The organism is Paenibacillus sp. XY044, assembly GCF_002257645.1.
Lineage (GTDB): Bacteria > Bacillota > Bacilli > Paenibacillales > Paenibacillaceae > Paenibacillus_AQ.
Genome location: NZ_NQMO01000008.1, coordinates 57,672 through 115,342, shown reverse-complemented (window position 1 = coordinate 115,342; position 57,671 = coordinate 57,672). Strand labels below are relative to the sequence as shown.

Annotated in this window: 48 protein-coding genes (1 of these 48 only partly in view); 6 read left to right on the top strand and 42 right to left on the bottom strand. The window is 55.2% G+C overall.

Going from position 1 to position 57,671, the window contains the following annotated elements; genetic code table 11:
• From ybeY to CJP46_RS26865, 18 genes are all read right to left on the bottom strand, one after another.
• Positions 1-50: the beginning of an rRNA maturation RNase YbeY gene (gene ybeY, locus CJP46_RS26950; RefSeq protein ID WP_094598735.1), read on the bottom strand. 448 nt of this gene lie to the left of the window's left edge; 50 of the gene's 498 nt are visible here — the first part of the coding sequence; the start codon lies at positions 48-50; its stop codon lies off the left edge, out of view.
• A gap of 3 nt (positions 51-53) precedes the next feature.
• On the bottom strand, positions 54-2,309 hold the full coding sequence (locus CJP46_RS26945) for an HD family phosphohydrolase (protein ID WP_094598734.1): 2,256 nt from the start codon (positions 2,307-2,309) through the stop codon (positions 54-56).
• Positions 2,310-2,323: 14 nt separating this feature from the next.
• Positions 2,324-3,241 (bottom strand): PhoH family protein, encoded by a 918-nt coding sequence (locus tag CJP46_RS26940; protein WP_373558043.1) that lies wholly within the window; start codon positions 3,239-3,241, stop codon positions 2,324-2,326.
• Between the two features lie 60 nt (positions 3,242-3,301).
• Positions 3,302-4,498 carry a sporulation protein YqfD gene (yqfD, locus tag CJP46_RS26935; protein WP_094598732.1) on the bottom strand — a complete coding sequence of 399 codons (1,197 nt, stop codon included), beginning with the start codon at positions 4,496-4,498 and terminating at the stop codon, positions 3,302-3,304.
• Positions 4,495-4,788, bottom strand: a complete 294-nt coding sequence (yqfC, locus tag CJP46_RS26930) for a sporulation protein YqfC (protein WP_094598731.1) — start codon at positions 4,786-4,788, stop codon at positions 4,495-4,497. The genes yqfD and yqfC overlap by 4 nt, the downstream gene beginning before the upstream one ends.
• Positions 4,789-5,086: 298 nt before the next feature.
• A complete protein-coding gene (locus CJP46_RS26925; protein ID WP_094598730.1) occupies positions 5,087-5,710 on the bottom strand; it encodes a hypothetical protein in 624 nt (207 codons plus the stop codon).
• 14 nt (positions 5,711-5,724) lie between these two features.
• On the bottom strand, positions 5,725-6,732 hold the full coding sequence (floA, locus tag CJP46_RS26920; RefSeq protein WP_094598729.1) for a flotillin-like protein FloA: 1,008 nt from the start codon (positions 6,730-6,732) through the stop codon (positions 5,725-5,727).
• Between the two features lie 96 nt (positions 6,733-6,828).
• A complete protein-coding gene (locus CJP46_RS26915) occupies positions 6,829-8,142 on the bottom strand; it encodes an NfeD family protein (RefSeq protein WP_094598942.1) in 1,314 nt (437 codons plus the stop codon).
• A 162-nt stretch (positions 8,143-8,304) separates the two neighbouring features.
• A complete protein-coding gene (locus CJP46_RS26910) occupies positions 8,305-8,748 on the bottom strand; it encodes a GatB/YqeY domain-containing protein (protein WP_094598728.1) in 444 nt (147 codons plus the stop codon).
• A gap of 16 nt (positions 8,749-8,764) precedes the next feature.
• Positions 8,765-8,938 carry a 30S ribosomal protein S21 gene (rpsU, locus tag CJP46_RS26905; protein WP_005547957.1) on the bottom strand — a complete coding sequence of 58 codons (174 nt, stop codon included), beginning with the start codon at positions 8,936-8,938 and terminating at the stop codon, positions 8,765-8,767.
• Between the two features lie 138 nt (positions 8,939-9,076).
• Positions 9,077-9,436, bottom strand: coding sequence for a histidine triad nucleotide-binding protein (locus CJP46_RS26900; RefSeq protein WP_094598727.1), 360 nt, complete (start codon positions 9,434-9,436; stop codon positions 9,077-9,079).
• Between the two features lie 178 nt (positions 9,437-9,614).
• Entirely contained in the window at positions 9,615-10,238 is a 624-nt protein-coding gene (locus CJP46_RS26895) for a RodZ family helix-turn-helix domain-containing protein (protein WP_094598726.1), read from the bottom strand.
• A gap of 99 nt (positions 10,239-10,337) precedes the next feature.
• The gene (locus CJP46_RS26890) at positions 10,338-13,784 is read right to left on the bottom strand and encodes an AAA family ATPase (RefSeq protein ID WP_094598725.1); all 3,447 of its coding nucleotides are present in this window, start codon (positions 13,782-13,784) and stop codon (positions 10,338-10,340) included.
• Position 13,785: 1 nt separating this feature from the next.
• Positions 13,786-14,958, bottom strand: coding sequence for an exonuclease SbcCD subunit D (locus CJP46_RS26885; RefSeq protein WP_094598724.1), 1,173 nt, complete (start codon positions 14,956-14,958; stop codon positions 13,786-13,788).
• A gap of 212 nt (positions 14,959-15,170) precedes the next feature.
• Positions 15,171-19,235 carry a helicase-exonuclease AddAB subunit AddA gene (addA, locus tag CJP46_RS26880; RefSeq protein ID WP_094598723.1) on the bottom strand — a complete coding sequence of 1,355 codons (4,065 nt, stop codon included), beginning with the start codon at positions 19,233-19,235 and terminating at the stop codon, positions 15,171-15,173.
• Entirely contained in the window at positions 19,222-22,752 is a 3,531-nt protein-coding gene (gene addB / locus CJP46_RS26875; protein ID WP_094598722.1) for a helicase-exonuclease AddAB subunit AddB, read from the bottom strand. The genes addA and addB overlap by 14 nt, the downstream gene beginning before the upstream one ends.
• Before the next feature lie 309 nt (positions 22,753-23,061).
• Positions 23,062-23,439: an ArsR/SmtB family transcription factor gene (locus tag CJP46_RS26870; protein ID WP_094598721.1), complete on the bottom strand. Its 378-nt coding sequence runs from the start codon at positions 23,437-23,439 to the stop codon at positions 23,062-23,064.
• Between the two features lie 3 nt (positions 23,440-23,442).
• Positions 23,443-23,868, bottom strand: a complete 426-nt coding sequence (locus CJP46_RS26865; protein ID WP_094598720.1) for an SRPBCC family protein — start codon at positions 23,866-23,868, stop codon at positions 23,443-23,445.
• A 269-nt stretch (positions 23,869-24,137) separates the two neighbouring features.
• Between CJP46_RS26865 and CJP46_RS26860 the strand changes: the two genes are divergently transcribed.
• Positions 24,138-25,232, top strand: a complete 1,095-nt coding sequence (locus tag CJP46_RS26860) for a hypothetical protein (protein WP_094598719.1) — start codon at positions 24,138-24,140, stop codon at positions 25,230-25,232.
• Positions 25,233-25,327: 95 nt separating this feature from the next.
• Here CJP46_RS26860 and CJP46_RS26855 read toward each other — a convergent pair whose 3' ends face one another.
• Complete coding sequence (locus CJP46_RS26855) at positions 25,328-25,906, bottom strand: GNAT family N-acetyltransferase (RefSeq protein ID WP_094598718.1); 579 nt, start codon at positions 25,904-25,906, stop codon at positions 25,328-25,330.
• Between the two features lie 288 nt (positions 25,907-26,194).
• Between CJP46_RS26855 and CJP46_RS26850 the strand changes: the two genes are divergently transcribed.
• Complete coding sequence (locus CJP46_RS26850) at positions 26,195-26,515, top strand: MazG nucleotide pyrophosphohydrolase domain-containing protein (protein WP_094598717.1); 321 nt, start codon at positions 26,195-26,197, stop codon at positions 26,513-26,515.
• A 112-nt stretch (positions 26,516-26,627) separates the two neighbouring features.
• On the opposite strand, the gene CJP46_RS26845 is transcribed toward CJP46_RS26850, so the two are convergent.
• Together CJP46_RS26845 and CJP46_RS26840 are read right to left on the bottom strand one after the other, a co-directional pair.
• A complete protein-coding gene (locus tag CJP46_RS26845; protein WP_143813036.1) occupies positions 26,628-27,752 on the bottom strand; it encodes a hypothetical protein in 1,125 nt (374 codons plus the stop codon).
• 243 nt (positions 27,753-27,995) lie between these two features.
• A complete protein-coding gene (locus CJP46_RS26840) occupies positions 27,996-29,366 on the bottom strand; it encodes a class I SAM-dependent rRNA methyltransferase (protein WP_094598715.1) in 1,371 nt (456 codons plus the stop codon).
• 233 nt (positions 29,367-29,599) lie between these two features.
• On the opposite strand from CJP46_RS26840, the gene CJP46_RS26835 reads away from it, so the two are divergent.
• Positions 29,600-30,571, top strand: a complete 972-nt coding sequence (locus CJP46_RS26835) for a Na/Pi cotransporter family protein (protein WP_094598714.1) — start codon at positions 29,600-29,602, stop codon at positions 30,569-30,571.
• 46 nt (positions 30,572-30,617) lie between these two features.
• On the opposite strand, the gene CJP46_RS26830 is transcribed toward CJP46_RS26835, so the two are convergent.
• The 18 genes from CJP46_RS26830 to gpr all read right to left on the bottom strand — a co-directional run bounded on the left by CJP46_RS26830 (position 30,618) and on the right by gpr (position 49,402).
• On the bottom strand, positions 30,618-31,046 hold the full coding sequence (locus tag CJP46_RS26830; RefSeq protein ID WP_094598713.1) for an NUDIX hydrolase: 429 nt from the start codon (positions 31,044-31,046) through the stop codon (positions 30,618-30,620).
• 122 nt (positions 31,047-31,168) lie between these two features.
• The gene (gene mtaB, locus CJP46_RS26825; protein WP_094598712.1) at positions 31,169-32,509 is read right to left on the bottom strand and encodes a tRNA (N(6)-L-threonylcarbamoyladenosine(37)-C(2))-methylthiotransferase MtaB; all 1,341 of its coding nucleotides are present in this window, start codon (positions 32,507-32,509) and stop codon (positions 31,169-31,171) included.
• A 2-nt stretch (positions 32,510-32,511) separates the two neighbouring features.
• On the bottom strand, positions 32,512-33,276 hold the full coding sequence (locus CJP46_RS26820; protein WP_094598711.1) for a 16S rRNA (uracil(1498)-N(3))-methyltransferase: 765 nt from the start codon (positions 33,274-33,276) through the stop codon (positions 32,512-32,514).
• A gap of 115 nt (positions 33,277-33,391) precedes the next feature.
• Positions 33,392-34,081, bottom strand: coding sequence for a site-2 protease family protein (locus CJP46_RS26815; protein WP_094598710.1), 690 nt, complete (start codon positions 34,079-34,081; stop codon positions 33,392-33,394).
• Positions 34,081-35,055: a 50S ribosomal protein L11 methyltransferase gene (gene prmA, locus CJP46_RS26810; RefSeq protein ID WP_094598709.1), complete on the bottom strand. Its 975-nt coding sequence runs from the start codon at positions 35,053-35,055 to the stop codon at positions 34,081-34,083. Before prmA ends, CJP46_RS26815 begins: the two co-directional genes overlap by 1 nt.
• Before the next feature lie 138 nt (positions 35,056-35,193).
• A complete protein-coding gene (locus tag CJP46_RS26805) occupies positions 35,194-35,391 on the bottom strand; it encodes a YfhD family protein (RefSeq protein ID WP_094598708.1) in 198 nt (65 codons plus the stop codon).
• A gap of 68 nt (positions 35,392-35,459) precedes the next feature.
• Positions 35,460-35,828, bottom strand: a complete 369-nt coding sequence (locus CJP46_RS26800; RefSeq protein ID WP_094598707.1) for a hypothetical protein — start codon at positions 35,826-35,828, stop codon at positions 35,460-35,462.
• A 349-nt stretch (positions 35,829-36,177) separates the two neighbouring features.
• Entirely contained in the window at positions 36,178-37,296 is a 1,119-nt protein-coding gene (gene dnaJ, locus CJP46_RS26795) for a molecular chaperone DnaJ (RefSeq protein WP_094598706.1), read from the bottom strand.
• Positions 37,297-37,408: 112 nt separating this feature from the next.
• Positions 37,409-39,262, bottom strand: a complete 1,854-nt coding sequence (dnaK, locus tag CJP46_RS26790) for a molecular chaperone DnaK (protein WP_094598705.1) — start codon at positions 39,260-39,262, stop codon at positions 37,409-37,411.
• 66 nt (positions 39,263-39,328) lie between these two features.
• The gene (grpE, locus tag CJP46_RS26785) at positions 39,329-39,946 is read right to left on the bottom strand and encodes a nucleotide exchange factor GrpE (RefSeq protein ID WP_094598704.1); all 618 of its coding nucleotides are present in this window, start codon (positions 39,944-39,946) and stop codon (positions 39,329-39,331) included.
• 65 nt (positions 39,947-40,011) lie between these two features.
• Positions 40,012-41,565, bottom strand: a complete 1,554-nt coding sequence (locus tag CJP46_RS26780) for a TCP-1/cpn60 chaperonin family protein (RefSeq protein WP_094598703.1) — start codon at positions 41,563-41,565, stop codon at positions 40,012-40,014.
• A 14-nt stretch (positions 41,566-41,579) separates the two neighbouring features.
• Positions 41,580-42,614 carry a heat-inducible transcriptional repressor HrcA gene (gene hrcA, locus CJP46_RS26775; RefSeq protein ID WP_094598702.1) on the bottom strand — a complete coding sequence of 345 codons (1,035 nt, stop codon included), beginning with the start codon at positions 42,612-42,614 and terminating at the stop codon, positions 41,580-41,582.
• A gap of 105 nt (positions 42,615-42,719) precedes the next feature.
• The gene (locus CJP46_RS26770) at positions 42,720-43,187 is read right to left on the bottom strand and encodes an N-acetyltransferase (RefSeq protein WP_094598701.1); all 468 of its coding nucleotides are present in this window, start codon (positions 43,185-43,187) and stop codon (positions 42,720-42,722) included.
• A 73-nt stretch (positions 43,188-43,260) separates the two neighbouring features.
• Positions 43,261-44,457: a radical SAM family heme chaperone HemW gene (gene hemW / locus CJP46_RS26765; protein WP_094598941.1), complete on the bottom strand. Its 1,197-nt coding sequence runs from the start codon at positions 44,455-44,457 to the stop codon at positions 43,261-43,263.
• 101 nt (positions 44,458-44,558) lie between these two features.
• Positions 44,559-46,376, bottom strand: coding sequence for a translation elongation factor 4 (gene lepA, locus CJP46_RS26760; protein ID WP_094598700.1), 1,818 nt, complete (start codon positions 46,374-46,376; stop codon positions 44,559-44,561).
• An 82-nt stretch (positions 46,377-46,458) separates the two neighbouring features.
• Positions 46,459-46,866, bottom strand: a complete 408-nt coding sequence (locus tag CJP46_RS26755; RefSeq protein ID WP_094598699.1) for a hypothetical protein — start codon at positions 46,864-46,866, stop codon at positions 46,459-46,461.
• A 29-nt stretch (positions 46,867-46,895) separates the two neighbouring features.
• A complete protein-coding gene (locus CJP46_RS26750; protein WP_094598698.1) occupies positions 46,896-48,272 on the bottom strand; it encodes a stage II sporulation protein P in 1,377 nt (458 codons plus the stop codon).
• A 134-nt stretch (positions 48,273-48,406) separates the two neighbouring features.
• Entirely contained in the window at positions 48,407-49,402 is a 996-nt protein-coding gene (gene gpr / locus CJP46_RS26745) for a GPR endopeptidase (protein ID WP_094598697.1), read from the bottom strand.
• Between the two features lie 215 nt (positions 49,403-49,617).
• Here gpr and rpsT point away from each other — a divergent pair, with 215 nt between their 5' ends.
• Both rpsT and CJP46_RS26735 read left to right on the top strand, forming a co-directional pair.
• Positions 49,618-49,890 carry a 30S ribosomal protein S20 gene (rpsT, locus tag CJP46_RS26740; RefSeq protein ID WP_094598696.1) on the top strand — a complete coding sequence of 91 codons (273 nt, stop codon included), beginning with the start codon at positions 49,618-49,620 and terminating at the stop codon, positions 49,888-49,890.
• A gap of 331 nt (positions 49,891-50,221) precedes the next feature.
• The gene (locus tag CJP46_RS26735) at positions 50,222-51,436 is read left to right on the top strand and encodes an MFS transporter (RefSeq protein ID WP_094598695.1); all 1,215 of its coding nucleotides are present in this window, start codon (positions 50,222-50,224) and stop codon (positions 51,434-51,436) included.
• Between the two features lie 137 nt (positions 51,437-51,573).
• On the opposite strand, the gene murA is transcribed toward CJP46_RS26735, so the two are convergent.
• The gene (gene murA, locus CJP46_RS26730; RefSeq protein WP_094598694.1) at positions 51,574-52,872 is read right to left on the bottom strand and encodes a UDP-N-acetylglucosamine 1-carboxyvinyltransferase; all 1,299 of its coding nucleotides are present in this window, start codon (positions 52,870-52,872) and stop codon (positions 51,574-51,576) included.
• A 277-nt stretch (positions 52,873-53,149) separates the two neighbouring features.
• Here murA and CJP46_RS26725 point away from each other — a divergent pair, with 277 nt between their 5' ends.
• Positions 53,150-54,043, top strand: a complete 894-nt coding sequence (locus CJP46_RS26725; protein WP_094598693.1) for a LysR family transcriptional regulator — start codon at positions 53,150-53,152, stop codon at positions 54,041-54,043.
• A gap of 39 nt (positions 54,044-54,082) precedes the next feature.
• Here the strand turns inward: CJP46_RS26725 and CJP46_RS26720 are convergent, their stop codons facing one another.
• Both CJP46_RS26720 and holA read right to left on the bottom strand, forming a co-directional pair.
• A complete protein-coding gene (locus CJP46_RS26720; RefSeq protein ID WP_094598692.1) occupies positions 54,083-56,167 on the bottom strand; it encodes a multicopper oxidase family protein in 2,085 nt (694 codons plus the stop codon).
• Positions 56,168-56,365: 198 nt separating this feature from the next.
• Entirely contained in the window at positions 56,366-57,385 is a 1,020-nt protein-coding gene (gene holA / locus CJP46_RS26715) for a DNA polymerase III subunit delta (protein ID WP_094598691.1), read from the bottom strand.
• Between the last annotated feature and the right edge of the window lie 286 nt (positions 57,386-57,671).

The following is a 57,671-nucleotide window of genomic DNA, read 5'->3' as shown; positions in this document are numbered from 1 at the left end:
CTGACCGGATGCTCATTTTGTTCATTGTTCCAAGCCAGATGCAGACCCATCTTTCAACCGCTCCTTCTATTCTCTTCATCCATCTTCGTTTTCTTCATTTCTTCCGGATACTCGATCCGGGAGTGGAAAATCCCCATTACGCTTTCTTTCAGCGTCTTTGCAACAATGTCCAGTTCCTTCATCGTCAGATCGCACTCGTTAAACTGATGATCGTCCAGCCGGCTTTTGATGATTTTTTCGATCACCGATTCCACCTGGGTGACGGTCGGATTGCGTAAGGACCGTACGGCAGCTTCGACGCTGTCCGCGATACCGATAACCGCCGACTCTTTGGACTGGGCCTTCGGACCCGGATAACGGAAATCCTCTTCCGTGAAATCCGGCTCCTTGCCCTGCTCCTCCGCCAGGCGAAGCGCCTTGTGGTAGAAGAAATGCAGGAAGGTCGTGCCGTGATGCTGCTCGGCGATATCGCGAATCGGTTTCGGCAGCTTGTAATCCTTGAGCATCTCGACCCCGTCCCTCGCATGCGCGATAATAATCGACTTGCTCAGCTTCGGATCGATCGAGTCATGGGGGTTCTCCATGTTGTTCTGGTTTTCTATAAAATAGCTTGGCCGTTTCGTCTTTCCGATATCATGGTAATACGATCCGACCCGGCACAGCAATCCGTTCGCCCCGATCGCTTCGGCCGCCGCCTCCGACAAATTGCCGACCATAACGCTGTGGTGATAGGTTCCCGGCGTTTCGGTAAGCAGCTTGCGCAGCAGCGGGTGGTTCGGGTTCGACAGCTCCACCAGCTTCAGGGCCGATAGAATGCCGAAGGTGACCTCAAAAAACGGCATTAGACCGATGACCAGAATCGCGGTCAGCAATCCGCCCGCAAAGGCAAACCCCAGCGCGTACAGCGTAGACATTTGCTGCCAGTCGTCGTTATCGATCAGGTTAATCAAAAATACGGTCAACGAGCCGAACAAGCAAACCATGATCCCGCCCTTCAGCAGGGTCGACCGCTGGCTTGCCTTATGGATCGTAAAGATAGCCACGTAAGACACGATCAGCGAGAACAAGCCGAACTTAAAATCAAACATCTGTCCCTGGTGCACATTCAGAATGACGCTGGACAGAATGCTGAAGATCATGGCGCAGAAAAATGCGAGCGACATGTCCAGCAGCAGCGTGACCAGCATCGAGCCGATGGCCACCGGCGCCAAATAGCCGAGATAGGGACGCTCGCTGCTCTGCAAAATGCCGGCGACATGCATGGAAACGATCGTAATAATAAAAATAAGGACAAGCATCAGCAGCTGGGAATTGTTATACCCAAACTTGCCCCCGTGAAGCTGGCGGATAAACATCATCAATCCGAGCGCCAGCAGGAGAGACAAAAGCAGCAGCCCAAACTGCGGCCAATAGTTGACGTCATTTTTGAGCAGGCCGTTATCATCCAGCAGGTTGTACAGTTCTTCCGTGATCAGCTCGCCCTTCGCGACAAGCACACCGCCCTGCTTGATGTATACCGTCGGGGTATTTTCCCTGGCCTGAACTTTGGCTTCCTTCGTCGCCTCTTCGTCATAGAACTTGTTGGCCGTGATGGCGATCTTGGACAGCTCCTGCACCACTTCGCGCGCCGTGCGCTGGCTCAGAGAGCTCGTGCTGACCAGCTCGGCTACCTTGGCCCTTGCGGTCTGGGCGTCCGCGATCTGGTCGTTAGTCAGCCGTGATACGATTTCACGCGCCACCGGCTTCATCTCGGTAATATCGGCAGAGGTCAGGCGCGGAATTTTGATAAAGGTCTCTTCCGGAATTTTGTAGACCTGCTGGCTGGTCACCTTCAGCATCTCATTCAACAGTGCGTCGGAATAGGTGCCCAAACTCCGCGTATTATTGACGTAGTTCTGCACGAAATCCTGGGCACGCTGCGGAATCTCCTGACGGTAAATCGCCACCTTGTCCTCGCGGGAAACCTGGTCGTCCTGATTGAGCTTATCGATCCGGTCGAGCAGCGAGGCGATCAGGTTATCGTTCCGGATGGGAACGATGGTGTAAATCGGCTGCACGCGTTCGGCCGCTTCCTCCTGCGCCTTGAGGGTGGCTTTGTTGTTCGGAATCTGCATCGGCGCCGTGATTTCCTTCTCGCTGTGCGTGCCGACCTGGATGTTGTATTTTTCCGGAAGCAGATCCGGCGCCAGGCTTACGTAGAACAGAATGGCCAGACATAAAAAGAGAACATAGCGGGTTGCCGCGCTATGTTTCCATCCGATATTTTTAGTTGAGAAAGATTTGCCTGATGACGCTTCTTTCGAAGTCATAAAGATAATCCCCTCTAATCTTGGTTTTCTGCAGCTTTGTCGTAAGCAACAATGATTTTCTGCACTAGGGAGTGACGCACGACATCCTGTTCGGCGAACTGCACAAACCCGATCTCTTCAATGCCGCTTAAGATCGATTTGGCTTCAACCAGACCAGACTTCTTGCCTCTCGGCAGGTCAATCTGGGTAACGTCGCCTGTGATGACCATTTTCGAGCCGAACCCAAGACGGGTAAGAAACATTTTCATTTGTTCAGGTGTCGTGTTTTGGGCCTCGTCCAATATAATAAAAGAATCGTCCAGCGTCCGTCCCCGCATATAAGCGAGCGGAGCGATCTCAATCAATCCCCGTTCCAGCGACTTTGCAGTCTGTTCGGGTCCCATGACGTCATAGAGCGCATCGTACAGCGGACGTAAATACGGGTCAACCTTCTCCTGAAGATCTCCCGGCAAAAAGCCGAGACTTTCACCCGCTTCGACAGCCGGACGCGTCAGCACGATTCGTTTGACGGAGCCCTCCTTCAAGGCGGCAACGGCCAAAACGACCGCCAAATAGGTCTTTCCTGTTCCTGCTGGCCCGATGCCGAACACGACGTCACGCTTGCGGATGGTAGTGACATAATGCTTCTGGCCGATCGTCTTGACGCGGATCGGTTTGCCCCGGAACGTGGTCGTGATTTCACCTTTGAACAGGTCGAGCAGCTGATCCGCCCGGAAGTCTTTCGCCAAGTCGATCGCATAGGAAACATCACGTTCGGTCAGAATGTAACCATTGCGGACAAGCTGGAGGAGCACTTCGAACAGCTCGGTCAGCACCTGCACGTCACGGTCGCTGCCGCGGACGGTAATTTCCGCTTCCCTCGACACGATCTGGGCGGGAATTTCCGCTTCGATCATCTTAAGAAAGGTGTCCTGCGGTCCAAAAATGGACATCCCTTCGCTTGCACTTTGAAGTAAGATTTGTGCGCTGTGAGTTTTTTCAGACAAATAGCCTCATTCTCCTTGGTTATGAACTATGGGAAGCTCTACGGCAATCTTCTCTTCCACCTCGAAAAGCACTTTCATATAAACTTTACCATTCTCTTTCTTCTCATGCAAAATTTTTTGGCTGATGATCTGCGAATCCGTTCCATATTTCGCCAAAATATCCCGCACTGCTCCGTCCAATCCTTGTTTCTTGGCCTCTTCTACGGTCAGCGTCTCCTGGTTCTCCCGCACTTCCATCACCTTTTCCGTCATCCATCCGACGGGGAGCTTGAAGGAACGCCAGGTCAGAGGGTCATGCTCCGTCAGCGTTTCGGAAGCTTCATAGGGATCCTTTCCGTAGCCCCACAGCTGCACCGCGCGATTGCCGATCACAAAATAAGACTTCGTCTTTCTCTCCCCGGTATATACTTTATGCTTCTGGACCAGCGGGACCTCCAAACTGTATTCGTGCCAAACCAGCCCTTTGACTTCCCCTTTGGCCACGACAATCTGCGTGTTTCCTCCTTGAACGCCAAGTATGCCTGATATGAGCACCTGCCCCTTTTTCACCCGGGTGTTTTTTTCGACGAGCGGACGCCCCTGCTCCGCGTAAATGCTCGTAACCACCGCATCCGTCCGGCTAACCAGATGGCGCGGATCGGTCAACGGCTGTTTCGCAGGTTCGGCCGCCTCCACGATCTGGATCGTAATCGTGGTGCCTTTGCGCTCGACCCCGATCCAGGACGTGCCCGGAAGCCGGATGCTCAGCTCACGCGACAGCTTGTCCGGCGACTCTAAGCGGAATATCCATTGGAACGGGCGGACTCCCTCCTTTTTCGCCGCTTCAAGCACGTCTTCGGTCGCAATTTTTTCATTGCCGGTGACCCTGACGTTCCACACCATGGATGACAGCAGGAACAGCAGAACAAAAAACAGCACGATGCCCACCATAAAGAACTTGCGCTTATACAGCTTGACCAGCGTAAAGGGCAGGCCGATCCGACCCTGTACATGGACCCGGCAGCCTGTCCGTTTTAACAGAGGACGAAGAGCATGGAAATCCCTTAGAAGCACCTTCATCTCTGCCAATTGTCCGTTTTTGGGTTCGATGTCCCATAACGGAATACCGCTCTCCGCCAATGCATTGATGAAATACTCCACATGATCCCCCCGGACAGCAATAAGCAAGCAGCCGCGAACCCGGGTTAACGTCGGGATTTTCATGGACTCTCCTCCGTTCCTGTATATTTTATGTTCGTTACCAATCCTTCGATCATCACTTCTTCCGGCAGAATCGACCGGATCATAAGCCCGGAGCCTTCGATCTCGAGCAGTCCCTGGGACAGGGAAAGGATCATTTTATCGGAAGAAAAATGCCGTACGCCCCGATGATTCTCGATATAGAGTTCTTTGTTTCCCACCATAGTGATTCGCGGCAGATCGAACAGAACGTCCTGCGGAATATCCAGCATTTCGTTTGTCCACTTCCGCAGCCTGCGGCTGATCCCGGCCATACGAAGGTCTTCCCCCTTCCTGTACTCTACACCTTATGCATGGAAAGCCCGGTTTATGAAGCTTTTCAGGGGGAGAACAAGCCCTTAGATCACACGCCTGACGCATCATAAAATAAAAAACGCCTCTTCGGCGTAAGGTCACAGCAGACAGGCTGCTCATGATGTATGTTTCAATCGGCGAGAACGGAGGATATGTTTGCTGGGGAGATCCCTCCATATCTTGAAAAAGCCTCTTCCGCTGCCCGGAAAGATGCCATGATCTTTCCAGGCCGAAAGAGGCCTCAGTTCTAGATTATCGTTATTTCCGCGGATTCAACGGGCGTTTGGAGCGGGGCGGCCCCAGAATTTCGGCCCAGATGATCCCTTGCCTGGCCTGCTCGGCCAAAGGAGATACCGGAGCAGGTGCTTCCCGGTCAGACGCCACGTTCGAAGCCATATCCATCTTCGTCGATATTTTGTCCAGAGAAGCGTTCACCCTGTTAATCTCCTGTTGCATCGTACGGGTTCGATCCTCCAGCGTAACCTCCAACGGGGACTTCTTCTCCTCCGTCCACATGGAGGATACCCCTTCACCGGTATCGTAGTCTGGAGCCGGACGATAGTCTCGAGGACCGGCTGAGGGTTCAGGGGCAGACGATGGGTACGAACTGAACGGGGAGCTTCTTCTGCCCGCAGTATCCTGCGGCCGGGAGCCGTACGCCGGCTCTCTCCGCTCCTCGCCGTATTCGTATTCCTCATCCTCGTCTTCCTCATCGTACTCGTCCTCTTCGTCCCGCTTCTGATACGAGCGGCCTTCGCCCCCAAACGTGGGCATGCCCCGGGGCTGCTGCCTCTGCTTCGATTTCTTTCCGTTTTTGCTCAGCGCAGAGATGACCGCAAATCCAATGATCAGGATCCAGTAAAAGTGTTCAATGATCCACATGGATGCCTCATTCCCTACTTGTTATTTTTCGGACTATTGCTGCCATCTCCGCCTTCTCCCATTTTGCCCAGCGAGCCGCGCATTTGGGTATCGGCTTCAATGTTTTTCAGGTTCATGTAATCCATGACGCCCAGTTTGCCTGAACGCAGAGCTTCAGCCATCGCGAGCGGCACTTCGGACTCGGATTCCACGACCCGTGCTCTCATCTCAACGACGCGCGCCTTCATTTCCTGCTCCTGGGCCACAGCCATTGCACGGCGTTCTTCGGCTTTCGCCTGGGCGATCCGCTTATCAGCTTCGGCCTGCTCGGTCTGCAGGTAGGCCCCGATGTTCTTGCCTACATCCACGTCGGCGATATCGATCGACAGAATTTCAAAAGCGGTTCCCGCATCCAGCCCCTTGGCCAGTACGGTACGGGAAATGGAGTCCGGGTTTTCCAGAACGTCCTTGTGCATGTCACTGGAGCCGACGGTCGTAACGATCCCTTCGCCTACGCGGGCAATAATCGTTTCTTCCCCCGCACCGCCGACGAGACGGTCGATATTGGCACGTACCGTTACCCGGGCCTTAACTTTGACTTCAATCCCGTTCTTCGCCACGGCGGCGACCACCGGAGTCTCAATGACTCTCGGGTTAACGCTCATTTGAACGGCCTGCAGCACATCGCGACCGGCCAGGTCGATGGCGGCGGCACGTGTAAATTCGAGCGGAATGTTGGCGCGTTGGGCCGCAATGAGGGCGTTAACCACCCGGTCTACATTACCACCGGCCAAATAGTGACTTTCCAGCTGATTGATGTTGAGACCAAGACCCGCCTTCGTCGCCTTAATCAGCGGATTGACGATCCGGCTCGGCGTTACGCGCCGCAGTCTCATGGCCACCAGCGTAATAATTCCGATCCGGACGCCGGACGCTAAGGCCGAAATCCAGAGCATGACCGGGAAGAAACTGAAAAATACGCTGAGCACAATAATGATGACAACCGCAATCAGTAATACCGTGATAAGAGAAGTACCATCCATACTGCTTATCAACCTCCAAGTAATCAATTGGTTTCATGTGACATTCTTTCCAGGTTCTTTACAACATGTTACACGAATCTCGCCAAAAAGCCAGCATTATTCCGGCTTTACGACAATTCTCGCCCCTTCTACGTGAACGACCTTGACCGGTGTGCCCGCCGGGACAAACTCCCCATCCGTCACGACGTCGATCCGTTCTCCTTCCACGTTCACGGTTCCGGCCGGACGAAGCGGCGTCACGCTGACCCCCGCTTTTCCAAGCAAGTCCTCCTTGGCAATGGTCGGAACGAAGCCCTGCTCCTTGGTCAGTGCTTCTTTCAGGATGAAGCGGTTCCAGACACCCTTCTCCTTAAATATAATCGCTACGATCACCACGACCACGACCGCAGCCGCAAACGCGATCCCGAGCGAGAACAGGGCGTGCGTCGTGTCATAAGCCGCCCTGACAACGCCAGCGATCAGGCTGATCGCCCCCAAAATACCAAGGATGCCAAAGCTTGGGACAAACATTTCAAGAATCATAAGGATGAGCCCGACAATAAAGAGCAGCCACGTCTCGGATCCTGCGAAGCCCGCTACATAGTTACCGAAGAAATACAGTACGAAGGCCACCACGCCCACGATCCCCGGTACGCCAAACCCGGGAATCATCAGCTCGATGACCACCCCCGCAATCCCCAGGAACAGCAGGATGACCATGACGGCCGGATGCGTCAAAAAGGCGGCTACCTTCTCGGCACCGGTATGCTCGACATGGAAAACATCATCCGTCGAGTACCCCATCCATTGAATCGCCTCCTCGGGCGTTGAAGCGATATGATCGGCATATCCGACCTTTAATGCCTGTTCGCTCGACAGAGCGATGATATCGCCTTTCTCCTTCTTCTCCCCGATCGTTGGCATATCGACGACCATGTTGACGTCGGCCATTCCTTCGGCGATTTTGCCGTCGCGTCCGCTGGACTCGGCCGCTGCGCTCATCTTCGATTTCCAATAAGCGACCAGCTTGGCATCATCCACGCGTTTTCCCGTACGGTCTACCATAGCAGCAGCGCCGATCATACTCCCCGGCTTCATGACGATTTTATCGGCATTCAGCGCGATGTAGCTGCCGGCCGAAGCGGCATTGCCTTGGATGTAAGCAAGCGTCGGAATCTTGCTGTCACGGATCATCTGTCCGATTTTGTCGGCGGTATCGACGAGCCCGCCCGGTGTATTGATCTCTAGCACAACCAGACCGGCATTCATCTTGGACGCTTCCTTAAAACCGCGGCGCATGAATTTTTCAAGCCCCGTCTCGATTTCCTGGTCCACCGGTATGATATAGACCGGGCCGCCCTTCTCTCCATTTTCCGCGGATACACGCCCGGGAAGCCAGCTGCCGGCAACCAAGAACGCGAGCATCAGCATTACCACAACGGATTTAAGCCCTTTTTTGGCCAAATACACCTTACCCCTCCTTTCCACATTCCCGTTATAATGTCCATCATATGGTAGTTATTACGCATCATAGAAGGGAATCGTTTCATAAAATGAAAAAACACCCCTGAAATCAGGGGTGTTTCATTATGTTTATTGCAGAAATTGTTGAACCACTTGGTTCACAAGTTTGCCGTCTGAGCGTCCCTTTACCTTCGGCATGAGCGCGCCCATCACTTTCCCCATGTCGGCTTTCGAAGAAGCACCGGTTTCCTGGATGGTCTGCTGTACAATAACTTTAATTTCTTCTTCGGAAAGCTGTGCGGGAAGATACTGACCGATAATCTCGATTTCTGCTTTTGCATGTTCCGCAAGATCTTCGCGGTCTGCTTTTTGAAATTCTTGGAGGGCATCTTTGCGCTGTTTGATTTCACGACTTAGGATATCAAGCACTTCGTTGTCATCCAAAGTTCTTTTCAAATCTATTTCAAGATTCTTGATCGTCGAACGAACCATTCGAATCGTGGAGAGTTTGAACTTGTCTTTACTCTTCATCGCCTGCTTCATATCTTCGTTCAATCGTTCGCTAAGATTCATGCTAGTTCAAATCCTCCTAAAACTTTCTCTTACGAGCAGCCTCGGACTTTTTCTTGCGCTTTACGCTTGGCTTTTCATAATGCTTACGTTTCTTCACCTCAGCCAATACGCCATCCTTAGCGATGGAGCGCTTAAAGCGGCGAAGTGCAGCATCAATAGTCTCGTTTTTGCGAACTTTAGTTTCAGACACCAGTTTTCCCTCCCTCCGACCAGACCGTCCAAGAGCAATAACACGGTTCATCAAACTTAATTATAGGTGAAAGAGAAATAGGGTGTCAACCTCAGGGCCTATTTTTTCATCAAAGACCGGACTAGCCGGGGTACAAGCTTAGGCGTGGGAGTCGGAAATCCCGGTCAGGGCGCCCAGTTTGGCCCCTCCGAGCAGGTGATAGTGGATATGATGCACCGCTTGTCCGCTATCCGGCCCACAGTTGTTGATGAGCCGGTATCCCGATTCATCGACGCCCAGATCCTTGGCGACCTGCTGGGCCACCTGATGCATTTCGGCGATCAGCGGGAGATCCTCGCCCTGAACCTCGTTCATCGAGGCGATATGCTTTTTGGGGATGATGAGCGCGTGCACCGGTGCGGCTGGTTGAATGTCACGGAAAACCAGGATCCGTTCGTTTTCGAAGACCTTTTGGGAAGGGATACTCCCCTCAACGATTTTGCAAAACAGGCAATCCATCGATTGTTGCCTCCTTCAATATGTAAGAGAATTCTTTCCTATATCATAACGGATATAAAAAGACCCGTCCAATATTCCCCATCAGGCCTTAAGAGATTCTTCGGCAATAGGTTGATCCAAAAAAAAAGATACCGGTTCTCCCGGTATCCCGCATCGTCTTCATAAGTAATTTCTATAATCAATAAAATGGCAGCAGCGACAGCGCCGTCAATCCGACCAAAGGAAGGATGAGACGGTTAAAGCGGGGTCCATAGAACGGATATCCAAAGCCGTAGCCATATCCAAACGGAGGATAGAAACCAGGAAAAAATGCACGATAGTCATATCCCGGGTAACCTCCGCAAGGGTGGAAGCAGTCATGATGAAACTCAGGCATTACAGCCGGAGCCACGTTCGGTGACATGTTAGCAGGAGACATAAACATCGGAGATACGTTCGCGTTCGGCGACACGCTTGCAGGTGACACATATGTCGGAGCTACGTTCGCGTTCGGCGACACGCTCGCTGGTGATACATATGTCGGTGCTACATTCGCGTTCGGCGACATGCTCGCTGGTGATACATATGTCGGTGCTACGTTCGCGTTCACGCTTGCAGGTGATACATACGTCGGAGCTACGTTCGCGTTCGGTGACATACTTACAGGCGACACGTTTTCATGGCCTACCGGTACCGCCAGGTACAGCTTCTCCTCATCTACACTTTCCACAAATCCGTCGTATACGCTTCCGTCCGACATAGTCGCGCGGACGTAACGGTGCATATGTTTTTTGCATAACTCTATGGCCTCAAACTTTTCCATTGCCCTTCACAGCCTCCCAATTTCAGAAGATTTACATGAACATCGTATTCAAGGCTGGGCGAATGGCTACTGTTTTTTCAAAAAAATATGGATCATGGCCTATAGCGTTTCACGAACGATCCGCGAGCCGCCTCCGGCCTGCTCGGCAGGCATCACGACCAGCTTGCGCGGTAGGCGCGCCCGCAGCTCGGGCACATGGCTGATGATTCCGACCGACAGATGGTCGTTATGCAGCTTCTCCAACGAAGTGATCACCGTGTCAAGCAGCTCCGGATCCAATGTCCCGAACCCTTCGTCAAGGAAGAAAAACTGCAGCGGGTATTGCCCCCGAAGCTGAATTTGCGCCGACAGGGCCAGCGCAAGGGAAAGGGAGGTCAGGAATGTCTCGCCTCCGGACAAGGTAGACACCGGGCGCCGTACTCCGCCGTTGGCGTCATCCCGAATGAGGAAGCCTCCCCCTGAATCAACCTCGAGCGCGTAACGCTGCTTAGTCAAGAAGCGCAGACGCTGCGAGGCGGCCTGGCTGACCTGCATCAGCTGCTCCTCGGCAATGTATTCGACAAAGGCATTGCCCCGCAGACAGGACTGCAGCTTGGAGAGCTTCTCCGCTTCCTGCTGCCGCTGCTTGCGGATAAGCTCCAGCTGCGACCAGCGGACATGACGCTTCTCGACGTCGTCCAAATCACGCTCCGCCCTTGCCCGGTGCTGAAGCGCCGCCTCATCCCGCTCCCGGCAGGCTGCCAGCTCCGCGGCAATCCGCTGCCACTCTTCTTCGGTCACGCCGCGGCCGTCCAGCTGCTCTGCCAAATGGCGGAGCTGGACCTTGATCTCCTGCTCCCGTTCGCGGTGCTGCCGAACCCGCTCCGCGCTGTGCGTCTCTTCGTCAGGCAGCATGCAGGCTTCAGCCATTTCCTGCGAGGTCGCGAACGGAGAAGCCGTCAGCTGCTCGTCCCAGCGGGCCTGTGCCTTGAGGCAGTGCTCCTTCGCGGATTCCGCCGCCTGGGCTGCCATCGCCGCCGCTTTGGCGGTCTCATGCTTATGCTGCTCGGCGGCCTGGCGCTTCTGCTTGGAGCGCGCCGCAGCTTCCCGAAGCGAGAGCAGGCGCTGCTCGCAGCCTTCCAGCAGGCCGTCGGCGGATTCGCTGCCGACCCAGGCCTGAAGACGCCGCTCTTTCTCGGCAAGCAAATCCTGCTTGCCCTGCAGCTGAGCGTCCCATTGAATGAGCGACTTGTCGAGATCGTTGATCTGCCGCTCAAGCGATTGGACCGATGCCGTCTTCTCCTCGATAAACGGGATGCTAATTTGCAGCCGTTCTCGGATCTCCTCGGCCTGCGCGTCCTTCTGCTGGATTTCCGCAGACAGACGGTCCGCCTGCTCCGGCTGAAGGTCAGGTAGCTCCCGGCTCCATTCCTCCTGGAGCCTTAAGTATTCCTGCTTCTCCGTTTCAAAGCGTTCGCCCAGCTTCGCGTACGTTTCCCGAAGCGACTCGATTTCAGCCGTTCGTTTCACCTGCAGGGCGCGCAGTTCTTCCCCCCGCGCCTTCAGGGCGGCATGCTCACGTTGAAGCTGTCTCGTCGAGGATGCCAACGCCTCGGCGTCCGCCTCCATTTTCCGAATACGGGATTCCCATGCGGACTTGGAGGGCGCCTCCCCTCCTTCCGGATTCGCAACCAGTTCCAGGGTGGCGGCTGCTTCGTCTACGCCGTCTAACGGCCCCCTGGCGGCAAAAGGACCCTCTGTCTCTCCTTGGCCCGATTCGTATGGTTCCAGCAAGCTGCGCGTCTCATGAACCAGCTGACGCCCGTTCAGCCGCAGCTCCTGTACCCGCTGGCGGAAAACGCGCAGCAGTTCCAGCAGACCATCATCGGCTTCGGGCGCGCCGCGATCAGGCGATACCGGTGCCGGATGATGGGATGAACCGCATACCGGGCAAGGTTCTCCCGGGCGCAGCTCGGCGGCCAGCGCCAGCGAGAGCGCATGCAGCTCCCGCTCTTTGGAGGAAGAGCGGATCAGCGCCTCCTCTTGGTCAAGGCGGGACAAAGCCGCCTCCATCCGGCTGTCATGCCCCAGAACCTGCTCCATGTGGTTCGAAACCGTCAATACGAACTGCTTCTGCTCGTGAAGATGCTGCTCCCTCTCCTGCTCATCCTGCTTCAGGAGCGATTCCGTTCTGCTCTGCTTCAATTCATGCTCTTTATATTCGGTCTCCGCGGTCCGAAGCCGCTGCTCGCTGGCTCCCAGCTGCTGAACGTGACGCATCGCCAGATGCAGCCGTTCGCGGTCCTTCGCCTTCACTTCCAGCCCCTTCAGGCTTTCCTGCAGCTCGGACTGCCTCTTGAGCCCTTTGGCGAGCAGCTCCTGTTCCTTGGCCAGAGCTTCACTCCGTTCTTTACTTTCGCTGGCCGTCTTAGAACGCTGCTCCGCCAACTGCTGCAGCACAGTCTTCAGCTCGTCCCGCTCCCGCTGCAGCAGTACCGCCTGCTCCAGCTGTTCCTGGCGCTGCAGCAGCTTGGGTTCTTCGGCGGCAAGCTCCTGATGCGCCGCATCGTCGGTGGCAGCGGACTCCCGTGCCGCCGCATCCGCGGTCTCCGCCTTCGTCTGAAGCTGCTCCGCCTCCCGGACCCGTTTATCCCATTCCTGCCTGCTGTCTGTCCACTGCGTATACAAAGGCATGATCGCCCGGGCCGCAGCGGATTGGCCCAGCCGCTGCTCAAGCCGGACAATCGCCGCATCGTCGGCGGAAAGCCGGCGAAGCACCTGTTCGCGGCGCTCCTTCTCCAGCTGCAGCTCCCTGAATTTCCCGGCCCTCTCGGCCTCCTCGGTCATTTGCCGCAGCTTCAAGCGGGAGGCCTCCGCTTCGCTGACGGCCTCCTTGAGCTTGTTCTTTGCTTCTTCCACCGCTTCCACGCCTGCGCTGCCGAGACCTTGCTGCTCCGCCTCCACTTCCTTGAGCGCAGCGTCGTTTTCCTTCACCCGCCGGCTGAGCTTCTGTGCGAGCAAATCGCCGTATTTTTCCAAATGGAACAAGCGCTGCAGCATCTGCCTGCGATCACTGCCCTTCAGCGACAGAAACTCGGCGAATTTCCCTTGGGGAAGGACGACGGCACGCGTAAAGTCCTCCATTTTCAGCCCGATTTTGTCTTCTACGCAGCGGGTAACCTCGGCCAGCTTGTCCGCCATGACCAATTCGCCTTCCGCCGTGACCTCGATAAACCGGCTAACCGTATTGCTGACCGATAACTCGTTGGTTCTTTTAAAACGGCGCTCAACCCTGTACCGCTTTGGTCCGTCCGCGGAACTGAGTTCAAACGTAAAGGAGACGTACAGAGCATCTTCCGAGTGGTTCATGATGCCCTGCGTCCCGTTGACCGCACGTTCGACTTTGCCGTACAGAGCCAGGGTCATCGCGTCCAGAAGCGTCGATTTGCCGCTGCCCGTCGGTCCAAAAATGCCGAACAGCCCCATCTGGCACAGCTCGTCAAAATCGATCTGCTGCATCTCGCGATAGCTCTGCAGGCCCGACAATTTCAGTGTGATCGGCTTCATGTCACGCCTCCTCCTTTACCTCTGCATCGCCCGAAGTGAGCTCTAGGAACAATTCGACGAGCGCGTCATCCGGCTCGGCTCCTCCGGTCTGGCGCTGGTAGAACTTCCGGAACAGTTCCGGCACCGGCAGGCTCGACCGGCTGTATTCCGCTTCGATCTGTTCCATCTCGGGGTAGACGGGACGGATATGTACGAACCCTTCATGACTCTTGCGCAGCCTGTGAATATCCCCGAGAGACATGGCTTCGGTCAGCGAAATTTCCAGATCGATAAAGCCGTTCGCATCCCTGCCTTCATCCAACCAGCGATGAACCTCTTCCAGTCCGCCCTTCGCTTTCCAGCGGATCAAAGGCCGGCCGCAGGACAAATAAACCTCATCCATGACGGGCTGCCGACCCGGAGCCGCATCGATGATAGCAACGGACTTCGCTTGACCGGCTTCGGAAAAGCTGTAGGCGAGCGGAGACCCGCTGTAGCGGATCATTCCCTCGCCCTTGACCGCCTGCGGCCGATGCAGGTGACCAAGGGCCGTATACTGCGCTCCGACCGCAAGCGCGGAAGGATCCACCGTATACGCGCCTCCGACCTGAATCGGCCGTTCCGAGTCGCTTTCCACGCCGCCAAGCACGTAAATGTGGCTCATCGCCAAATTGACGGTCTCGGGGGTGAAGCTTGACGCCAATTTCCGCATCAGCATGCCTACGCGGGCGCTGTATGCCCGGCGCAGCTCCTCTTCGTCGCCTTCGGCGGCGAGCAGCTCATTCAAGCGTGCTTCAGACGGATAAGGGAGCGCCGCAATTTTGGCGATCTCCCCGGTCCGGGCCGCTTGAACCGTGACCGCTTCAGCCACGGGAAGCCCGACCAGGGTGATTCCCTGCCGGGCGACCAGCGGCGTCACCGATGAAACCCGCTCGGGCTGGTCATGGTTGCCCGCGATAACCACGAGCGGCGTCCCTCCTTCCGTCAGCCGGGCCGACGCCTCATAGAACAGCTGCTCCGCTGCCGCGGGCGGATTGACCGAATCATACACATCCCCGGCCATCATGACCAGATCAACCTTCTGTTCATGTACGATCCGGACCAGTTCCTCAACGAAATCTTCCTGCTCTTTCATCCGGCTCCGGCCCTCGAGCGTCCGTCCAAAGTGCCAGTCCCCCGTATGAAGTATGCGCATACTGCTTCTCCCTCCTGGACTTGCTCTCGCGCAAGCCGTGAACCCAGACAGATCACTATCTTGTATGGGTCACACCTAAAAATGAAAACACTCAGACAATAATCCATTCCTAAATCCACAATTGAATCTAAAAAACTATCGATTCCAAAAAAAGATAAATCGAAAAAAACACATTTTATCTCTATTTCAAAAATAAGAGCTTTAACATTCCATTATAGCAATACGGGCTGCTTTGCATCCACAAAGTATAGCCATTTCTCCTGCACGGCCTCGCCCAATATATCTTCCAGCGCGCGGGCGTACAGTTCCAGCTGGAACCGGTAGCTTTCCGCCAGAGCAGGCACCCCGCCGCGGTGTTCCAGCACCCGGTCGGTTTTATAATCAACGATGACATATTTACCGTCCTCGAAGAAGAGGCAGTCGACGATCCCTTGAATGAGAACTACTTCGTCCGAATCTCGGGTCCCTGCATCCGATGCATGCATCGGTATGATGTTCCCCTCGTTAAAACGCTCGGTCAGCAGCAGCGCTTGATGCGCCTGGTGAGCTGGAAGACCATAACTGAAAGGCATCTCCCTCGATACCCACTCGGCCGACTGCAGCCTCTTTCCGATTTCGCTGTCAAAAAAGGAGGCGATTTGCTCAGGCTCCACGATCTCCGCCTGCGAACCTGTAAGGATCGCCATGTCGACCAGGCGCTGCAGCGTCGCTTCCACGACTTGTTCATCCACTGCACCCGCATCCAAAGGGATATGCTGCATGACGGTATGGTACACTGTACCCCGTTCCGTAGGGCTCAACCGGCTCTGCTCCATAAATTTGGGCCGGCGCAGGGCAAGCGTTCCCGTCTGCTGGGTGGAGGGCAGGCTGTTTTCCCGCTGGACCCGCGTCTCCTCGACCCAGTCCAGCGACGGCTCGTCCTGCAGGGCCAGCAGCTTTTTCATTTCCGTCACGGACGTCTTGGCCGAGAGCCGACTGGCGGCAGCATGCGGATATTGCCAGGCAAGCCGGGCGGATATTTGGTCAGGGGATAACGAAGAACCTGCATCCGGCTCTTCGCTGCCCGGGAGTACCGTCTCTCTGCGAAGAAGGGAGAGCAGCTTCCGCCGGCGTTCCGGCGTTGATTCTTCCGCTTCCTCCCATCCCCCAAGCGCCGCCAGCGAGAGATCCTCCATGGAGAGGATCGAAATGCGCCAATCCGCCGGATCGTTCTCCAGCGCAGGGGCCGTCTCGCCTTCCAAGCCGCCGAGCTCGCGCAGCTTGGCTGCCGCCGGGTGGCGGATCAGCGCCGGCCCGACCCAGTCCAGATAGCTCCGGCCCCGGGCCAGAACATAATCCGGAAGCATCAGCTCCGGCCGGCTCTGCACCTGGGCCCAGGAGGACACCTTTTTCTCCAGATCCTTTACCGTCCCGATCAAGTACATCTTTTCCTTGGGCCGGGTCAGACCGACGTAGAGCACCCGCATCTCCTCGGCCAGCAGCTCCAGCTGTGACCGGCGGCGGATGGCCAAATTCGGTAGCGTAGGATAGCTGACCCGCTTCTCCGTATCTACAAACTTCGGTCCGAAGCCGAGCTCCTTATGCATCAGGAACGAAGCGTTCAAATCCTGCTGGTTAAACATTTTGGACATACCCGCCAAAAATACGACCGGAAATTCGAGGCCCTTACTTTTGTGGATCGTCATAATCCGGACCGCATTGTCCCGGCTTTCGGCCGAGCCCGGTCCACCCAAATCCGAACCGTTGTCGCGCAATCTCGAAATAAACGTCAGAAAGCGGAACAGTCCGCGGGATGACGTCGTCTGCTCAAACTGAACAGCACGGTCGTGCAGCGCCTTCAGATTGTCCTGCCGCTGCATTCCGCCGGGGAGACCGCCTACCCAATCCAAATAGCCCGTTTCCCTGTACAGCAGCCAGATCAGATCTCCCAGTCCGCCTTGCCTTGCCGTATTCCGCCACCGTTCCAGCGAAGCCAGGAACGCAGCCAGCTTCCGCTGCAGTTCCGGGGAGAGGCTGAATTCCTCGTCCACTGTATCCGTTCGTTCCGCCCATTCCAGAGCCGCGGCACTTTCGGCATAGGCGGGCAGCACTTCCTCTCCACCCGGAATCGGGATAGGATCCCCAGACTCCGTCGGCACCGGCACTGCCCCTGCAGCCCCCATGACGGCTTCATAGAATGTCCCCTTGCCGCATAAGCGGACTTGGGCCAGATCTTCCTCGGTCAGGCCGACGATCGGCGAGCGCAGCACGCCTGCAAGCGGGATGTCCTGCCGGGGATTATCGATGATCTGGAGCAGGGACAGCATAATTTCCACTTCGGTCGCCTGGAAATATCCCTGATTCTGCTCTCCGTCGGCAGGGATGCCGAGCTGGCGCAGCTCCTCCATGATCAGCGGTCCCCAGATATAGGCGGACCGAAGCAGGATGACCATGTCGCCGTAACGGACGGGCCGCATCGACTTGGTCTCCTTGTCGAACACTTCCAGCGGCTTAGGCGATGTGTCTCCCATGAGAGCGCGTATTTTTTTGGCAATCGCCCTGGCCTCAAGCTGGGCCGTCTCCATTTCGGCGGCTTCAGTCTCCTGGATCAGGCCACCGCTTTCGCTGCTGTCCTGAGACTCTTCCTCGAACGCCTCTCCGTTTTTGGCCTTGTCAATCAGCACCAGCTCCGGCACATACGGGGAAGGTGCAGACGATCCTTCAGCCAGAGCCGAAGGGTAAGAAGCGCCGTAAACGAGCTCCGCCCGCTCATCGTAGCTGATCTCCGCCACCGTCTCATTCATCAGCTGGCGGAAAACCATGTTCACCGCATGCACCACTTCCAGCCGGCTGCGGAAATTGCGGGCCAGGTCGATACGGATGCCGCCGCCCCCTTCGGAAGCATACCTGCGATATTTGTCCAGGAACAGACTCGGCTCCGCCAGACGGAAGCGGTAGATGCTCTGCTTGACATCGCCGACCATGAACCGGTTCCCCGGCAGCTCGCGCGAAATCAGCTTAACGATATCCTCTTGCACGCTGTTGGTGTCCTGATACTCATCCAGAAGCACTTCGTCGAACTGCTCCTGATATTCCATCGCCGCATCCGAAGGAAGCGGCCGACCCGGAACCGAATCCGGGTGGCGCAAAATTTGCAGGCAGTAGTGCTCCAAATCGCTGAAATCCACCGCGTTTCTTCTCTGCTTCTCGCGAAGATAGCGGTCTCCGAACTCGATGACGAGCTCCGACAGTTCCTTCATGAGCGGCGCCGCCCGGTGCAGTTCGGCCAGAAAGGCGTCGGCCGGACGGCCGAACAGCGCCCCCTTCAGATCCTGCACGGTCTTCTTGACCGCTTCCCGCAGCTCCTTGACCCTCTCCTGCAGCGCCGGGTCGGTCTCCTCCTTGCGGCAGCTCTTCAGCTTGCCGAACGAAACCGTCTGAAAGCGTTCGAACAGCTCGTCCCACGGACGGTTGTCGAGCGCATCCCTCAGCGACTGTACCACCTCTAAATCCGAGTTCAGATTATCCAGATAGGGTCCTGGCCCCCCAGGCAGCAGCGTCAGGCGCCGGGCCTGTTCCAGCAGTCCTTCGGCACCGGCAAGCGCCAGCCGCGCATCCTGAAGGATGCTCTTGACCCACTGGCTTTCGCCCAGACTTGCCGTATCCGGCAGCAAAAAAGATTCGGCCATATCCCGCAGCCACTGATCCGGCCAGGAATGGCTCCGCGAGAAATCATAGAGTCTCTGCACCAAATGGTAAACGGCATCGTCCGTCCGCTCACCGCTGAACCAGTCCACCAGTGCGATAAAATCGCTGTCCTCCGGCTGTTCTCCGTATTTCTCCTCGAACAGCTCCTCCAGGATCTCCTGCCGCATCAGCTCGGCTTCGTTCTCGTTCAGGATCCGGAATCCCGGATCGATCGGGATCATCTGATAATACCTGCGGATCACTTCAAGGCAGAAGGAGTGCAGCGTCGTGATGGAGGCGCGGCCGAGCAACGACAGCTGCCGCCGGAGGTGAATGTTCTCCGGATCCTGCTCCAGCTGCCGGTCCAGCGCGTCGCGGATCCGCTCCCGCATCTCGGCCGCGGCCGCCTTGGTGAACGTGGCGACCAGCAGCCGGTCTACACTGAAGCCCTGCTCCTCGTTCAAAATTTTTCGGATGATCCGTTCCACCAGAACGGCCGTTTTTCCCGAGCCCGCCGCCGCTGCGACCAGAATGTGGTCACCATGAAGCGAAATCGCCTTCCATTGATCGTCGCTCCATATGCTGCCTGCCGGCTTTTCAATTTCGATCATGCGCTTCTCCTCCTTGGCGGCTGGACATCATTTCCCATACCTGCGATTTATTCGGCTTGCCGAGCAGATGATAATGGTTGCCTTCGACATTTTCGTCAAACTGGCACACCGGCTTGAACGGACAGAACGTGCATGCCGTCTCCTGCTGGATGCGGTAAGGCTCGATATCCACGTCCCCTTCGGTGATTCTCGTTCCGATCCGGGTAATATTGTCCCTGACGGAAGACAGCAACGTGTCCCACTGATCCGGCGTAGCGACCGATGCGGAACTGTAGAAGCTCCCGTCCGACTTGACGGCAACCGGGAGAATGGAAGAATGGCCTTTGTCCAGGGATGCGTCCATTTTGGATATGACGTCGCGATCGGCCAGCAGCAGCCCCTTCATTTTAAACCGTTTGAGCAGCTCTTCCGCCGCCTGCTCCATCGTCAGCCCGTTGCTCGACTGCAGGATCGGGTCATGCACGTGAAAATACAGCGTTCCCGCAGGAAGCGCGCTGCTGCCCAGCCAGTGCTCCGCATAGGTCAACAGCACGTCAAGATAGGTCAGCATCTGCAGCGACAAACCGTAGTACACCTCGTGAAGCCGCAGATCCTTCTGTCCGGACTTGTAATCGATCACGCGCAGCAGCAATCCGTTCTCGCCTTGGGCCATATCCACCCGGTCGATTCGCCCGACGACCTCCATCACCGTGCCGTTCTCGAGAGCGAAGGTCAGCGGAGGCAGCGGCTTCCCGGGGCCAAAATCCAGCTCCAGGCCGATCGGCTCAAAGCTTCCCCGACGTGCTTGTTCGCCCAGAATGACGGAAGCGCGGCTTACGATATTTTTGAGTTTTCGCGAAATATAACCGTACCGCTTGCTGCTCATCAGAATTTCCCCTTGCAGCATCGGGGCGAGACGCTCCACGGTCATCTCCGCTTCGCGCCGGCACTCTTCGGCGGTCAGGCTTCCCCAGCTCCGTTTCTGTTCCTGCAGCCGCAGCGCCATTTGGGTCAGCGCCGCGTGAAACAGCTGGCCGATATCCGGCGCCTGCAGGCGGTACAGCTGCCGTTCACGCAGCTTCAAGCCATGTGAGGCGAAGTGCGAAAACGGGCAGGCAACGAACCTCTCCATCCGGGATACGCTCGTTCGGATCTTGGCTCCGTACAGCCTGCGGCTTGTCCGCGGCTCCAGCTGAAGGGTATCGTTGCGGTAAAACAGCGACCGCAGCAGCATATCCAGCGGCTCCGTCCACTCCCTGTCCTGGATGTACCAGTTATACACATCCCACCACAACTGCGGGATTTCCGTCCCCTGCTTCCATCTGCGCAGCTGAACGATCAAATGGCTGAGGCTTTGGCGGGGATGGGACAAGTACGCAAGCAGCTCCTCCTCGGTCTGTTCCGCCGATGGCTGCGCCGACAGGCGGCGAACCGGAAGACCGGGAAACATTTTACGCACGTGGCGCACCACTTCGGACGGAAGCAGCTCTTTTCCCTCATCGTCTGCGGCTGGATAGCTTACCCACACATGCCGGCTGGCCGAGGTCAGAGCGTTGTATATCAGGAACCGTTCGTCGAGCAATTTGCGCGAAATTCCCGGTGCCAGCTCCATCCCGCTTTGCGACAGCAGGGAGCGTTCCTGTTCGGTCAGCACTCCGTCATCCTGAAATACAGCCGGCAAGACCCCGTCGTTGACGCCGAGCAGGAATGCGTACTTAACGCCTCCCGTCCGCGTCCGGTCCATATTTCCGACCAGCACCTGATCGAGCGCAGGCGGAACCAGTCCCAGCTTCAGTTCGCTCAGCCCCGTTTCCAGAATGCCGGCAAACAGCTCGAAGGCCATCTTCTCCGTTCCCATCATCTCCACGATCTGATCCAGCAGTTCCAGGACAGCATCCCACAGCTGGCGGTGTTCCCTGGCCGCTTCCGGGCGGCCCGACTCCAGCGCTTCGCGGCTCCACAGGTCCAGCTTCTCGGGAATGTCGGCGTCCTCCAGCAGCCGAAAGACCGCTGTGCTAAAATCCTGAGCGCTGCCCGCCTTCTTCACCCGTTTGCCGAACGCCAGCAGCGGTTCGCTGACCACCCTCCGGCAGTGCTCCATCAGGCCGAGAAATTTCTCGCCGGTTCTGCGCCCTTCTCCTCCTCCTTCTTCCAGTGAGAGGCTTGGAATACCTTTCCACGGGCGGCCGTCCGTCCAGCGGTATCCCTGGATTCCGCAGGCGAGAGCGTAGTTTTCAAGCACGTCCATATCCTCCCGCCCAAGCGATCCGTCCAGCGGAAGCAGCAGGTCGCTCTTGACGCAGCGGAATACGTCCTCATGCCTCCAGTTCCGCCGCATGACATCCAGCGCGGAGCGAATAAACTCCACCAGCGGATGGTGCAGCTCGCTTCGCTTCTGGTCGAGGAAGAACGGAATGCCGTAGTCGCGGAACAAGGGCTCCACCAGATGCTCGTAATCGCCCAAATTACGGACAAACACGGCCATGTCGCGGTATCTCGCCCCTTCCTCCCTTGCCAGGCGCAGCATCTCCCTTAGTGCTCCTTCCACTTCCGTGCGCCGGTTCTCGGCCGCATAGAGAGAAATCCCTTCCGTCTCCTGAACCGGACTCGGTCTCTGCTCCCTCCAGGGAATCCGCCGGTCATAGCCGCGCTCCAGATGAGCCAGACGAGGGCTGTTATGAAACTTGGGCAGATCCGATGAAGGAAGGATAGAATCGTCTGTTTCGACGCCCAGCTCCTCGGCCATCCCCCTCAGCTTGATATAAGTCGTGGCGGTCGGATGGAACAAATCCAGCTCATGCGGCTGCATGCTTCCGTGGTACGGCTTGTCCAGCGTGAGCGCAATCGTGACCGATGACGCGTGGGCCATCAGCTCACGTATAACCCCGTATTCCTGGGGTGTCATCCCGTGAAAGCCGTCGATCCATACGTCCGCGCCCTTGACATAAGACGAGTGCCGGATCCCCTCCGCCAAAGTGACGAGCGTATCTTCATCATCTATATAGAGCGGTGACATTTCCTGTTCAAAGTCACGGTATACCGTCCATAAGTCCTCCAGCTTATAACGGAGGATCGGTGCGCCCGCCTTCTGCTCCGTCAGCTGCGTCAAATGCTCTTCCAGCACGGCGGAATCTACGCAGTACCGCTTCAGCTCGGTATACAGTTCATTCAGCTTGCCGATAAAACCCAACTGGTCACCGGAGGCACCAAACAGCTTCAGCTCCTCTTTGCGGCGCTGGATGATTTTGTACAGCAGCATTTTTTTTCCTTCTTCGCTGATGCCGACTCTCGCCGATCCGCCGGTCTCCTGCATCACCCGGTACGCCAGGCGCCGGAAGCTGAGAACCTGCGCGCGGACGCTGCCTTTGACGGCGCCCGACGACACCAGGCTGTGCTCCGCCTGGAATGAGCCCTGCTCAGGAACGAGCAGGATCAGCGGGCTGCCCTTGGGCTGCGTTCTCAACCGGGAGGTAATGTCCCGCAGGATCGCCGTCGTCTTGCCGCTACCGGATCGCCCGATCAGAAAATGAACCGACATGGTGTTGCCTCCTTCGTAAGTAAACCTCGTAAACTATTAAATATCAGTATAACACAACCCTTTTTGAAAAGAACGTATGTTTGCAGAACTGTAAAAAGGAGGATATACCCGCCGGTTTGGCGTGATCACTGGATACGCTGACCCAAGGGCACCGCCTTCCGGCATGCAAAACAGCGGTACAGGAGGACGTTATCCTCGTGCACCGCTGTCTCTAGTTTCGCTTTCGCTTATTTTACTTATTTGCTAGTTTCCAGACTCGGATCATCATGAACGGATCACGGTTCAGATTCCGAGCGTTTGGATGACCGGCTAATCCTGCCCCTTCTCCTTCTCCACAATGGTCAGCGGGGCCGGGAAGCGTTCGGAAGCATCCGACTCCACATAGTGTTGAAGGGCAGCCATCTTGTTCTCCCAAAAGCGCTCAAAATAGGAGTACCAATCTTTGAGCTCCTGCAAGGGCCCCGGATCCAGCCGGTACCTCGTCTCGCGGCCGACCTTTCTTTCCTTTACGAGCCCTGCCTCGGACAGGATCCGCAGATGCTTGGAAACCGCCGTCCGGCTCATCGGAAAATGGCCGCTAAGAACCGTCACGGGCATCTCCTGATCGGACAGCAGCTTCAGCAGCTGGCGCCGGGTCGGGTCGGCCACGGCCTGGAATACATCGTGCTTGGACGCGGTCCCCTCCATCGCTTAAGCCTCGACGTATCTGCCCAGCTTCTGATGGAGTCCGGCCCAGCCTTGATCCATCGTCTGGCGCACGACCGTGTGCGGCTGGTTGAATTCGGTCACCTGGTCCGCGCTCCAGCCGGAGTGGATGATCGTCACTTCCGTTTTGCCGTCCAGCTCCTTCAGCTCGAAAGCAAGCGTCCAGTCTTTGCCCCAGCGGAACGCCAGCCGGTGCGGCGGATCCACTTCGGTCATCTTGCAGGGCGACATGCCGAACGGGCCGGCGTTAATGTGAAACTCATGTCCCACAACCGGCTTCATGTCATTGGGCATGAACCAGGCGGACAGCCCCTCGGGAGTCGCTACCGCCTCCCACACTTTCTGAATCGGAGCCTGGAACACGCCGGTGTGGCGAATATCAGGCAAAGCATTGTTTGTTGAGTTTTCCATGAATAAGTACCTCCGTATGCAGTAAATAAACCCGTTTAACATCGTAATGCGAAACCATTTGGTTTCACATGGATTATACGAAACCTTTTGGTTTCGTGTCAACCCCTCATCATTCAATGCCTGCTAACAGGGGAACCAACGAAAAAAGGAGCCTTTCGGCTCCTTATATTGCTATTATAGCTCATATATCCAAAAACAAACAGTCTACCATTTTTCACCTGACATTCTATAATGGAAGACGTTCCCACTTTAAGGCTAAGGGAGGAATTATGGTGGATACAAAAGATTCTTCGCGCTCGTCTGAAAAGCACCTTGGAACGGTCGGTTCGGCAAGAGCCGCTGCAGTAGACTGGGTGATGCGCTGCGCTTCTAAGGAAAACGGTTTTATGGGCGCCTATTTTACAGGCTCCACGATCGGCATGCCGGAAAATGCCCCCATGTCTCCAAGCTCCGATATCGACGTGATGGTCGTGTCCGAACTGGCTGATCCGCCGTTAAAACCGGGAAAGTTCATCTATCGGGATACCCTGATCGAAGGGTCTTACATCTCCATAGCTGAGCTGTCCTCGGTGCAACAGGTGCTCGTCTCGCACCATCTGGCAGGCCCGTTTCGGGTAAATACGATCATCTCCGATCCCCAGGGGCATTTGCATCGCCTGTATGCGGAAGTATCCCGGCATTTTGCCGATCAGGTCTGGGTACGGCGCCGGTGCGAAAACATCCTGCAGAAAATCAAACATTCTCTGCTCGGCCTCGACCTGTCCCTGCCGCTGCATGACTTGTTCACATCATGGCTCTTCCCTACGGGCATTACCACCCATGTGCTGCTGCTCGCCGCCCTGAAAAATCCGACGGTGAGGCTCCGTTACGCGGCTGCCCGTGACGTCGTGGAGGAATACGGCCTGAGCTCCCTGTACCCCGAGCTGCTTCGTCATCTCGGCTGTGCCGATTTGGAGCCGGAACGGGCGATGCAGCACGTCAGGGCGCTGGAGCGGACCTTCGACAAGGCGGCTGCCGTCGCCAAAACACCCTTTTTCTTCAGCAGCGACATTTCCCCGGTTTCCCGCCCGATCGCTATCGACGGGAGCATAACGTTAATCGAAAAAGGCCTTCACCGCGAAGCGGTGTTTTGGATGGGCGCCACTTTCGCGCGTTGCCACAAAATTCTTGCGGCAGACAGCGATCTGCAGGTGCAAAAAGAGCATGCGCCCGGTCTGGAAGCGTTCCTGGCCGATCTCGGCTTTCACTCCGTCGAAGACTTCAGCACGCGTGCCGCTGAGGTGATCGACTTTTTGCCGGAGCTGTGGCGCGCGGCGGAAGCCATAATGGAATCCAATCCTGATATCACCGGCCGCTCGACGTAATTTCCAGGGCAGCTCCCGTTACTTTTTACAGTAAGCAGTTGCCCGTTCACCGCTAACCAGCCGCAGCAACCAACCGCTTCCTAACGTATCCCGGCCTATTTCCTGATTTTATACCAATAATGCTTGTGGCCGTCGATGTCGACCGTCCCGTTCTGATCAAATCCGCACTTTTGGATGACGCGATTGGAGGCAATGTTGTCCTTTCTGGCCAAGCCATTCAGCTCGGCAGCATCGGTATGATCGAACAGAAATTTGACAAGCCCCTGAACCGCTTGGGTCGTGTATCCTTTACGGGTATGTTGGTTGGACAGCGCATACATGATTTCACGGCTCGGATACGGCAGCTCCTCTTTGGGGCCGGTGCAGCACCAGCCGATGCATTCTTCCGTATTTTTGTCCAAAATAGCCAGCCGCAGCCGGATGTCGCCAACAGCGCCTCCTTCCGCAACCGCTCTTAAAAATTGCTCGTTTTCCTTGATTTCGTAATGAACCATCCAGTCGTACCGGACTTCCCGGGGTACATCCCAATCGGGCAAGTAACGCCGGATCTCCCCCTGCCTTGCCAGCTCGCAGATGGCATCGAGGTCTTCCAGCTGGTACTCCCGTAGAATGATATTGCCGCAATCGATGATAAAGGGGCGCTCCAAGTGAACATTTTGCTGTTTACGATCCATGAATATTAGTTCTCCTCTGTTGTTGATTGCACTTCTATGCTTGATCGCAGGTCCCCTGCCAATATAGGCAACGGGCGCCTGTCAACAATTATAAAGTTACTGGCATAACGTTCGGATTCCCCTTTCTGTCATCGTTTTTTCAGTCTATAGGATCGGTTCTAAAATGTACATCATGGGGTTTCCTCCAAGTCCAACCATTGATTTGCTTTCCAGCCTCTTGCCTCCATCCCTTATACTTAAAAAGGTGCCTATCACTTGAACATTACATTGTATTAGGAGGCGGAGACTGTGGATGTGAACGCATTTCAACAGTGGGTTAAGGAGTATTACGAACAGCGGGGCTGGTCCGAGCTGGATATCTTTATCCGGATCGGCTTTTTGGCGGAGGAGACCGGCGAAGTGGCACGGGCCATTCGGGCGCTCGAAATCGGCCGGGACCGACCGGATGAAACTGCAGGTACGTATGACCAGAATAAGCAGGAGCTAGTCGAAGAGCTTGGGGACGTGCTTGGGAATTTAATCGTGATCGCGAACAAATACGACATCGGGCTCGAGGATATTTTTGCTTCCCACCGGAACAAGCTGATCGATCGCTATAAGCAGGATTGATACGTACTTATACGTACCAAGAGTTCAGCCACTGAATTCAAGGAGCGGCTGTCTTGATACCTTGGATAAAATTCGAAAATCCCTTTTCGCATTTGGCGAGAAGGGATTTTCATTACCAGCCATTGTAATAAACCGGCAGCTCCGGCCGATTGGCCGCCAGCCACAGCCGGGCATCCTTCGTCCAGTGCAGCGGATAGCCGACTCCGGCTTTGAACGCCGTCCCCTTCAGGATATCGACCAGCCATACGTCATGATTAAACAGTTGGACCGCGTACAAACTGGAGGGACTGCCGGATGCGGCTGCAAAATGGGCGATGTCCGTTTCATTTGCGATATGAGCGTGCTGAGCCAGTATTCGCCTGGCCACGGCCGGTAGCGATGGATCGGGCTCGTAGGACGCCTCCATCCGGTCCAAGCGGATATGAAGGACGCCACGGGTCCGCCCCTCCTTGTATCCGTCCACAGGGACAGTTACGGTCTCATTATCGTTCCAGGCCAAAGGATAAATAAACAGGAGCCCGTCGCTGTGGGACAAATAGCTCACCCTCGGACGGTGGAGCAGCTTGTTCCCGCTGCGGTCCAGCACAATCAAGTCGGCATCCGGGCCAAGCGTGTCGTCCGAAGCAACCAGCAGCGCTACGCGGCTATTATCGGGAGACGCGGCTACACCATAGACCGGGCGCGCGAACTCGTACAGTTTATAGGCAGCTCCGGACTGGGTATTCACCCGGTATAGCTCCAGATGTCCATGAACGGCATAAATCTCATGGCGGACAATCCGGTCGGCATATTGAACGATCTGCCCGAAATCGTTCGCGAAGTCCACCTTAGGCGGTGTCCACTTCGGTTGCGGCAGTACGCTGATTGAACCGTTTTGCTGCAAGTTCGAAGGCAGCCTTCCATCCGAGCTGTACACCAGCATTCCGGGCCCTGGGTCCTCATCATCGTCCCAGACGGGTTGATACGCCGTTAAGGAATCAAGCGGCCACTCCTGAACGAGAGTCCCGTCCCGATCCAGAAGGCGCACGCCATGGAACGGCTCCTGGACATCGATTGGATTGACAGCTTTCTGGTCAGAATCTGAAGCGCCGGCAGCGTCCCGATGTTGCCCCGGCGCCGTATAGCCTCCCATGTCTCCGAAGGGTCTTTCCGAATGGTTTGCGGCAGGAGAGGTACAGCCTGAAGCGATGCTTGTTAACACCATCAGAAGGGTTAGTGCTATGGCCGATTTTTTCATTTATGACACCTCGCCCATCATGGGTTCCTTTTTTTGGAATGACTATACATTCCTAGACGCTGAATACCTTTCAAAGGTTACGTACGCTGCTCCCCAGATGAACGATTGCGGATGAGTATAGATATGGGGTACGATGCAAGACGCACGGGATTGATAGTCAGTATCCACGCCCATCCGGATCGTTCCCTGCCCAACAAAAAAACCTTTCCGTTCATCACGGAAAGGTTTGGTTCAAAAGGGGATTTATGCCCTGCTGCGGACTTCGAATACGGCGAATTTAAGGTAATGGCCTTCATCGACGCCGAGAATTTGCGGATGGTCCTTGCCGGCCGCACGCCATTCAATCAAGCGCAGAATTTTGCCCGCATCGGCCGCCGCTTCCTGGATCGTTGCCAGGAACAGGTCCGGGCGCATATGGTACGAGCAGCTGGCGGTGACGAGATATCCTCCCTCGTTCACCAGCTTCATGCCGTGCAGGTTGATATCTTTATAGCCGCGGCAGGCGCCCTTCACCGCGCTTTTCGTCTTGGCAAAAGCCGGCGGGTCCAAAATGACGACGTCCCATGTCCGACCGCCCCCTGCGGTCATTTTCTTCGAGGTATCGACCTTCTCCTCTCCGCCAGTGGCGCGCTGCCGTCGTTCTTCCACGCCTTTGACCTGATCGCGCAGGTATTGAAACGCGTCGGCCACCACAAACTCCACGCGGTCCTCAAAGCCGTTCAGTACCACGTTTTCTCTGGCGCTCTCAATGGCGTGCTGTGAAATATCTAGGCAGGTGACTTTCTTGGCCCCGTATTTGCAGGCGTTCAGCGTGAAGCTCCCCGTATGCGAAAAGCATTCCAGCACCGTGGCCCCGTCCCAGTAAGGGAAGGTGACGACATTACCGCTTTTGTTCACCGGAAGGCTGACGGGCTGCCCGTCCTGCTCTACTTCCTGCAGCGTAATACCGCTGCGGCTTCCCCAACCGGTCATCAGCGGAGCGATCGAAGCCCGGTTTTCCCGCTGATCGAAGAAGTAGCCTGTTTTCTGGCCTTCTTCGATGTCGACCTTTACGAACAGACCGTTCTCCGTAACGGTCACGTGGCGCGGGCATTCCCCGTACAGCGGTCCCTTGGTCTGTCCGAGCCCTTCCAGCTCACGCACGGGAACGTCGCTGCGTTCATAGATTCCCTGAGGGCTCAGCACATCGACCAGCGCGTCGACGATATCCTTACGGTGGACGTCCATGCCCAGCGTCAGCAGCTGCACCACCAGCACATCGCCGAAGCGGTCCACGATCAGCCCGGGAAGGAAATCCGCTTCCCCGTATACGAGCCGGTAAGCATTGTCTCCTTTCAGGAATCGCTCCCGGTGCTCAAGGCAGCCGCGGAAGCGTTCGGCAAAGAAGGCACGGTCCATCGCTAGGGCGGGATGGTACGAGATGACCCGGACCGTAATTTGCGAGGCCGGATTGTAATAGCCTGTGGCCAGGTACCGCCCTTGATGATTGACTACATTCACGAGATCGCCCGGCTCCGGGCTGCCCTCCACCGAGGCAATTTCATTGTTGTAAATCCAGGGATGTCCCTGTTCCAGCCGCTTCTTCCGGCTGCGCTCTAATACGACCGATGCCAATCGATTCACTCCTTCAACGTTTCAAAAATGGATGTATGGATTTCGGCAAGCCCCCTAGCGAGCCGCGTCCTTGTAGTCATGGTTGTCCCAGGCCGGACATATACGTAACTATGGTTGACTCCGTATGGCGTGGAGAACCCTGCGCTTAGGTATGCCCAGAACCGCCTTATCGCAGTCCCGTCTGCTCCTGCACGGAGCATATATCATAAAGAACCCCAAGGAGGACTTGCCGCGTGTTTCAAACCGTCGTGTTTCCCGTCGTGTACGGGTTTGTTATTTTTATGGCCGGCATGAAGGTGATGGAGGCCGCCCTCGGCAAATGGGCGGGGCCGCTCCTCTCCTCCTTCCTTCAAAAGGCAACCGCTTCGCCGCTGAAGGGGCTGCTCTTCAGCACCGGCATCACAGCCGTCCTGCAGAGCAGCACGGCCGTAACCGTCATTACGATGGGCCTGGTCAACGCCGGGCTGCTGACGTACGAGCGGACCCTCGGCATTATCCTCGGCAGCAACATCGGCACCTGCCTGACCACCGAACTGATCGGCCTGCAGATCGGCCGGATCGCTCTACCGCTTTTGACAGTTTCCCTGATTGTGTGGGCCGCCGCCGTCATATTCAGCGAAAGCCCCCCGCCGGGAGTCCGCCGCATTCAGCACCTGATGATACCCGTCCAGTTTCTGGCGCTGGCCATCGCCGGATTTGCCATGGTGATGCTGGGCATCCGCGTCATGCAAAAGATTGGACCTGCCCTGGAGCAGTCCGGACTGTTCGGCTGGTTCCTGGAACGCGCGGCCGACAGCGTATGGTGGGGCGTCGCCGCTGGCGCGGTGCTGACCGCCCTCATGCACAGCAGCGCCGCCGTCATCGGGCTCGCCATCGCGCTGGCCTCTTCGGGAACGCTGCCGGTCGATGTCGGCATCGCCATCGTGCTCGGCGCGAACGTCGGCACCTGCGTGACCGCGGTGCTCGCCTCCATCGGCAGCTCTGCCTCGGGCCGGTTCGTCGCCTGGACCCATGTGGTCCTGAACGTCGGCGGAGCCCTCATCTTCATGCCCTTGATTCCGCAGCTGCACTGGGCCGTGGCCGCCATCACCGGCAGCGAAGGCGCCCAAATCGCCCACGCGCAGACGCTGTTTAATGTGATCAGCTCATTGGCGGCGCTGCCCCTATGTTATCTGCCGATCTGGAAGAAAGCCGCGCACGCCTGAACGCAAACGAAGACAGGACAGTTCCTTCGTCCATCCCACAATGAGACTACACCTCTATGCCGAGCAAGGACAGCCCTTTCCGGACGATCCGATCGTTGTTATCATACCCGTTTTGATCCTGCCGGTGCCACGCCTCATGCGGCTCATACCAGGCCACGCCGCTGATCTCCTCCACCTGGGGCCGGTGCGATCCGCCGACCGCCTCCACCAGGTAATAATGAACTTCTTTTTGAACCTGGCCATGACTCGGATGGTTGTACGTATACTTAATGATGTCCACGGGGGAAATGATGCTGCCGATAATACCCGTCTCTTCCTCGATTTCGCGCAGCGCGGTCTGCTCAATGGTTTCGCCCGGCTCCATTTTGCCTTTGGCCATCGAAATTTTGCCGTAGCGGTCCAGAATCAGCTGGACCTCCAGCCGGCCGCCGATGCTGCGGAACACGACGCCACCTGCCGATATTTCCTTCCTCATCACCCGCTCCTCCTCCTCATGCCATAGTACAAACAAGGATTTCACCTCCGGTTCTGCCGGAAATGAAATCCTTGCCATTCGCCCAAGATCCTGCAATGCCGAAGGACCTTGCTATATACAGATTAAACCGCCTGCCCCGGTCTTTCGTCCAGCACACGAACCAGCTGGCCTTCGCACTCGTGAACGCCGGCTTTGGTCAGCTTGACGCGGCACAACTTGCCTTGAAGGTCTTCCGGACCGTCAAAGATCAGCTGCAGATAGTTGTCGCTGAAGCCGTGCATTTTACCCGGACCATGGGTTCCTTTGGAAGTGCCTTCCGGAATAACGTCCAGCACCTGGCCGACGAATTTCTGAGCATACGCCAGCTGCATCTGCTCGGACAGCGCGATCAATTCGCGCACCCGTGCATGCTTCACTTCTTCGCTCACCTGGTCGGTCATCCGCGCGGCCGGCGTGCCGTTCCTCTGGGAATACGGGAAGACGTGCATTTCCGAAAACCCGATCGCCTTCATCAAATCGTAGCCGTTCCGGAACATTTCGTCCGTCTCGCCCGGGAACCCGACGATAACGTCGGTCGTGATGCCGACATCCGGCATCGCCTGGCGGATCAGCTGCATTTTGTTGTAGAACTCTTCGGTCGTATACTTCCGGCGCATCCGTTTCAGCACCGTGTCATCCCCCGCCTGCAGCGGAATATGCAGATGACGGCACATCTTGGAGGAGCGGTTCAGCACTTCGAGCATCCGCTCGTCGATCTGGCTGGCCTCGATGGAGCTGATACGGACGCGTTCCAGCCCGTCCACCTTGTCGAGATCCCACAGCAGGTCCGACAGGCGGTAGCTGTCCAGGTCGTCGCCGTAGCCGCCGGTATGGATACCGGTCAGGACGATTTCCTTGTACCCCGCTTCCACCAGCTGGTGTGCCTGATTAACGATGCTTTTCGGATCCCGGCTGCGCGAGAGCCCGCGGGACCATGGAATGATACAGAACGTGCAAAAGTTGTTGCAGCCGTCCTGAATTTTTAGAAACGCCCGGGTTCTGTCGGCAAAATCAGGTACGTCCATCTCTTCAAACACGCGCGTCTTCATAATGTTGCGGACCGCATTGATCGGCTCGCGGGATTGGCGGATTTGATCGACGTACGGAATAATCTTGTCCCGGTCCTGGTTCCCGATGACCAGGTCAACCCCGGGAATGTCCAAAATTTCGGCCGGCGAAGTCTGCGCATAGCAACCCGTTACGGCAACGATCGCTTCCGGATTTTTGCGCACGGCCCGGCGGATGATCTGCCGGCTCTTCTTATCGCCTGTATTGGTTACGGTGCAGGTATTAATTAAATAAACGTCTGCGTTTTCTTCGAAATCCACCTGTTCGTAGCCTTCATTTTTAAACAGCTGCCAAATGGCCTCTGTATCGTAAAAATTCACTTTACAGCCCAACGTATAAAATGCAACGGATGGCATGTTCAAGCTCCCCCCATTTCTCCGGATTCATAAAGTATGCAGGCCAGGGCAACCATACCCGCCGTCTCGCAGCGCAGGATTCTCCGTCCCAGGCCGATGCTGGCCGCTCCGGCTTCCTCCGCCGCCTGGCACTCATCCTCGCTGAAGCCGCCTTCCGGCCCTACGATCAGAAGCACGCGCAGGTCCGCGGCAGCTCCCGCCTTCTCTATCCAAGGCTTCACTGCGTCCCGCAGCTGAAGGCCGTGTTCTTTCTCATAGCAGAAATATACCGCATCATACGCCGAAAACGAAGCCAGCAGGTTTTTCCAGCTGATCGGATAACCGACCTCGGGCACCCGGTTGCGGTGGCTCTGTTCGGCTGCCTCTTTGGCGATTTTGCTCCAGCGACCAATGCGCTTCTCTTCCTTCTTCGCATCGTACTGGACAATCGTTCGCTCCGACAGGAAAGGGACAAAGGCCGCCGCGCCGATCTCGGTGCATTTCTGGATCACCGTCTCCATCTTGTCTCCCTTAGGGAGGCTCTGGGCAATGGTGACCTTGACCCGCGGCTCCTGGGTCATGCCCATCGTCTCAACGATGGCCGCGGTGACAACCCCCTGGTCGATCGACCGGATTTCCACCAGCGCTTCCCGCTCGCGGCCGTCGCTGACGATGAAAGTGTCCCCTTCTTTGCCGCGCATCACCTTGGCGATATGCCGCGCGTCCTCGCCGGTAATCTCGACGGTATCGCCTTTAAACTGCTCCTGTGTCACAAAATACCTCTGCATCTTTATCAACATCCTATTTCCAAAATCACAAACTTCATCATACAACTTTTAAGTTCGCATGACCAGACCCTATTGAACAAGCGAATCCGGCCCCATGGTCACGTTTCCTTCCGGATTAAATCGACACGCCGAACAATTTCAGGAAGGAGAACACGAACTGGTAATTAATGCTGTTGGCCCACATATAGAGCGGACTGATCGTATACATCTGCAGCACCGGGATGAACAGAATCAGCAGGAAAATAAAAATAGACCACTGCTCAAACTGCTGCAGCTTGATCCGGACCCGCGGCGAGACGACATCTTCGAGGATGCGGTATCCGTCCAGCGGCGGAAGCGGGATGAGGTTGAATAAAAACAGGAAAAAGTTCATGAAACAGAAATAGCGCAAAAACGTCGTCACCGCGATCAGCAGCTTTGCGTTCGTAATCGCATCCAGTGCGCCCGTGGCGATCAACAGAGCGTAAACGAACGCCCCGATGATTCCGAGAACGAAGTTGCTCAGCGGCCCAGCCGCCGACACCACCACGCCCATAAGACGCGGGTTTTTGAAGTTATCCCGGTTGACGGGGACCGGTCTCGCCCAGCCAAACCCTGCGATCACCAGCAGCAGTACGCCGAGGAAATCAAAGTGAACCGCAGGATTCAGCGTAACCCTGCCAAGCAGTTTGGCTGTAGGATCTCCAAATTTATTGGCAAAATACGCATGCGAGAACTCATGCACCGTAAAGGCGATGACCAGCACGATCAAGACAAACGGAAGCTCTTCCAGCGGAAATCTGAGAATATTGTTCAGAAAATCCATTACGACCTCTTTCTCGCGACAAAGGCTACCCAGTCCTCATCACGGCAAATGTCCTCGATTTCAAAGCCGGAATCCTTCAGCGCCTGCTGTACGACATCTTCCTTATTTTTGTAAATGCCCGAAGCGATGTAGACGCCTCCCGGCTCGAGTGCACGATAAACGTCGTCGATAAAGAGCAGAATGATCTCGGCCAGAATGTTGGCGACGATCACTTTTACCGGCAGGGTAACGCCCAAATCTTCGCGCTGATCGCCGTTTAGCAGGGACAGCAGATCGCTTTCCTTCACCGTAATGTGGCGGTCCAGCATGCCGTTCAATTGGCTGTTCTCCTTTGCGCTCGACACGGCCACCGGATCCAGGTCCAGCGCAAGCACATGCTTCGCTCCGAGCAGGACGGCGCCAATGGCCAGGATGCCCGAGCCCGTTCCGACGTCGATGACTTCCTCCCCGCCCTGGATGACCTTCTCCAGCGTGCGCAGGCAGAGCGCCGTTGTCGGATGGGTTCCTGTGCCGAACGCCATCCCGGGATCGAGCTCGATAATTTTCTCTGACTCGCTCGCCGGCGTGTAATCTTCCCAGGTCGGCTTGATGGTCAGCCGCTCCGATACCTTCAGCGGTTTAAAGTAAGCTTTCCAGGCGGTAGCCCAGTCGTCCTCATTGACCGTCTTCAGCTCATAGCGCAGCTCCCCCGCGTCTATTCCGTACTCTTGCAGCTGCCCGATCCGTTCCTTGACCTCGGCAATGATTTGCTCCACAGGGGACTCTTCGGAAAAATAACCTTTGATTTCCGCCTGTCCTTCGGGAATATCGTTCAGAGGCATCTCATACCATTGCCCGTACGACGTATCCCGTTTCTTGTTCAGGGTTCCCGATTCTTCGATGGATACGCCGCCGGCGCCGGCCTCATGCAAAAAATTTGAAATCATTTCCACGGCTTCTTCCGTGGTATGTATCGTAAATTCATGCCATAACATAATTCGTTATATTCCTCCTCGACCTATGCATAAGTACCATTGTACTATACATCGGTGGCCGAGTACAAAATTTAGGGCTCCCCGCAAACAAAAAAAACCGCGGGTCTGCCTTACGCTTACCCACGGTTTCGTTCCTCTTTAATTTTCATCCGTCCAGCCGGTATCCATTTTCCGGAGCTGACGCTCGTCAGCCTCCTCGCTGCGGCGGAGCGCTTCCACATCGTCCGCGTCAGCCAGGGTGCCCGAGAACTCGACATCCTCGTTCTTCATCGACATCAGTTCCTTGATTTTTTCCGTCTTGGTCATGATTTTGCCTTTTTTATCGCGGCTAGCCATCAAGCTCCCATCCTTTCCTTGAAGGGTCCATTCTACTTTCGAAAATATAAAGGTCACCGCTCGAGCGGCTAGACAAAGCCGCCGGCTTCCTCCACAATTCTCCTTGCCTTTTCGAACGATTCTTCCTCGACTACAACGCTCAAAATGATATCCCGGCCGGTCGGTCCTCCCTGTCCGCCGTCACTCATTCCGCTTGCGGACGGATCGGCTGCAGCCAAGATGGACACATCCTTATCGCTGTAAGTCGTGCCATAAGTCACTAACGTCAGGCTGGGCATACCTCCCGTAAAGGGGCCGGAGCTGTACATCGAAGCACCCGGAAACCGGCTGAAGCGGTCAATGGACAGGTCGATCACCCGCAGAGCCCGCAGCTTTTTGGCCACGCCCTCGGCCTCTTCCGGACTTTTGAAATAGGCCAGAATGCTCTTTTCAGACATTATTATCACCTGCTTTTTATGTGGACTAAGCGTTTGCGGCTTCTCACGTGCGGTTTTAGGCTTTGCCACCGCAGCCCCTTTTATGCGCAGACAGCACATGACACCGGGAACTGGAAAAATCGAAAAAGGGTGCAAAATGGCGTTTAACCAAGTGCTTCCCTGGAAACAGAAAGGTATACATCCCGAATCTATCAAAACAAAAAAGCCCGGCCGTCATGGCCGGACTTTTTTTAGATATAAGATCGTATAAGCTTCGGAGACTCAGCATCCTGATACCGCAAGAAAAACTTCGCTAATTGCGGTCTGTCTTCTGTGAAAGTAAGTCGAAAAACGTTTTTCGTATGCTCGGTTACTCTCCACGGAACGCTTTTTTCATGCGGTCGAAGAAAGACTGTTCTTGCTCATGCGTCTGTTCGCCGTCCAGGGAGGCGAACTGGCGGAGCAGGTCCTTCTGCTCGTCGCTGAGCTTGCTTGGCGTGACGATGACGACTTTCACGTGCTGGTCGCCCTGTCCGATGCCGCGCAAACGCGGAACGCCTTTGCCTTTAAGCCGGAAGAACGTACCCGTCTGCGTACCGGCCGGAATTTTCAGCTTGACCTTCTCGGACAGCGTCGGGATCTCAATCTCGTCGCCAAGTGCTGCTTGGGCAAAGGTAAGCGGAACCTCGCAGTAAATATCGTCGCCTTCCCGCTCGAAGAAGTCGTGCGGCTTCACGCGGATGACGATGTACAGATCGCCCGACGGGCCGCCGCGCAGACCGCCTTCACCTTCGCCAGTCATGCGCAGCTGGGCGCCGTCGTCCACGCCTGCAGGAATGCGTACGTGAATTTTACGCTGCTTCTTCACCTTGCCGCTGCCGTGGCAGGTCGTACATTTGTCCTTGATGATCTGGCCCGTACCGTTACAGTTGGAGCAGGTACGGCGGTTGACCATCCGTCCGAACGGCGTGTTCTGGACAACTTCCTGCTGCCCGCTACCGTGGCAGACGGAACAAGTTTGCGGCTTCGTACCCGGCTTGGCTCCCGAGCCATGGCATGTGTCACAGTTCTCGGTTCGTGGAATGGTAATATCCGATTCCTTGCCGAATACCGCTTCCTTGAACTCGATCGTCATCGTGTACTGCAGATCGTTCCCCCTCTGCGGCGCGTTCGGGTCGCGGCGTCCTCCGCCCCCGAAGAACATATCGAAGATGTCGCCGATGCCGCCGAAATCCGCACCGGAGAAACCTCCGCCCATGCCCTGATTCGGATCGATATGGCCGTACTGGTCGTAAGTCGAACGCTTCTGGTCGTCGCTGAGCACATCATAGGCTTCCTTCACCTCTTTGAACTTGGCCTCGGCGTCATCCGCCTTGTTCACGTCCGGGTGATACTGCCTTGCCAGCTTCCGGTAAGCCTTTTTGATATCATCATCCGAAGCGTCCTTGCCGACGCCCAGGACTTCATAATAGTCACGCTTTTCAGCCACTCTTCCACCCCCAATATTTCAGTCATGCTCCGGTTCATGGACAAAAGGAAAGCCAAAGCAGCGGGATGCCCCGGCTTTGACTTCCCTATTCCTGAACATAACTTTCTATAGGTTAACCTTGATTTTTATCCTCGTCAACAACCTCGTAGTCCGCGTCGACGACATTGTCCTTCTTCGCGGAACCTGCCGCGCCGTCGGCATTGCCTTCTCCGCCTTGAGCTTGCTGCGCTTGAGCGGCCTGCTCATACAGCTTCACAGACAGCTGCTGCACGATTTCGGTCAGCTCTTCGGTCGCGGATTTGATCTGCTCCAGATCGTCGGAGTCGATCGCCGCTTTGACTTTGTCCTTCGCCGCATTGGCCTTTTCGACTTCGGAAGCATCCACCTTGTCGCCAAGGTCCTTGATCGTTTTTTCCGTGGAATACACAAGTTGGTCGGCGTTGTTCTTCGCTTCGATCAGTTCTTTACGCTGACGGTCTTCCTCGGCATGCGCCTCGGCGTCCTTCATCATGCGGTCCACTTCATCGTCGCTGAGACCGCTCGAGGAAGTGATCGTGATCTTCTGCGTTTTGTTTGTTCCTTTATCGGTAGCCGATACGTTCACGATACCGTTGGCATCGATGTCAAAAGTAACTTCGATTTGCGGTACGCCGCGAGGTGCCGGTGGAATGTCGCCCAGAATAAAGCGTCCGAGCGTTTTGTTGCCCGCCGCCATTTGGCGTTCGCCCTGCAGCACGTGGATTTCAACGCTTGGCTGATTATCCGCATACGTCGAGAAAACTTGCGATTTGCTGGTTGGGATCGTCGTGTTGCGCTCAATCATTTTCGTAAATACGCCGCCTGCGGTTTCGATACCGAGGGAGAGCGGAGTTACGTCGAGAAGCACGACGTCTTTGACGTCGCCTGTCAGCACGCCGGCTTGCACTGCAGCACCGAGGGCAACCACTTCGTCCGGGTTAACGCCTTTGTGCGGTTCTTTGCCAGTCAGACGCTTGATCGCTTCCTGAACGGCCGGAATCCGCGTGGAACCGCCGACCAGGACGATCTTGTCGATGTCGCTGGAGCTCATGCCCGAATCGCTCAGCGCTTGACGGGTTGGTCCAAGAGTACGTTCTACCAGGTCGGCAGACAGCTCTTCGAATTTGGCGCGGGTCAGGTTAACCTCCAAGTGCTGAGGCACGCCGTCCACAACCGTAATGAACGGAAGGGAGATCGTCGTGGTCAGAACCCCGGACAGTTCCTTTTTCGCTTTTTCCGCAGCGTCTTTCAGACGTTGAACCGCTGCTTTGTCCTTGCTCAGGTCGATGCCTTGGTCCTTCTTAAACTCGCTTACGAGGTAATCGATAACCACTTGGTCGAAGTCGTCGCCGCCGAGGTGATTGTCCCCGCTCGTCGCTTTAACTTCGAAGAAGCCGTCGCCCAGCTCGAGAATCGAAACGTCGAACGTACCGCCCCCAAGGTCATATACGAGGATCGTTTGATCTTCCGCTTTTTCCAGACCGTAAGCGAGCGCCGCAGCCGTCGGCTCGTTGACGATCCGCAGCACTTCCAGACCGGCGATTTTACCGGCGTCTTTGGTCGCTTGGCGCTGGCTGTCATTAAAGTATGCCGGTACCGTAATAACCGCTTGGGTTACCGTTTGGCCCAAATAAGCCTCTGCGTCGGATTTCAGCTTCTGCAAAATCATCGCGGAAATTTCCTGCGGCGTAAATTCTTTGCCGTCAATCGTTTCCTTATGGTTCGTACCCATGTGGCGTTTGATCGAAATGATCGTACGGTCCGGGTTCGTGATCGCCTGGCGCTTTGCCGTTTCGCCGACAGTGCGCTCTCCGTCTTTCTTGAAGCCGACAACCGAAGGGGTTGTGCGAGCGCCTTCCGGATTCGGGATAACTACTGCCTCGCCGCCTTCCATAACGGCTACGCAGGAGTTTGTCGTACCAAGGTCAATACCGATAACTTTACTCATGTATGGTTTCCTCCTTTGGGATAAAAGAAATGTAGGATCGATACTTATATGTTAAACAGCAGGGAATTACATGCTGACTTTAACCATGGCTGGACGAAGCACTTTATCTTTCAGCATATAGCCTTTTTGCACTTCCTCAACGACGATGCCTTCCTCGTATTCATCGCTCTCCACCTGCATGATGGCTTGATGATACTCCGGATTAAACGGCTCGCCGACGGTGACCATGGCCAGCAGCCCTTCCGATTGCAGCACGCCTTCCAATTGGCGGAAAATCATGCTTACGCCTTTCGTAAAAGACTCCATTTCACTGCCTTCGCCGGCAGCGGCGAGAGCCCGTTCGAAATTGTCCACGACAGGCAGCAGCTCGGCCACCAGCTTCGAGGAAGCATACTTAGCCAGGTCCTCTTTCTCCTTCTGGGTCCGTTTGCGGAAATTATCGAAGTCGGCTTGCGTCCGGATGGCACGCTGCTGATAATCGTCAGCCAGTCCCTTCAGACGTTCCACTTCGCTCTTCAGAGCAGCCGGGTCAAACCCTTCCTTCTCCGCAGCCGCCCCCTCGGAAGCATCTTCCGAAGCCGTCTCGCCAGCTTGGCCAGCCTCGGCTGTATGTTCATTTACTTCTTCATTCGTTTGTTGGTTCAATTCGTTTTCGTTTTCTTGAAATTCTTGATTTTCATTCAAGATGTCTTCACCTCCTTGATAGACTAATCATGCTTTGTTCATCGGCCCATGCGGTCCCGAAAAACTCAATCTTCGTCTTGACCGCCATAGCCTCTCATTTTGATGACATTATGAATGCGCAGCACGGCGGCCGCCACTTCGCCCGCGGCCTGCAGCCCGTAAATTTTAACCAGGGCCGGATCGACGATCCCCCGCTCCTCATAGCGAATGACGAGCCCGGTATCGCAGTCGATGCCCATGGAATCGGAATCTTCCGCAAGCTGGGCCGCACGCGCCTCTTCCATCTTCTCCAGCGGGTTGTAACCGGCGTTCAACAATATTTGCGCCATGGGCTTGCGCAGCGCAGCTGCCACGGCCGCAATGCCGAAGGCCTCCATGCCCTTCACCGCTTCCCGCTGATGTTCCAGCTCGTAGGAGACGGCCAGCTCGGCCGTTCCTCCTCCAGGAAGCACCCCGCCGGAGACGGCGGCTTGTACAGCTGAGGCCGCATCGGCGGCAATTCGGGCGGATTCCCCGACGACTTCCGCGGTGCTCGCCCCGACGATCAGCGTGACAAACGGCTCGCGCTCCTGCCCCCCGCTGCTGACTCTGACGCGCTCCAGCCTTTCGTCATATGCCACGTAAGGGGAATTCCCCAGAAGCTTGGCAAGCGAATCGCGCTCCTTTTGTAAGGCGGTGCGCCGCACGGGCACCGCCCCTGTCATCTCACTGACGCGCACCAGATCACTGCGGCTCACCCGGGGTACGACCATGATGCCGTGGTCCATGCAGAACTGCTCGGCATCGGGATGGATCCCCCGTTCCAGCAGAACAAGTCCCACCCCAAGCTCGGCCAACACATGAAGCTCGCTGCTAAAGCGGTCGCGAAGCTCCATATACCGGGCAAAGCCGGCTTCCGTGGTCAGAACCTCTTCATCCAGCGTCTCCGGTTCCAGCGCATCGTGCAGGATCAGGATCCGTGTGCCCTTCAGGACAGGTTTATCATGCGAATGAAGCGGCTTCTGCTTCAGCAGGATGCCTTCATACACTTCATTATCGCCTTTCTCGTGGGCGGTAACCGCATCGGCTAGCAAATAGCCGGGTTCCCTCAGCTTCCGGGTCCCCACCTTCGAGGCGGCTTCCATGACAAGGCGGACGATATCTTCGCGCTCGCGTCCGGCGACATAGGCCGCCTTGGCAAGCAGCGGATCGTCCAGCCCTTCAATGATCCGGGTCCGGCGCCGCAGGGCATCCACCGCGAGGCGAATGCCCAGCTGCATGCCGGCGACCACTTTGGAAGCGGGAACGCCCCTGACGATTTGCGCGACGCCCTCCTGCACCAGCGCTCCCGCGAGCACCGTTGCCGTCGTCGTTCCGTCGCCGACCTGCTTCTGCTGGGAGCGGGCCACCTGGATCAGCAGCCTGGCGGCAGGATGCGTTACGTCCATTTTATCGAGGATCGTCACGCCGTCATTGGTAATGATCACTTCCCCGCGGGAACCAACCAGCATGACGTCCAGCCCCTTGGGGCCGAGTGTCCCTTCCACCGCAGAGGTGATGGCACGGACCGCATTGCTGTTGTTAAGCAGGGCCGCGTAGCGTTCTTCACCCTCGCGAACCGGCTGCTGGCCTTGACTCATCCGTCCTCTCCCCCTTATTTATACCAATGTGACAGCATGGCAGTCAGATCCTTGGACAATATGTTCAAAATGCTCATCACCCTTGCATATTCCATACGAGTCGGCCCCAAAATGCCGATGGTGCCGAGCGCTTCCCCTTCGAGCGAGTAAGTCGCCGTAATCAAGCTGCAGTTGGCGAACGCTTCATGATCGTTCTCCGTGCCGATCCGCACCTGAATGCCGCCTCCATCCTGGGGCGCCATCATCTTCGTAAGCGTCGGCGTCTCTTCGAGCAGATCCAGGATCGTCTTGACTTTATCGACGTCCTTGAACTCAGGCTGGGTCAGCATGTTGGTCGTTCCGCTCAAATACAGGCGCTGATGGTCGGCCTCGCCGTCCAGGAATATGTTGTCCAGCACCTTCATGATTTCTTCATAGTTGGAAATATGGCGTTCCATCTCCTGGCCAAGTTCCGTGTACAACCTTGTCTTCAGCTTATAGATAGGTACATTCATCAGCTTGCTGTTCAGCAAATTGACGACTTTCTCAAGCTCGGAGACCGGCACGTCCGGCGGAAGTTGAACCGTCTTGTTCTCCACCTGTCCCGTGCTCGTCACGATAATTGCAACGGCGGTGTCTTCATTTAGTGGAAGCAGCTGAAAATGCCGCAGTGAAGTATGAAAAACTTCCGGTCCTAGCAGGATGGAAGTGTAATTCGTCATATGGGATAGAATCATGGCTGAATGCTGGATCACCTGCTCCATCGCGCTGAGCTTCTCGGCAAAAAACTTGCGGAGCAACCGGATTTCCCCCGGAGGCGCCGAATAGGCCGGATCCAGATGATCGACATAATACCGGTAACCTTTATGAGATGGAATGCGGCCGGCCGAAGTATGGGGTTGTTCCAAAAAGCCGAGCTCCTCCAGGTCAGCCATTTCGTTACGGATGGTCGCCGGACTGTAGCCGACATCGCCGCGTTTCGAAATGCTGCGGGAGCCTACGGGTTCAGCGGAGCGAATATAATCGTCCACAATGGCATTCAGTATCATTCTTTGACGTTCAGTAAGCATACCATTCCCCCCTTTGGTGACCTTCCTATCTAGTCGTTAGCACTCTAAAGAGATGAGTGCTAAGCGTTAATACAAAAATACCAAACTGACCTGAGCATTGTCAAGTCAGTTCAGCATCTTAAGAACAGCTATTTCATCGCATGCATGCTGCTTGGCGCAGTTCACGCAATCGGTCCAGACTTTCTCGGGAAAAATCTCTTTTTCCACGACGGAAAACCCGTTTTTCAGAAAAAACGATACTTCGTACGTCAGGGCCATAATTTTGGGAATGCCTTGTTTTTTCGCCTCTTCCGTGAGCTTGCTCACCAGCTTGGAGCCGATTCCCATGCCCTTATGCCCTTCCGCAATTCCCAGGGAGCGGATCTCCACCAGGTCTGCGCCCAACTGGCAGAGCGAGCCGCAGCCGATCACTTTCCCGTCCGCCTCGGCCACGACGAACTGGTCCAGCTGCTTCTCAAGCACTTTGCGCGAGCGCGGCAGCATGATCCCCTTCTGTGCATAACCATCGATCATTTCGAAAAGCGGTTCTACGTCTTCTGGCACCGCTTTACGGCAAATCACTACCGCCGGCATCGCCATTCCTCCTCACACGTGCTGTCAAACGATATGAATAAATATACAACAACACGCATAGAAGTTCAAGCGGTTATTTTGCGGTCAGCGACCCGATAAATTCGCCGAAAACGTCGTTTCCGAACAGGATTCCCTGTTCGCTGAGGCGGTACCCGTCGCCCGTCTCCTCGAGCAGTCCCGCATTCAGCATTTTATGCAGCGGTTTGGCAAACATGTCTTCCATCGATACGCCGAACTGCTCCTCGAAATGGGTCCGGGACACGCCCTTCAGGACGCGCAGGCCGACCATCAGGAAGTCCTCCATCGCCTCTTCCCGAGGCACCTCGAAGCTCTCCATTCTCGGCAATCCTTCTTTGGTCGCTTCCGTATACGGATTAACGCCTTTAATATTGACATGCCGCATGCCGCCCACATAGCCGTGGGCACCCGCGCCGAGGCCGTAATAATCTTCATTCAGCCAATAGGCCATGTTATGGCGGCTGTGGAATCCGGGCTTCGCAAAGTTGCTGATTTCGTACTGCCCGTAGCCCGCTTCTTTCATTTTCTCCATCAGCAGCAAATACATCTTCAGCTCGTCGTCCTCGTTCGGGAGTGGCAACTGGTTTTTCTGGTACATCGTATGGAACAGCGTGTTCTCCTCGACCTTCAAGCTGTAAATCGAATAATGCGGCAGGTTCAGCGCCAGCGCCTTGCTTACGCTCTCCGCCAGCATTTCCACCGTTTGGTTCGGCAGGCCGAACATCAGGTCGATCGACATGTTGTCAAAACCGGCCTTGCGCGCATTCTCCAGGCTCTGGTATACGTCATCCGTATCGTGAATGCGCCCGATGCCGCTCAGCAGCTCGTTCTGGAACGCCTGCACGCCAAAGCTTACGCGGTTAACGCCGCCAGCCCTCATCACAGCCAGCTTCTCGGGGTCGGTTGTTCCGGGGTTGGCCTCCATCGAAAATTCAATATCTTCCGACCAGTCCGGAAAGTACGTCTTGACCGTCTTCAGGAAATACTCCATTTCGTCCGGCTTCAGCACGGTCGGGGTTCCCCCGCCGACGAAAATGCTCGTAATTTTACCAGGCGGAACCTCTTTGACGGTTCGTTCCATTTCCCGCTCCAGCCCCTGCAAATATTCCATCACCGGCTGGTTCTTCAGCACATAGGAATTGAAATCGCAGTAAAAGCATTTGTTCGTGCAAAAGGGAATGTGCAGATAAACCGCTTGGGGTTTACGATTCCCCTGATACTTAACTCTTGGCGTCCCTTGCGGATTCAACATCGCCATCGCAAATTCCCTCCTTATATTTAGAAAGGGAAAGCCGCAGCGGCTCTCCCGTGGAATGATCAAATGTACTCTATGAGCTTCGCTCATTAAGGCGACTAGTTGTCGTCGATTTTCAGGACCGCCATAAAGGCTTCCTGCGGCACTTCGACGCTGCCGACCTGCTTCATGCGCTTCTTGCCTTCCTTCTGCTTCTCGAGAAGCTTCCGCTTCCGCGAAATATCGCCGCCGTAACACTTGGCAAGCACGTTCTTGCGCATCGCCTTGACCGTCTCGCGGGCGACGACTTTCGTTCCGACCGATGCCTGGATCGGCACCTCGAACATCTGCCGCGGGATCAACTCGCGCAGCTTCTCGCAAATGCCGCGTCCACGGTGATATGCGCGGTCGCGGTGCACGATGAAGGAGAGGGCGTCGACCTGTTCCCCGTTCAGCAGGATGTCCATCTTCACCAGGTTGGAACGGCGGTAGCCGGACAGCTCATAATCAAAGGATGCATAGCCCTTCGTGCCGGACTTCAGCTGATCGAAGAAGTCGTACACGATTTCGGACAGCGGAATTTCATACGTAATCGTGACCCGGGTTGTATCCAGATACTCCATATTCACGAATTCGCCGCGCTTGCTCTGGCACAGCTCCATAATGGTGCCTACAAAATCGTTCGGCACGATGATGGCTGCCTTGACGAAAGGCTCTTCGACGTATTCGATTTTCCCGATTTCCGGGTAGTTGGACGGGTTGTCGATTTCAAACGTGTCGCCGTTCGTCAGCGTAATGCGGTAAATAACGCTCGGCGCCGTCGTAATGAGCGGGATGTTGAATTCGCGTTCGATCCGCTCCTGGATGATCTCCATATGCAGCAGCCCGAGGAAGCCGCACCGGAAGCCGAAGCCGAGCGCACTCGACGTTTCCGGCTCGAAGCTCAGCGAAGCATCGTTCAACTGCAGCTTCTCCAGCGCCTCACGAAGGTCGTTGTAGTCGGACGTCTCGATTGGGTACAAACCGCAGTATACCATCGGGTTGATTTTGCGGTAGCCGGGCAGCGCTTCGGGTGTCGGCTTTTTGGCATCGGTGACCGTATCGCCGACCCGCGTGTCGCCAACGTGCTTGATACCCGCCACGATGAAGCCGACATCGCCGACCTTAAGCTCGTCCACGATCGTCATCCGCGGCTTGAACGCACCGACTTCGATTACTTCGAACGTTTTGTCCGTAGCCATCATTTTAATTTTCGAGCCCGCTTTGATGCTTCCGTCAATGACGCGTACATACACGATAACGCCTTTGTACGGATCGTAGTGCGAGTCGAAAATGAGCGCCTTCAGCGGCTGGTCCGGATCTCCGCTTGGCGGAGGTACCTGCTGGACGATCTGCTCCAAGATTTCCTTGATGCCGATGCCCGCCTTCGCCGAGGCCAGAACGGCGTCGCTCGCGTCCAGACCGATAACGTCTTCAATTTCCTGCTTCACGCGGTCCGGATCGGCGCTCGGCAGGTCGATTTTGTTAATGACCGGAAGAATCTCCAGGTTGTTGTCCAATGCCAAATAGACGTTGGCCAGCGTCTGCGCTTCGATGCCCTGGGCGGCGTCGACCACCAGCAGCGCGCCTTCGCAGGCGGCCAGGCTTCGGGATACCTCATACGTAAAGTCGACGTGTCCGGGAGTATCGATCAGGTTCAGCAAATATTCCTCGCCGTCATCGGCGCGATAAGTCAAGTGAACGGCCTGAAGCTTGATGGTAATCCCGCGCTCGCGTTCAAGATCCATCTGGTCCAGCACCTGATCCTGCATTTCGCGCGAGGTGAGAGCGCCCGTATACTCAAGAATTCGGTCCGCAAGTGTCGACTTGCCATGGTCTATATGGGCGATAATGGAGAAATTTCGAATGTTCTTTTGCCTTGCTTGTACGTCTGTCATGCCTTACCCCCAAAAACAGCCTGATGTGTAATCAATTCATTATAACAGTTGGAGGTAAGGCCAGCAATCCCAACTGTTCGTATTATTCCGTCACGTTGCTGAACAGGGAGACGACGAGACGGATTCCCTTTTGGGACAGCTGCTGCAGCAGGCCGGCCGTCTTATCCGCCAGCACGTCGACCGTCGGCGTGCCGCTCTGGTCCACCAGCAGCTGCTCGGGTGTCTTCTCATGCCAGTCCTGGACCTCGACCTGTTCCTGCTGCGGCTGCTCGTCCGCCGCCTTGAACCGGTTCGAGCTTTGGCGCGGCTGGGAAAGCTGCTGCTGCGAAGAGGCGCCCTTCTGCGGTCCGGTCTGCACCGCGGCAGCCGCCGTCTGCGCCGCCTGCGGCCCGGGCGCCGGAGCATCGGGACTTGCCAGCTGCATGCCGACCAGAACGCCGATGCCTGCCCAAATTCCCAGCACGCAAACTTTTTTAGCCCATTTTGACATGATCATACCTCCCTTGGGTCAATGCTTTCTCAGCTTTTATTATCTTTCTTGGCGGGGGCCGTTTGATCAGTGCTGGCCTTTTCCGCCTTTTGATCCGCGTAATAAACGTCGGCGATCGTCTGTGCCAATACTTCCGACGTCCGCTTCAGCTCCGTATCGGTGCTGTCGATCCCGCCGACCTCGATCAAAATGCTGTTCTCCGACAGCGACTGGTTATATTCCCCGTTGCCCATGGAGGAATCTTTCCCCCAAATGCCGCGGGACAATCCGGGATAGGCCTTTTCCAGCCGTTCATGGATGGAATTGGCGAAGGCTTCGTTCTTGCGCCAGTTTTTGTTGCCGTGCCCGATGATGAAGAAGACCTGCGCGTAGCTTTTGCCGTTAATGTCTTTCGTCGTCCGGCTGTGCCCCTGGGAGTCCCGGTGAATGTCGATCAGATATTTCATGCTGCTGTTCCCGCTCATCGCAGCCTTCACCGTCTCGCGGGAGTATTTATAGGAAAAGTTATAATTATAATCGGTTACCGTCGTCATGTAGTCCTGCTCCGAATGGGCGGTGGCGATGCCGAGCTGCTCCAGCTTTTTCGTCACATAGCTTCCGACCAGCATCACATTTTGCGATGGGGACGTGGAGCTTGGATTGTCGCTGGTCTTGCTCAGCAGCGGATTGTAAGCCTCTCTCGGGTGAGAGTGATAGATCAGGATCGCTTTGTCCTTGGAATTTGCCGGCGAAGTTTGCCCAGAGCCTTCATTGCCCTTGGCCGGCGTTCCTTCTCCGGAACCTTTCTTACCGCCTGCGTCCGGCTCCTGAACCGGTGGCGCATCCGGCTGCTGGGCCGTGCCCGATCCGGTGTCCTTTCCGGGATCGGTACCGCCTTGCTCTGCACCATTCTTTTGCGGGTCGGCCGGGGCGGTATCGCTCTGTCCTGCCGTATCCGTTTGTCCCGCCGTTTCTGCAGGCGGATTATAATCTTCGGGAGGAACGACGTTATCATTGCCTGCCGAATGCCTCAGCAGGACCGGATCGTTTGCCCCCATGCCCGGCATTTCACGGGCCAGCAGGCTTTTCGGATCCCGGGGGTTGACGCTGGTCAGCATCTGGAATACGAAAGTCGTCATGTTTTCCCCGGAAAAGGTCGAGTTCCCTTTTTCCTTATTCAAGTGAGGCAGCTCCATGCCTAACATATCAATGAAAAAGTTGCTTGATACGGAGCCTGCAAATCCTTTCATGGAAGAAACCGGAGAATCGTTGATTTTCTTCTCAGCCATCCCTCCCAAACCGAGAAGCAAGAAAAACAGCAGCGATCCGACCACCAGCAGCACAAAGGTACGTCCCATAGACAGAATATGCAGCAGTTTGGCTCTCCATTTGCCGATATTCCAAAGCTGAAAACCATTCCTCTTCATTCTGTTGTCCTCCTGAAATCTCTTATACTTCAACTCTATGAGCCGGAGAGATTCGCTAGAACCAAAAAAAGAAAGCCCGATAGATTCGGACTTTCTTTTTTTAATGATAGGGAAGAGAGAGGAGGCAGCGCCTCCTAATGGGTGTAAGCCCCCGTGTTTCCGGGGTCAACCGCGTCGTGCAGGGCGGCGTTCAATCCGCTCGCGACAATATTGGCGATATCTTCGATAAATTCGTCAATCTCTTTCGGCGTAACGATCAGGTCGTGGCCGAGCGGCTCAAGCACTTCCTTGACCAGGGAGAGGCGCTCCTGCTCGTTGATGTCGTCCAGCATCCCCATGATTTGCCGGGTCTGGTTCGTCTCCTGCCCGAAATGATTCTTCATCATTTCCATGACATTGTTGACGATGGTCGACGCGTAGCATACGGTCGGCACACCGATGGCAATGACGGGAACGCCGAGTACTTCCTTGGTGAGGCCACGGCGTTTGTTGCCTATGCCTGAGCCCGGATGGATGCCGATGTCGGCGATTTGGATCGTCGTGTTGACGCGCTCCAGCGATTTGGATGCCAGCGCGTCGATCGCGATGATCAGATCCGGCTTCGTCCGTTCAACGATGCCCTGCACGACCTCGCTGGACTCGATTCCCGTCAGGCCGAGCACTCCCGGGGCAATGGCGCTGATTTCCCGGTATCCCGGGGCCACCTGGTCCGGCATCAGCTGAAAATACTGGCGGGTAACGAGGACGTTCTCCACCACAAGCGGTCCCAGCGAATCGGGCGTCACATTCCAGTTGCCCAAGCCGACGATCAGAACCGTCTGTTTCTTCTGAATCCCGATCAGCGCCAGGAAATCTTCGAATTCCCGAGCTAAGGCCTCGGCCACCTGCTCCTGCAGCTTGGTGTCCCCGTTACGCAGTCCCGGAACCTCCAGCGTAACGTAATGCCCCTTGACGCGTCCGATGGCCTGGGAACCGGCTTCATTCAGCACGTTAAGGCGGGTAATCTTGATACCGTCCTTCTCCGTGATTTCTTCATCAACTCCCGGGATCGGTCCGGCATGGCCCGCCATTTCCCTGGCATCGACCGCCAGGTCGGTCCGCACGGAATAGCGCTGCAAATCCAACTCCATATATATCTGCCTCCTTTGGCTTGTTATGGATAGTGTGCGGGAGCGGCGGCCAGTTTATGCAAAACCTTTTTTCAAGGTTTTTGATTCCTGCTCCTCTTAAAATCCAAACCTTTGGAACGCGATGATAGTATTGCTTTTTAGAGTACCCCATGCTAAACTATTTTAAGTTGTGAATCATTTCGAGCTATTCGAATGCCTTACAGGAGGTGAATGCAATGCCAAACATTAAATCCGCCGTTAAACGCGTGAAAACAAACGACAAACGCCGTGCGCTTAATGCTTCCCAAAAATCCGCGCTTCGTACAGCTGTCAAGGCTGCCGATTCCGCGCTGACGAATAATGAAGTCGAAGCTGCTAAAGCTGCTGTTCAAGCTGCTTCCCAAAAACTGGACAAAGCCGTAACTAAAGGCCTGGTCCACAAGAACGCAGCCAGCCGCAAGAAGTCCCGCCTGGCGAAAAAACTTAACGCTCTCAGTGCACAAGCCTAAGGGAGCGCTATCCATACGATGAAATGGAAAAGTCCTGAGCAGCTCCCAAGCTGATCAGGACTTTTAAATTTTTTAGATTATAGATTTTATAAATTTTCAGCGGAGCTGAACCATTCTATAATCGCAAGAAAAATTTCCGCCAAATGCGGTCTGGCTTCTTAGAAGGTACGTCGATTTTTTTTATTATTTCGAATGCGTACAGAGCTGACAACGCCATAGCGGCGCGCCTTTTGCTCTTTTATATAGCACGGACAGCCATGTTCGAAGCAGCCTCACGAAGCAAGTGTACAACCCATGTGCTGTATACTAGGTTTAACAGGAGATGACGTCTATGGAAAGCTGGAAGAAAAATTTATGGGTTTTATGGTTCGGCTCGCTGATCGTGTCCTCAAGCTTCTCGATGGTGGTACCCTTTCTCCCCTTGTTTCTGATTGAAATCGGTGTCACCAAAAACATTGAGATGTGGTCCGGCCTGCTGTTCAGCGCAGCGTTTTTTGCGGGAGCGCTTTCATCTCCGTTCTGGGGATCCGTTGGGGACAAATACGGCCGCAAGCCGATGATCATCCGCGCAGGTTTTGTGCTGTGCATCATTTATTTGCTGACGGCGTTTGTCACGCATCCGGTGCAGCTGCTCATCCTGCGTATTTTGCAGGGACTTCTCTCCGGATTTATTCCCGGAGCTATTGCGATCGTCGGTACCAACACCCCGGAGAAAAGGGTCGGATACGCGCTGTCCACCATGTCCACGGCCACAGCTACGGGAAGCATCATGGGGCCCCTCCTCGGCGGCGTGCTCTCCAAGGTATTCGACAACCGGCTGGCCTTCGGCAGCGCGGGCGTGTTGTGCTTTCTGGCCACGCTGCTCGTCATCTTTTACGTCAAAGAGGAAAAATTCGTTCCGAGCAAAGGCAAACTATCGGTATTTAACACGCTGAAGCAGGCCGCCGTTAACAAAATGCTGATGATCGTCCTGGTGCTCACCATGGTGACGCAGTTCTCGGTCATGACCATCGAGCCGGTGCTCTCCCTCTATATTGTGGAGATCGGCCACTCGGCATCGGATGCCTCTATCCTGGCGGGATTCATCTTCTCGCTCGTCGGGATCGCCAGCATCATCTTCGCCCCGCGATGGGGCAAGCTGGCCGACAAGATCGGGTTCCAGAAAATACTGATGATCGGCCTGTTCGCCGGAGGCGTCGGTTCGCTGCTTCAGATCCCGTTTCATAACATTTGGGCCTTCTCGGTGGTCCGCTTCCTGTACGGCTGCTTCTTCTGCGCCGTATTCCCGGCACTTAACGGGCTTGTCGTCCGGTCTACGCAGAGCGACTTCCGCGGACGGGCCTTCAGCCTCAACCAAACCGCGAACCAGCTCGGCGGCATGCTGGGACCGCTTGCGGGCGGCGCAATCAGCGGTGTGTTCAGCATTCATACCGTGTTCCTGATCACGGGGCTATTCCTGCTGCTGACGATGGGCCTCGCCTACTGGTCCCAGCGTCATGGCAGCTTGTCCACTCAGCAGGCCTCGGCCAAAGCTGTTGACGGCTAGAACCACTTGTGTTTCGCCTAAGGCAGATCCGAACCTGAAACAATACGAAACAGCCCCCGCAGCCGTTCTTCCGGTTTGGGGGCTGTTTTCCGTCATGTGTCGGAAAAGCTAAAACAGTCCTTTTCAACCGCCGACGGTCACGCCGTTGTCGTATATTCCTTGCCGTCCGCCGAAGCGGGTTCGCTTTCATGGATGACCAGGCCAATCCCCGCTTGGCCGAATAAATACACCACGTCCTCATAGCCCCGCTCAATATGCTCGATGCCCGTGATTCGCGTCGCCTGCTCCGACTGCAAACCAGCCATGATCAGGCAGGTTCCCGCCCGGACATCGGTCGCATGGGCATACCCGCCGTGCAGCGGTCGGCCGCCTTTAATGACGGCATAGCCGTTCTTCGCCTGAATGTCAGCCCCAAGCCGGTTTAATTGTGCGACATGGCTGAAACGGTACGGATATACTTTTTCCCTGACGGCACTGTAGCCCGGCGCCTTCAGAAGCAGGCTCGTAATCGGCTGCTGCATATCGGAATTGAACACGGGATACATGCCCGTCCGTACCCGCGTCGGTTTGATATTCCCATTGCTGCTGGCGATGATGTAATCGTCTCCGCTTTCAAATTCAATGCCGATTTCGCTCAGCTTGGCCATGATGGACTTCACATGCTCGGGAATGACCTGCTTCAGGGTCAGCGTGCCGCCGGTAATGCCGACCGTCATCATAAACGCCCCAGCAATGAGACGGTCCGGGATCACCCGATACCGGCATCCTGTCAGAGAGTTCACCCCACGTATTCGTATCGTATCCGTACCGGCTCCGGTGATGTCGGCGCCCATCCGGTTCAGCAATCGGCAGACATCCACCACTTCCGGATCCGTCGCGCAGTTGTACAGGTTGGTTACCCCGACAGCTAACGAAGCGAGCAGCACGGCATTGATCGTTGCGCCGGAAGTCAGCAAATCGAAACGGAAGTCGGCGCCGGTGAGCTTTTCCGCGGATACCGTATACTGTTTTTCCTCCAGAGTAACATTCGCCCCGAACGCCTTGAATATTTTCATATGCTGGTCAATGGGCCGCTCCACGAAATTGTCACCCCCCGGATAACCGAGCGTCACCCGCTTGTACTTACTGAGAAGTCCACCGATCAAATAATAAGATGCGCGGAACGAAGACGTCAACGCCTGATCGAGGACGGATGAATGAATCCGGGACGAATCCACGACAAAATGGCCGTCATCATTTTTGCTCACCTGCAGTCCGATGCGATTTCCGATTTCTCCAATGGCACGGATATCGTAAATATCCGGGATGCCCTCCAGTATTGTCGGAGTGTCGCCAAGAACGGCGGCGGCGATGAGGGCGAGGGAACTATTCTTGGACCCTGGGATGACCACGCTTCCGTCGAGCGGGCCTCCCTGCTTCACTTCTAACCAGCGCATGTGAACTCCACCATTTCTTTTTATAGTTTTTGGTCTGGAACAATCATAAGGTAGAATATGCTGCACACTTGCCGGAGGACAATCTGATTTGGAGAAATAGCCTTGAACCCGGGATAAGGCAGGATAAGCCGCCACCTTCTCTATAGGCCAAAAAAGCTATTGACCCCTTTTTTGTACAAGGCTAATAGTGACTCTCCTTAGAGGAAGGCCACTATTCACATGAATCGATTTTTATCTATAATAAGATAGATCCAAAGGAATGTGAGGTGCACACACATTGGAACTGCTTCAGCTTAAGTACTTTTGTACCGTAGCTCGTTTGGAGCATATGACCGAAGCTGCGGGAGAATTACATGTCACACAGTCCTCGCTCAGCAAGACGATTCAACGATTGGAAGAAGACCTTGGCGCCCCTTTATTCGACAGAAGCGGCCGTAATTTAAGATTAAATGCTTTTGGTCGTTCTTTTTTTCAACGTGTCGAGCGGGCTTTGTTTGAATTGGAGGAAGGTAAACGCGAAATCGCGGATATGACCAGTGCTGATTATGGTACATTGGCACTGGCGGTGAACACAGCCTACATGCTGCCGGATATCCTCAACCGATTTCGTGACATTCGGCCGCAAGTCCAGTTCCATGTAGAACAGCTCAGAACCCATGAAATGGAAACTCGGGTGAAGAAGGGTGAGGTCGATTTTTGTTTGTCATCCCCACCTATTCTGGGAAGCGAACTCGTATGTGATATCGTTTTCCAAGAGCAGATTTATGTGACCGTTCCAAGAACCCATCGATTGGCGGGCAGGGACCGAGTTCGTTTATCAGAGCTTAAGGGAGAACGGTTCGTCAGTTTAAAAAAGGGGTACGGCATCCGCGACTTGATGGATCTTTATTGTGAGAAGGCTGGATTTGTACCCCAAACCGCTTATGAAGGCGATGAACCCGCATCCTTAGGTCCTTTGGTTGTAACCGGACTTGGCATTGCCTTTATACCCAAATCCGCATTATCAGCCGGGTCCCAGGAACACGTTGTGTGCTTGCCAATCGAGGACCCTGTGTGTATACGGGAGATTGGACTAACAAGACATCAGAGTCGCTATTTTACAAGCGCAGCAAAGGACTTTCGTCAAGTCATCATCGAGCACTTTCAAAGAATGGCTCAAAACGATGTTTAACCTCTTTACTGCCGATTTTGATGAGGGTGATTCGACTGCTTATTCCGGCTGGTTGGCTGTTTTCTTTCCCACTTGAAACGGTGTCGTTATCCCTTCATAGGACAAGTGCATCGTCATTCCCATTTCGGCATGCCATAAATTATGGCAATGATCCATCCAGATCCCGGGATTATCTGCTTGAAAAGCAACCTCATAAGTTTCACCTGGAGCTACATCCAGTGTATCGGTCCACCAAGGGCTGCCTGTCGTTGGTTTCCCGTTCCGGCTGAGAACGAGCATGGTATGCCCATGAAGATGCATCGGATGATGGTCCCATCCGCGATTCACAAACATGGTTTTTACCAGATCACCTTCTTTGACCGTTAGCATCGGCGTATCCGGAAAAACGCGTCCGTTAATGGTATATAAAGCATATAGTTTACCATCATAGAACCCTAGCCGGGAATCCAGGACGATTTTGAAAGTGCGGTCAAACTTGCTGTTTATCGTGAAAGGAGTCGGCAGTTTTTCTCCATAATTCCCCGGATCAAATACAGGATTTTTTTCATTTATAGCCGGGATTGCCTTGGTTTCCGCCTCACTAAAAACGATCCCTGGGGTAACGCCTGCATCACTTCGGCTGCTCAGTCTTACCGGTGTTTTGGGCATCGTAAATAAAATATCGTATCGTCCACCACCGGCGATCAGTAGCTTCTGATCTTTTATGGTGGTGGGGGCGTGAACCTCATTGCCGTCAATGGCGGTCACTTTAAATGGGGCTCCCGATAATTGGAATGTTTGCGGATAGTTTTGGGCATTAGTCAATCGCAATTTGACAAGGGTACCCGATGGAATCGTTTGACGATCCAGCGTGTCCTTCAAGCCATACGCAGGGGTTAATGTGCTGCCATTCGACAATGGCCAGGCATGACTTAGTACGGTGATGTCTTTTGTATTGGGCTCGGGAGTATCGTTTGGTTCTACAATGAGCGATCCGAACAGCCCTCTTATGACTTGTTTGGCTGATTGTTGATGCGAGTGGTACCAATACGTTCCCGCTTGTTTTGCTTGAAAACGGTATACATGCGTTCCCCCAGGCGGTACAGAATCTTGGGTAACCCCCGCAACGCCATCTTCTGCATTCGGCACATTGTAGCCGTGCCAGTGAATCGTGACCCCATCTTCAATATCTTTATTTTTCAAAACGACTTCAACGATCTCCCCCTGCTTTACACGTAATTCCGGACCCGGAGTCATCCCGTTAAAAGTCCAAGCCTCCATGGTCTTACCGGAGCTCAGCTGCACTTGTTTTTTCTGGGCAACCAGTTCGAAATGACGGTCTGCTTTCTCGGTTTGGGGACCTGTTAGTGCGGTTACACTTATTTCTTGATTGTTCATGGGATGGTTCATGGAATGATTCATCGCTTGCATATCCATGTCGTGATGCATGCTTCCCATATTCATACGGTCAGGTAGAACGGATGCTTTCATGGATAAGACGTACCAGCCGCCAATGAGGATCGCAAGGCAGACAAAGGAAATCAAAGCATGTAAAAGTCGTGCAGATAACGTCATGGCATAATCGGCTTTGATCCGTTTTAGACTGAGGCGTTTTTGTCGAAACCATAACACAACGATAATCGCGACGAATGCCATCCATAGTAGAACGCCATGTAAAACATTTAACTCGAACGGATAAATAAAATAGGAAAAGTAACAGGCAGCGATCGAACTGAGGAGAGCAGCTTGAGCAGGAAGCATCAATTGGGGCGAAGCCAGTACCTTTCGATCCGTTTCATCTACAGCGGATTGTAGATCTTTCGGTACTGGACCGGTGATCTTTCGCAAGATCGAAAGGGATACAAGGGTTGAACATGCCGAAGGAATGAACACCGGCATTGTAAGCAATACCTTCTCCTTTATAAATTCCCATCCATAAGTACCTAATAAGTACAGGATGACGATCTCCGCGATGACCAGCCCTTGAGCGATGAAGAAAAGGGGCATTAAACGGGTAATACCTCGTTTCAACTCTTTTTTTGTATCGCGATAGGGTAAGCGACTCAAGCGATTAGCTATAATCGCCCATAAAACAATCAATAGGAACAAGACGATAGAATCAATCAGGTAAAGCGGTTTGAACATGATGAATAGCTCCTTTCTCTATAAAAGATGCAAACATTTACGAATGTCAAACTCATCATAAAGAACAAATTACATTTATTCCAACGCATTTAAATCTATGAAATGATAGACCATAAGGAATGATTTGCTCAAAAAAACACCGTCCTCACGCTCAAAGGCGCAAAAACGGTGTCTTCTCAGTATATATTCGGTTGTGCGCTATCCCGCCAGTCTGAGCAGGAACAGCTCCAGACCGAGCACTTTATCGATGGCCCCGGTCTTCATTTGATAATCGAGATCCCCGAGCCTGCTGAGTATAGCCTTCAGCTGGTTCGGCTGGAACTTGCGTGCCTGCTCTCCGGCAATCTTGACCGCGTAAGGATGCAGTCCCAGCTGCGAAGCGATTTGCTGCTGCGAATAGCTTTGGCCGCCGAGGTCCTTCACCTGCAAAATAATGCGGAATTGGCGGGCGATCAGCGCCGCAATTTTGATAGGCTCCTCCTTTTGCTTCAGCAGCTCGTAGAAAATGCCCAGCGCCTGGTCCAGCCGCAAATTGGCGATCTCCTCGACGAGGGCGAATACGTTCTGCTCCGTGCTCCGCGCCACCAGCTGGTCCACGATGTCCGTCGTCACGGTGCCGCCGCTTCCAGCGTACAGACACAGCTTGTCCACTTCAGCTGCAAGCGTCTGCAGTTGTGTGCCCGCGTTGCGGACCAGCATCTCCGCCGCCCCCGGAGCGAAGCTGCACTCGCGCTGCTTGGCCTTCTTCTCGATCCAGCGCAGCAGCTCGTCGCTGCCCATCGGCATGAAGGAAAGCACCGTGCCGGCGCTTTTGACGGACTTAACGACCTTCTTGCGCTCGTCCAGCTTCTCATTGTTCACCAGGAAAATCAGCACACTGTATTCCGCCGGATTGCCGATATACTCCAGCAGCGATTCCATGCGGTGTTCGACTTTGCCTGATTCTTTCCCTGCCGTAAATACGGATGCGTCCCGGACGAATATGAGCTTTCGCTGCACCATAAAAGGAATCATTTCGGCCTCTTCCACGACCTCCTGGATCGGGGTTTCGGCCAGATCATAATGTACGAGTGCAAAATCCCGCTCCTCTTTCTGCAGCAGCTGGTCCTCCATCAGTGCGGTAAATTCATTCATCTGGTATTTCTCGGTTCCGTACAGGAGATAGACCGGCGATACGTCCCCCTGCCTGATCGCTTTCACCGCCGCCTTTACATCCATTGTTGCTCCCCCTTCTCTCTATCCGTGCCCATAGACATTCCGTTAATCCCATTCACAAGGTCCATTCCGTTCAATTGCCCATCCAACCGGCCAAAAAGCGCTATATCCATTCTACCAAAAACGGCGAGGAAGAAAAACAGGCTTTGTCCCTTCGGGCCGAATCACGACTCTTGCACAACAACAAAAGGACCCCTGCTGTTCGCATAAGGTCCCCCTGTTCCAGCACATCTATTATAAACACCGGCGTGAAAAGCTCTAGAAACTTATCTGCCGGTGGTCATACGAC

What these genes read in the sequence shown, in the direction of transcription:
- CJP46_RS26945 (WP_094598734.1), bottom strand. Translation starts at nt 2,309, where the DNA reads ATGACTTCGAAAGAAGCGTCATCAGGCAAATCTTTCTCAACTAAAAAT.
- CJP46_RS26940 (WP_373558043.1), bottom strand. Translation starts at nt 3,241, where the DNA reads ATGTCCATTTTTGGACCGCAGGACACCTTTCTTAAGATGATCGAAGCG.
- yqfD (WP_094598732.1), bottom strand. Translation starts at nt 4,498, where the DNA reads ATGAAAATCCCGACGTTAACCCGGGTTCGCGGCTGCTTGCTTATTGCT.
- yqfC (WP_094598731.1), bottom strand. Translation starts at nt 4,788, where the DNA reads ATGGCCGGGATCAGCCGCAGGCTGCGGAAGTGGACAAACGAAATGCTG.
- CJP46_RS26925 (WP_094598730.1), bottom strand. Translation starts at nt 5,710, where the DNA reads ATGTGGATCATTGAACACTTTTACTGGATCCTGATCATTGGATTTGCG.
- floA (WP_094598729.1), bottom strand. Translation starts at nt 6,732, where the DNA reads ATGGATGGTACTTCTCTTATCACGGTATTACTGATTGCGGTTGTCATC.
- CJP46_RS26915 (WP_094598942.1), bottom strand. Translation starts at nt 8,142, where the DNA reads ATGCTGATGCTCGCGTTCTTGGTTGCCGGCAGCTGGCTTCCCGGGCGT.
- CJP46_RS26910 (WP_094598728.1), bottom strand. Translation starts at nt 8,748, where the DNA reads ATGAATCTTAGCGAACGATTGAACGAAGATATGAAGCAGGCGATGAAG.
- CJP46_RS26900 (WP_094598727.1), bottom strand. Translation starts at nt 9,436, where the DNA reads ATGGATTGCCTGTTTTGCAAAATCGTTGAGGGGAGTATCCCTTCCCAA.
- CJP46_RS26895 (WP_094598726.1), bottom strand. Translation starts at nt 10,238, where the DNA reads ATGGAAAAGTTTGAGGCCATAGAGTTATGCAAAAAACATATGCACCGT.
- CJP46_RS26890 (WP_094598725.1), bottom strand. Translation starts at nt 13,784, where the DNA reads ATGAAGCCGATCACACTGAAATTGTCGGGCCTGCAGAGCTATCGCGAG.
- CJP46_RS26885 (WP_094598724.1), bottom strand. Translation starts at nt 14,958, where the DNA reads ATGCGCATACTTCATACGGGGGACTGGCACTTTGGACGGACGCTCGAG.
- addA (WP_094598723.1), bottom strand. Translation starts at nt 19,235, where the DNA reads ATGATCGAAATTGAAAAGCCGGCAGGCAGCATATGGAGCGACGATCAA.
- addB (WP_094598722.1), bottom strand. Translation starts at nt 22,752, where the DNA reads ATGTCGGTTCATTTTCTGATCGGGCGATCCGGTAGCGGCAAGACGACG.
- CJP46_RS26870 (WP_094598721.1), bottom strand. Translation starts at nt 23,439, where the DNA reads ATGGAGGGGACCGCGTCCAAGCACGATGTATTCCAGGCCGTGGCCGAC.
- CJP46_RS26865 (WP_094598720.1), bottom strand. Translation starts at nt 23,868, where the DNA reads ATGGAAAACTCAACAAACAATGCTTTGCCTGATATTCGCCACACCGGC.
- CJP46_RS26860 (WP_094598719.1), top strand. Translation starts at nt 24,138, where the DNA reads ATGGTGGATACAAAAGATTCTTCGCGCTCGTCTGAAAAGCACCTTGGA.
- CJP46_RS26855 (WP_094598718.1), bottom strand. Translation starts at nt 25,906, where the DNA reads ATGGATCGTAAACAGCAAAATGTTCACTTGGAGCGCCCCTTTATCATC.
- CJP46_RS26845 (WP_143813036.1), bottom strand. Translation starts at nt 27,752, where the DNA reads ATGAAAAAATCGGCCATAGCACTAACCCTTCTGATGGTGTTAACAAGC.
- CJP46_RS26830 (WP_094598713.1), bottom strand. Translation starts at nt 31,046, where the DNA reads ATGAGGAAGGAAATATCGGCAGGTGGCGTCGTGTTCCGCAGCATCGGC.
- mtaB (WP_094598712.1), bottom strand. Translation starts at nt 32,509, where the DNA reads ATGCCATCCGTTGCATTTTATACGTTGGGCTGTAAAGTGAATTTTTAC.
- CJP46_RS26820 (WP_094598711.1), bottom strand. Translation starts at nt 33,276, where the DNA reads ATGCAGAGGTATTTTGTGACACAGGAGCAGTTTAAAGGCGATACCGTC.
- CJP46_RS26815 (WP_094598710.1), bottom strand. Translation starts at nt 34,081, where the DNA reads ATGGATTTTCTGAACAATATTCTCAGATTTCCGCTGGAAGAGCTTCCG.
- prmA (WP_094598709.1), bottom strand. Translation starts at nt 35,055, where the DNA reads ATGTTATGGCATGAATTTACGATACATACCACGGAAGAAGCCGTGGAA.
- CJP46_RS26805 (WP_094598708.1), bottom strand. Translation starts at nt 35,391, where the DNA reads ATGGCTAGCCGCGATAAAAAAGGCAAAATCATGACCAAGACGGAAAAA.
- CJP46_RS26800 (WP_094598707.1), bottom strand. Translation starts at nt 35,828, where the DNA reads ATGTCTGAAAAGAGCATTCTGGCCTATTTCAAAAGTCCGGAAGAGGCC.
- dnaK (WP_094598705.1), bottom strand. Translation starts at nt 39,262, where the DNA reads ATGAGTAAAGTTATCGGTATTGACCTTGGTACGACAAACTCCTGCGTA.
- CJP46_RS26780 (WP_094598703.1), bottom strand. Translation starts at nt 41,565, where the DNA reads ATGAGTCAAGGCCAGCAGCCGGTTCGCGAGGGTGAAGAACGCTACGCG.
- hrcA (WP_094598702.1), bottom strand. Translation starts at nt 42,614, where the DNA reads ATGCTTACTGAACGTCAAAGAATGATACTGAATGCCATTGTGGACGAT.
- CJP46_RS26770 (WP_094598701.1), bottom strand. Translation starts at nt 43,187, where the DNA reads ATGCCGGCGGTAGTGATTTGCCGTAAAGCGGTGCCAGAAGACGTAGAA.
- hemW (WP_094598941.1), bottom strand. Translation starts at nt 44,457, where the DNA reads ATGTTGAATCCGCAAGGGACGCCAAGAGTTAAGTATCAGGGGAATCGT.
- lepA (WP_094598700.1), bottom strand. Translation starts at nt 46,376, where the DNA reads ATGACAGACGTACAAGCAAGGCAAAAGAACATTCGAAATTTCTCCATT.
- CJP46_RS26755 (WP_094598699.1), bottom strand. Translation starts at nt 46,866, where the DNA reads ATGTCAAAATGGGCTAAAAAAGTTTGCGTGCTGGGAATTTGGGCAGGC.
- CJP46_RS26750 (WP_094598698.1), bottom strand. Translation starts at nt 48,272, where the DNA reads ATGAAGAGGAATGGTTTTCAGCTTTGGAATATCGGCAAATGGAGAGCC.
- gpr (WP_094598697.1), bottom strand. Translation starts at nt 49,402, where the DNA reads ATGGAGTTGGATTTGCAGCGCTATTCCGTGCGGACCGACCTGGCGGTC.
- rpsT (WP_094598696.1), top strand. Translation starts at nt 49,618, where the DNA reads ATGCCAAACATTAAATCCGCCGTTAAACGCGTGAAAACAAACGACAAA.
- CJP46_RS26735 (WP_094598695.1), top strand. Translation starts at nt 50,222, where the DNA reads ATGGAAAGCTGGAAGAAAAATTTATGGGTTTTATGGTTCGGCTCGCTG.
- murA (WP_094598694.1), bottom strand. Translation starts at nt 52,872, where the DNA reads ATGCGCTGGTTAGAAGTGAAGCAGGGAGGCCCGCTCGACGGAAGCGTG.
- CJP46_RS26720 (WP_094598692.1), bottom strand. Translation starts at nt 56,167, where the DNA reads ATGTTCAAACCGCTTTACCTGATTGATTCTATCGTCTTGTTCCTATTG.
- holA (WP_094598691.1), bottom strand. Translation starts at nt 57,385, where the DNA reads ATGGATGTAAAGGCGGCGGTGAAAGCGATCAGGCAGGGGGACGTATCG.